This is a genomic window from Kamptonema formosum PCC 10802, assembly GCF_000332335.1.
Lineage (GTDB): Bacteria > Cyanobacteriota > Cyanobacteriia > Cyanobacteriales > Oscillatoriaceae > Oscillatoria.
Genome location: NZ_KB235948.1, coordinates 5,402,328 through 5,452,228 on the forward strand (window position 1 = coordinate 5,402,328; position 49,901 = coordinate 5,452,228).

Annotated in this window: 49 protein-coding genes and 2 pseudogenes; 23 read left to right on the forward strand and 28 right to left on the reverse strand. The window is 54.8% G+C overall.

The annotated features are described in order from the left end of the window. Both OSC10802_RS41495 and OSC10802_RS44735 read right to left on the reverse strand, forming a co-directional pair. A partial coding sequence (locus OSC10802_RS41495) for a tetratricopeptide repeat protein (protein ID WP_017719263.1) occupies positions 1-2,112 on the reverse strand: 2,112 nt, incomplete at its 3' end. Positions 2,113-2,255: 143 nt separating this feature from the next. Continuing rightward, positions 2,256-3,062 (reverse strand): DUF4384 domain-containing protein, encoded by an 807-nt coding sequence (locus OSC10802_RS44735; RefSeq protein ID WP_017719264.1) that lies wholly within the window; start codon positions 3,060-3,062, stop codon positions 2,256-2,258. A gap of 388 nt (positions 3,063-3,450) precedes the next feature. Between OSC10802_RS44735 and OSC10802_RS0123730 the strand changes: the two genes are divergently transcribed. The 3 genes from OSC10802_RS0123730 (at position 3,451) to OSC10802_RS0123740 (ending at position 5,262) form a co-directional block, all read left to right on the forward strand. Further along, positions 3,451-3,687: a hypothetical protein gene (locus OSC10802_RS0123730; protein WP_017719265.1), complete on the forward strand. Its 237-nt coding sequence runs from the start codon at positions 3,451-3,453 to the stop codon at positions 3,685-3,687. 200 nt (positions 3,688-3,887) lie between these two features. After that, the gene (locus tag OSC10802_RS55820; protein WP_017719266.1) at positions 3,888-4,187 is read left to right on the forward strand and encodes a hypothetical protein; all 300 of its coding nucleotides are present in this window, start codon (positions 3,888-3,890) and stop codon (positions 4,185-4,187) included. After that, positions 4,165-5,262: a glucose-6-phosphate dehydrogenase (NADP(+)) gene (locus tag OSC10802_RS0123740; RefSeq protein ID WP_017719267.1), complete on the forward strand. Its 1,098-nt coding sequence runs from the start codon at positions 4,165-4,167 to the stop codon at positions 5,260-5,262. Before OSC10802_RS55820 ends, OSC10802_RS0123740 begins: the two co-directional genes overlap by 23 nt. 135 nt (positions 5,263-5,397) lie before the next feature. Here OSC10802_RS0123740 and OSC10802_RS0123745 read toward each other — a convergent pair whose 3' ends face one another. Together OSC10802_RS0123745 and OSC10802_RS0123750 are read right to left on the reverse strand one after the other, a co-directional pair. Continuing rightward, positions 5,398-5,943 (reverse strand): type II toxin-antitoxin system VapC family toxin, encoded by a 546-nt coding sequence (locus tag OSC10802_RS0123745; RefSeq protein WP_017719268.1) that lies wholly within the window; start codon positions 5,941-5,943, stop codon positions 5,398-5,400. Continuing rightward, the gene (locus OSC10802_RS0123750) at positions 5,936-6,325 is read right to left on the reverse strand and encodes an STAS-like domain-containing protein (protein WP_017719269.1); all 390 of its coding nucleotides are present in this window, start codon (positions 6,323-6,325) and stop codon (positions 5,936-5,938) included. The genes OSC10802_RS0123745 and OSC10802_RS0123750 overlap by 8 nt, the downstream gene beginning before the upstream one ends. A 718-nt stretch (positions 6,326-7,043) precedes the next feature. Here OSC10802_RS0123750 and OSC10802_RS44740 point away from each other — a divergent pair. Continuing rightward, positions 7,044-9,113 (forward strand): hypothetical protein, encoded by a 2,070-nt coding sequence (locus tag OSC10802_RS44740; protein WP_017719270.1) that lies wholly within the window; start codon positions 7,044-7,046, stop codon positions 9,111-9,113. A 94-nt stretch (positions 9,114-9,207) separates the two neighbouring features. After that, the gene (locus tag OSC10802_RS0123760; RefSeq protein WP_017719271.1) at positions 9,208-9,312 is read left to right on the forward strand and encodes a photosystem I reaction center subunit VIII; all 105 of its coding nucleotides are present in this window, start codon (positions 9,208-9,210) and stop codon (positions 9,310-9,312) included. A gap of 499 nt (positions 9,313-9,811) precedes the next feature. Here the strand turns inward: OSC10802_RS0123760 and OSC10802_RS46550 are convergent, their stop codons facing one another. From OSC10802_RS46550 to OSC10802_RS50870, 7 genes are all read right to left on the reverse strand, one after another. Next, positions 9,812-9,931 carry a photosystem II reaction center protein J gene (locus tag OSC10802_RS46550; protein ID WP_071593342.1) on the reverse strand — a complete coding sequence of 40 codons (120 nt, stop codon included), beginning with the start codon at positions 9,929-9,931 and terminating at the stop codon, positions 9,812-9,814. Between the two features lie 68 nt (positions 9,932-9,999). Then, positions 10,000-10,122, reverse strand: a complete 123-nt coding sequence (gene psbL / locus OSC10802_RS0123765; protein ID WP_017719272.1) for a photosystem II reaction center protein PsbL — start codon at positions 10,120-10,122, stop codon at positions 10,000-10,002. 9 nt (positions 10,123-10,131) lie between these two features. After that, the gene (gene psbF / locus OSC10802_RS46555) at positions 10,132-10,266 is read right to left on the reverse strand and encodes a cytochrome b559 subunit beta (protein ID WP_017719273.1); all 135 of its coding nucleotides are present in this window, start codon (positions 10,264-10,266) and stop codon (positions 10,132-10,134) included. Between the two features lie 21 nt (positions 10,267-10,287). After that, positions 10,288-10,533, reverse strand: coding sequence for a cytochrome b559 subunit alpha (gene psbE / locus OSC10802_RS0123770; protein ID WP_017719274.1), 246 nt, complete (start codon positions 10,531-10,533; stop codon positions 10,288-10,290). A 114-nt stretch (positions 10,534-10,647) separates the two neighbouring features. Further along, positions 10,648-11,652 (reverse strand): photosynthesis system II assembly factor Ycf48, encoded by a 1,005-nt coding sequence (locus OSC10802_RS0123775; RefSeq protein WP_017719275.1) that lies wholly within the window; start codon positions 11,650-11,652, stop codon positions 10,648-10,650. A gap of 56 nt (positions 11,653-11,708) precedes the next feature. Further along, positions 11,709-12,044, reverse strand: coding sequence for a rubredoxin (locus OSC10802_RS0123780; RefSeq protein WP_017719276.1), 336 nt, complete (start codon positions 12,042-12,044; stop codon positions 11,709-11,711). A gap of 182 nt (positions 12,045-12,226) precedes the next feature. Next, positions 12,227-12,493 (reverse strand): hypothetical protein, encoded by a 267-nt coding sequence (locus tag OSC10802_RS50870; RefSeq protein ID WP_155968295.1) that lies wholly within the window; start codon positions 12,491-12,493, stop codon positions 12,227-12,229. 64 nt (positions 12,494-12,557) lie between these two features. Between OSC10802_RS50870 and ndhC the strand changes: the two genes are divergently transcribed. Genes ndhC through OSC10802_RS0123795 form a run of 3 tightly spaced genes read left to right on the forward strand, consistent with a single transcriptional unit; the run spans position 12,558 to position 14,141 of the window. Then, on the forward strand, positions 12,558-12,920 hold the full coding sequence (ndhC, locus tag OSC10802_RS0123785) for a photosynthetic/respiratory NAD(P)H-quinone oxidoreductase subunit C (RefSeq protein WP_017719277.1): 363 nt from the start codon (positions 12,558-12,560) through the stop codon (positions 12,918-12,920). Beyond that, entirely contained in the window at positions 12,917-13,648 is a 732-nt protein-coding gene (nuoB, locus tag OSC10802_RS0123790) for an NADH-quinone oxidoreductase subunit NuoB (RefSeq protein ID WP_017719278.1), read from the forward strand. Before ndhC ends, nuoB begins: the two co-directional genes overlap by 4 nt. Beyond that, positions 13,641-14,141 (forward strand): NAD(P)H-quinone oxidoreductase subunit J, encoded by a 501-nt coding sequence (locus OSC10802_RS0123795; protein WP_017719279.1) that lies wholly within the window; start codon positions 13,641-13,643, stop codon positions 14,139-14,141. Before nuoB ends, OSC10802_RS0123795 begins: the two co-directional genes overlap by 8 nt. A 252-nt stretch (positions 14,142-14,393) precedes the next feature. On the opposite strand, the gene OSC10802_RS54765 is transcribed toward OSC10802_RS0123795, so the two are convergent. Both OSC10802_RS54765 and OSC10802_RS56675 read right to left on the reverse strand, forming a co-directional pair. Next, positions 14,394-14,468 carry a DUF433 domain-containing protein gene (locus OSC10802_RS54765; protein WP_232731840.1) on the reverse strand — a complete coding sequence of 25 codons (75 nt, stop codon included), beginning with the start codon at positions 14,466-14,468 and terminating at the stop codon, positions 14,394-14,396. A 58-nt stretch (positions 14,469-14,526) separates the two neighbouring features. Then, a pseudogene (locus tag OSC10802_RS56675) lies at positions 14,527-14,604 on the reverse strand (DUF433 domain-containing protein); the annotation flags it as partial. Between the two features lie 574 nt (positions 14,605-15,178). Here OSC10802_RS56675 and OSC10802_RS41510 point away from each other — a divergent pair. Both OSC10802_RS41510 and OSC10802_RS53245 read left to right on the forward strand, forming a co-directional pair. Next, positions 15,179-15,394 (forward strand): FitA-like ribbon-helix-helix domain-containing protein, encoded by a 216-nt coding sequence (locus OSC10802_RS41510; protein ID WP_017719280.1) that lies wholly within the window; start codon positions 15,179-15,181, stop codon positions 15,392-15,394. A gap of 80 nt (positions 15,395-15,474) precedes the next feature. After that, positions 15,475-15,726 carry a hypothetical protein gene (locus OSC10802_RS53245; RefSeq protein ID WP_198525181.1) on the forward strand — a complete coding sequence of 84 codons (252 nt, stop codon included), beginning with the start codon at positions 15,475-15,477 and terminating at the stop codon, positions 15,724-15,726. 5 nt (positions 15,727-15,731) lie between these two features. On the opposite strand, the gene OSC10802_RS0123810 is transcribed toward OSC10802_RS53245, so the two are convergent. Together OSC10802_RS0123810 and OSC10802_RS0123815 are read right to left on the reverse strand one after the other, a co-directional pair. Beyond that, positions 15,732-18,464 carry an AAA-like domain-containing protein gene (locus OSC10802_RS0123810; RefSeq protein WP_017719281.1) on the reverse strand — a complete coding sequence of 911 codons (2,733 nt, stop codon included), beginning with the start codon at positions 18,462-18,464 and terminating at the stop codon, positions 15,732-15,734. A gap of 162 nt (positions 18,465-18,626) precedes the next feature. Beyond that, the gene (locus OSC10802_RS0123815) at positions 18,627-19,964 is read right to left on the reverse strand and encodes an AAA-like domain-containing protein (protein WP_017719282.1); all 1,338 of its coding nucleotides are present in this window, start codon (positions 19,962-19,964) and stop codon (positions 18,627-18,629) included. A 287-nt stretch (positions 19,965-20,251) separates the two neighbouring features. Between OSC10802_RS0123815 and OSC10802_RS0123825 the strand changes: the two genes are divergently transcribed. Further along, positions 20,252-20,545, forward strand: a complete 294-nt coding sequence (locus tag OSC10802_RS0123825; RefSeq protein ID WP_017719284.1) for a hypothetical protein — start codon at positions 20,252-20,254, stop codon at positions 20,543-20,545. Between the two features lie 707 nt (positions 20,546-21,252). Next, positions 21,253-21,390: a hypothetical protein gene (locus tag OSC10802_RS56680; protein ID WP_017719285.1), complete on the forward strand. Its 138-nt coding sequence runs from the start codon at positions 21,253-21,255 to the stop codon at positions 21,388-21,390. Between the two features lie 135 nt (positions 21,391-21,525). Here OSC10802_RS56680 and OSC10802_RS47860 read toward each other — a convergent pair whose 3' ends face one another. Further along, positions 21,526-21,843: a hypothetical protein gene (locus OSC10802_RS47860; protein ID WP_017719286.1), complete on the reverse strand. Its 318-nt coding sequence runs from the start codon at positions 21,841-21,843 to the stop codon at positions 21,526-21,528. Positions 21,844-22,012: 169 nt separating this feature from the next. Between OSC10802_RS47860 and clpP the strand changes: the two are divergent. Then, a pseudogene (gene clpP / locus OSC10802_RS41515) lies at positions 22,013-22,617 on the forward strand (ATP-dependent Clp endopeptidase proteolytic subunit ClpP). Between the two features lie 70 nt (positions 22,618-22,687). Here the strand turns inward: clpP and OSC10802_RS0123845 are convergent. Both OSC10802_RS0123845 and OSC10802_RS50875 read right to left on the reverse strand, forming a co-directional pair. Continuing rightward, complete coding sequence (locus OSC10802_RS0123845; protein ID WP_017719287.1) at positions 22,688-23,554, reverse strand: slr1353 family protein; 867 nt, start codon at positions 23,552-23,554, stop codon at positions 22,688-22,690. Positions 23,555-24,734: 1,180 nt separating this feature from the next. Continuing rightward, complete coding sequence (locus OSC10802_RS50875; protein ID WP_155968299.1) at positions 24,735-24,929, reverse strand: hypothetical protein; 195 nt, start codon at positions 24,927-24,929, stop codon at positions 24,735-24,737. A 69-nt stretch (positions 24,930-24,998) separates the two neighbouring features. On the opposite strand from OSC10802_RS50875, the gene OSC10802_RS0123855 reads away from it, so the two are divergent. From OSC10802_RS0123855 to OSC10802_RS0123870, 3 genes are all read left to right on the forward strand, one after another. Next, positions 24,999-27,305, forward strand: coding sequence for a ribonuclease R family protein (locus OSC10802_RS0123855; RefSeq protein WP_017719289.1), 2,307 nt, complete (start codon positions 24,999-25,001; stop codon positions 27,303-27,305). A 162-nt stretch (positions 27,306-27,467) separates the two neighbouring features. Next, positions 27,468-28,064: a flavin prenyltransferase UbiX gene (locus OSC10802_RS0123860; RefSeq protein ID WP_026098749.1), complete on the forward strand. Its 597-nt coding sequence runs from the start codon at positions 27,468-27,470 to the stop codon at positions 28,062-28,064. A 552-nt stretch (positions 28,065-28,616) separates the two neighbouring features. Beyond that, positions 28,617-29,435: a LapA family protein gene (locus tag OSC10802_RS0123870; RefSeq protein ID WP_155968301.1), complete on the forward strand. Its 819-nt coding sequence runs from the start codon at positions 28,617-28,619 to the stop codon at positions 29,433-29,435. A 952-nt stretch (positions 29,436-30,387) separates the two neighbouring features. Here the strand turns inward: OSC10802_RS0123870 and OSC10802_RS0123880 are convergent. Together OSC10802_RS0123880 and OSC10802_RS54775 are read right to left on the reverse strand one after the other, a co-directional pair. Next, positions 30,388-30,753 (reverse strand): hypothetical protein, encoded by a 366-nt coding sequence (locus OSC10802_RS0123880; RefSeq protein WP_026098750.1) that lies wholly within the window; start codon positions 30,751-30,753, stop codon positions 30,388-30,390. A 219-nt stretch (positions 30,754-30,972) separates the two neighbouring features. Next, positions 30,973-31,242 (reverse strand): hypothetical protein, encoded by a 270-nt coding sequence (locus OSC10802_RS54775; RefSeq protein ID WP_017719295.1) that lies wholly within the window; start codon positions 31,240-31,242, stop codon positions 30,973-30,975. Positions 31,243-31,640: 398 nt separating this feature from the next. Here OSC10802_RS54775 and OSC10802_RS0123890 point away from each other — a divergent pair, with 398 nt between their 5' ends. Together OSC10802_RS0123890 and OSC10802_RS0123895 are read left to right on the forward strand one after the other, a co-directional pair. Then, on the forward strand, positions 31,641-33,017 hold the full coding sequence (locus tag OSC10802_RS0123890; protein ID WP_026098751.1) for an AAA-like domain-containing protein: 1,377 nt from the start codon (positions 31,641-31,643) through the stop codon (positions 33,015-33,017). 206 nt (positions 33,018-33,223) lie between these two features. Further along, positions 33,224-36,652 carry a WD40 domain-containing protein gene (locus OSC10802_RS0123895; RefSeq protein WP_017719297.1) on the forward strand — a complete coding sequence of 1,143 codons (3,429 nt, stop codon included), beginning with the start codon at positions 33,224-33,226 and terminating at the stop codon, positions 36,650-36,652. Positions 36,653-36,871: 219 nt separating this feature from the next. On the opposite strand, the gene OSC10802_RS50880 is transcribed toward OSC10802_RS0123895, so the two are convergent. Together OSC10802_RS50880 and OSC10802_RS0123900 are read right to left on the reverse strand one after the other, a co-directional pair. Beyond that, positions 36,872-37,111 (reverse strand): hypothetical protein, encoded by a 240-nt coding sequence (locus OSC10802_RS50880; protein WP_155968303.1) that lies wholly within the window; start codon positions 37,109-37,111, stop codon positions 36,872-36,874. Positions 37,112-37,279: 168 nt separating this feature from the next. Continuing rightward, positions 37,280-37,501 carry a hypothetical protein gene (locus tag OSC10802_RS0123900; protein WP_017719299.1) on the reverse strand — a complete coding sequence of 74 codons (222 nt, stop codon included), beginning with the start codon at positions 37,499-37,501 and terminating at the stop codon, positions 37,280-37,282. A gap of 322 nt (positions 37,502-37,823) precedes the next feature. On the opposite strand from OSC10802_RS0123900, the gene OSC10802_RS0123905 reads away from it, so the two are divergent. Next, a complete protein-coding gene (locus tag OSC10802_RS0123905) occupies positions 37,824-41,435 on the forward strand; it encodes a WD40 domain-containing protein (RefSeq protein WP_044171443.1) in 3,612 nt (1,203 codons plus the stop codon). 241 nt (positions 41,436-41,676) lie between these two features. After that, entirely contained in the window at positions 41,677-42,150 is a 474-nt protein-coding gene (locus tag OSC10802_RS41520; RefSeq protein WP_017719301.1) for a pentapeptide repeat-containing protein, read from the forward strand. 374 nt (positions 42,151-42,524) lie between these two features. Here OSC10802_RS41520 and OSC10802_RS41525 read toward each other — a convergent pair whose 3' ends face one another. The 5 genes from OSC10802_RS41525 to OSC10802_RS0123930 all read right to left on the reverse strand — a co-directional run bounded on the left by OSC10802_RS41525 (position 42,525) and on the right by OSC10802_RS0123930 (position 47,027). Next, positions 42,525-42,986, reverse strand: a complete 462-nt coding sequence (locus tag OSC10802_RS41525; RefSeq protein ID WP_017719302.1) for a pentapeptide repeat-containing protein — start codon at positions 42,984-42,986, stop codon at positions 42,525-42,527. A 344-nt stretch (positions 42,987-43,330) separates the two neighbouring features. Further along, positions 43,331-43,828 (reverse strand): pentapeptide repeat-containing protein, encoded by a 498-nt coding sequence (locus OSC10802_RS0123920; protein ID WP_017719303.1) that lies wholly within the window; start codon positions 43,826-43,828, stop codon positions 43,331-43,333. A gap of 124 nt (positions 43,829-43,952) precedes the next feature. Further along, positions 43,953-44,063 carry a pentapeptide repeat-containing protein gene (locus tag OSC10802_RS56685; RefSeq protein WP_369797098.1) on the reverse strand — a complete coding sequence of 37 codons (111 nt, stop codon included), beginning with the start codon at positions 44,061-44,063 and terminating at the stop codon, positions 43,953-43,955. A 183-nt stretch (positions 44,064-44,246) separates the two neighbouring features. After that, on the reverse strand, positions 44,247-45,521 hold the full coding sequence (locus OSC10802_RS0123925; RefSeq protein ID WP_017719304.1) for a M16 family metallopeptidase: 1,275 nt from the start codon (positions 45,519-45,521) through the stop codon (positions 44,247-44,249). 240 nt (positions 45,522-45,761) lie between these two features. Continuing rightward, positions 45,762-47,027, reverse strand: a complete 1,266-nt coding sequence (locus tag OSC10802_RS0123930) for a M16 family metallopeptidase (RefSeq protein WP_017719305.1) — start codon at positions 47,025-47,027, stop codon at positions 45,762-45,764. 76 nt (positions 47,028-47,103) lie between these two features. On the opposite strand from OSC10802_RS0123930, the gene OSC10802_RS50885 reads away from it, so the two are divergent. From OSC10802_RS50885 to OSC10802_RS41530, 3 genes are all read left to right on the forward strand, one after another. Continuing rightward, a complete protein-coding gene (locus tag OSC10802_RS50885; RefSeq protein ID WP_155968305.1) occupies positions 47,104-47,466 on the forward strand; it encodes a hypothetical protein in 363 nt (120 codons plus the stop codon). Between the two features lie 142 nt (positions 47,467-47,608). Further along, on the forward strand, positions 47,609-48,055 hold the full coding sequence (locus OSC10802_RS0123935) for a hypothetical protein (protein ID WP_017719306.1): 447 nt from the start codon (positions 47,609-47,611) through the stop codon (positions 48,053-48,055). 158 nt (positions 48,056-48,213) lie between these two features. Beyond that, positions 48,214-49,350, forward strand: a complete 1,137-nt coding sequence (locus OSC10802_RS41530) for a phospholipase D-like domain-containing protein (RefSeq protein ID WP_052334327.1) — start codon at positions 48,214-48,216, stop codon at positions 49,348-49,350. Between the two features lie 107 nt (positions 49,351-49,457). On the opposite strand, the gene OSC10802_RS0123945 is transcribed toward OSC10802_RS41530, so the two are convergent. Beyond that, positions 49,458-49,715, reverse strand: a complete 258-nt coding sequence (locus tag OSC10802_RS0123945) for a hypothetical protein (protein WP_044170189.1) — start codon at positions 49,713-49,715, stop codon at positions 49,458-49,460. Between the last annotated feature and the right edge of the window lie 186 nt (positions 49,716-49,901).

Genomic DNA, 49,901 nt, shown 5'->3' on the forward strand with positions numbered 1-49,901 from the left:
GAGCTGAACAATCTCCGTATTTAAAGAGCGCCATTTCTGGAATTCTTCCGCTATGTGGGGGTAGCGCCCGCTGTAAAGTGCCTCGGAGAGCGCCGCCCAAGCGGAGGCGGTGAGGACTTTGCGTTTGAACACTGCATCTAGGGCAGTTTGCACTGCTTCGGGTGAGTTGCGCAGGTATTTCCAGACGAGGGAGAGCAACACCCAATAATTACCTTTGATGGTTTCGAGATAAGCAAGCCGGTCGCTTTCCGAACTGAAGGAAAACACGCGGCGAATCATCTTATCTTCGACTTCAGCGGCTTGTTTCATTCGTGCCAGCGCCTCAACGGGGCGATTTGTCGCCGCCAGTAATCCTGCCAAATTGTTGAGGCTAGTGACTACAGCGGGGTGGTCGCCTTGAAACAGGCGCTTATACATCGCCAAAGCTTCCTCTAACAGCGGTTCCGCTTTCTCGTAGCGATCCTGGGAATAGTAGAGCAATGCCAAATTGTTGAGGCTGAGGGCTACATTGGGGTGGTCGCTTTTAAATAGGCGCTTATACATCGCCAAAGCTTCCTCATACAGCGGTTCCGCTTTCTCGTAACGCCCCTGGAAACCGTAGAGTGCTGCCAAATTGTTAAGGCTGAGGGCTACATCGGGGTGGTTGCCTTGAAACAGGCGCTTATACATCGCCAAGGCGTCCTCTAACAGCAGTTCCGCTTTCTCGTAGCGCCCCTGGGAACGGTAGAGTTCTGCCAAATTGTTGAGGCTAGAGGCGACATAGGGGTGGTCGCCTTGAAACAGGCGCTTATACATCGCCAAAGCTTCCTCTAACAGCGGTTCTGCTTTCTCGTAGCGCCCCTGGGATTTGTAGAGTCCTGCCAAATTGTTGAGGCTAGAGGCGACATAGGGGTGGTCGCCTTGAAACAGGCGCTTATACATCGCCAAAGCTTCCTCTAACAGCGGTTCCGCTTTCTCGTAGCGCCCCTGGTAAGAGTAGAGTCCTGCCAAATTGTTGAGGCTAGAGGCGACATAGGGGTGGTCGCCTTGAAACAGGCGCTTATACATCGCCAAAGCTTCCTCTAACAGCGGTTCCGCTTTCTCGTAGCGCCCCTGGTAAGAGTAGAGTAATGCCAAATTGTTGAGGCTAGAGGCGACATCGGGGTGGTCGCCTTTAAACAGGCGCTTTCTCATCCCCAAAGCTTCCTCTAACAGCAGTTCCGTTTTCTCGTAGCGCCCCTGGTAAGAGTAGAGTGCTGCCAAATTGTTGAGGCTTCTGGCGACATTGGGGTGGTCGCCTTGAAACAGGCGCTTTCTCATCGCCAAAGCTTCCTCATACAGCGGTTCCGCTTTCTCGTAGCGCCCCTGGGAATGGTAGAGTGATGCCAAATTGTTGAGGCTATCGGCGACATTGGGGTGGTCGCCTTTAAACAGGCGCTTTCTCATCGCCAAAGCTTCCTCATACAGCGGTTCTGCTTTCTCGTAGCGCCCTTGGGAATCGTAGAGTAATGCCAAATTGTTGAGGCTATCGGCGACATCGGGGTGGTCGCCTTTAAACAGGCGCTTTCTCATCGCCAAAGCTTCCTCATACAGCGGTTCCGCTTTCTCGTAGCGCCCCTGGGATTTGTAGAGTCCTGCCAAGTTGTTGAGGCTAGAGGCGACATCGGGGTGGTCGCCTTTAAACAGGCGCTTTCTCATCGCCAAAGCTTCCTCATACAGCGGTTCCGCTTTCTCGTAGCGCCCCTGGGATTCGTAGAGTGCTGCCAAATTGTTGAGGCTAGAGGCGACATCGGGGTGGTCGCCCATGTATAGCGATAATGCTAACTCTAAAGCTTGCTCGGCCAAAATTACTGCCTTTTCAAACTTTCCCTCGCCATACAGTTCAACAACCTGTTGGTTTAGTTGTTCCCATTGCGCCATTCCTTCTGCCAAGTGCGCCGCCAAGCTTTGCAACCACTCAGCATTCGGTGCGCCCTCCTCTGCCATATCGGCAGCTACCAATTCCATCACCGCCACCAGTCCTTTATCTATTAGCTGCGAATTAGCCCGCAAAATCTCTGGTTCCTCACCGCTGGGGCAACTCAGCAGTTCTTGAATCAAATTCCAATAGGCTTCAAAGCGCTGTTCGTCCATTTCTGAGGTTCTCCTGATCTAAAAAGAAACCGATATCCCCGTCCGCGAAATCCCCCGGAAAAGGATTTCTGGACTAATAGTCCTGTTTGTAGAGACGCGACAGATGGCGTCTCTACAGGGATGACACGCCACAGATGGCGTTACTAACTCGCCGTCACCTCGTATTGCATATAGAGCACTTGAGACTTGGGCGTGCCTTCCAGGTATTCTAGCAGTTCTTGCAGATGGCCTTCCTTAAGTTCCAGGGCTTCCCGGCGACTTTGTTCCAGCCATTGCAAAGCCGGCTCCTCTTGCGTGATGATGGCCACTATCTGCTCGCGCCCCACCTCAGTTGCAGTAAAAGGCGCACCGTCTTGTGGCAAAACCGCCTCTCCTTTTGGGAAGCGCGACTTGGGCGCATATTCCGAGGGACACAAGCAGCACACCACGCCACCCGGTTCTCTCTCTAATAGCATCAAATGGCCGGGACTGTCAAGATTCACCTTAAATACAATGTCACTGTCCTTCGGCACTTTTTCCTCGTAAAGCTTGGGACGCATCCCCAAGGTGGGCACTTCCGCTAGCACCGGCCCCATTTGATTAGTGGGCCTTCCCTTGCCCTGCAGTTGCTTCCAGAGATATTGCTTTAACCATTCCGGATAGATAGTTTCCCGCAGCCAAGGTCGGGCTATGTCCACTTTATCTTTTGTTACCCCCTGAGAGGGACAGCCCTCAGCCTCCAGCTTCCTATATATCCGCCTCAAGTAGTCGCGCAGGGTTTGGACAACATCCTTCGAGTCCTCTTTCAGCTGCTCCTCTAAATCTTCAGCGAGTGGCTGATTCTCTACCTTGTCATTGGCGGTGTGGAAGCGCTTCACAAATGCCAGCTTGCACCTGTCCTTGAAGCCCCATTCGTCCGCCATTGCGTTCAGGAACTCCTGCTCCACGTCTTTATATCTTGGCAAAGGCATAAATTTGCCCTCTCGTGTAACGTTACGCCCATTATAGACAGGTGAATCCGACTCGTCAAGCCCGGTTCTACCAACTTCTACCTGGCTCCACAAACTTCCCCCAGACTCTACAAACTGCCATCTTAGCCCATCACTTTCTAGTCGCTTCTACTTCCTTACAGCAATAGCCATCTCTCTCCATTTACACCCCAAAAAATTTGTGGCAGCGTAGAGTTAAGCAAGCCAACGGGACGACTGCCAAAGCCTTTCAAAGGCTGGACTGCTTGGGAGCTTCTTGAAACCCGCGTAGGCGGGTTTCGTCTGTGTAGCTGCGGTTTCTAACCGCCAAGCCCCCGAACTTTACGCGATAGGGCTATCAACACCCTTCCACTCAATCAGGAGAAAAAAGATGACTGCTCATCTCCAAATCACGGCGCTCACCGCAGATGACCGGCTCTCTGCCAAGATTCAGCATACCCTAGAATTAGTCCCACCGGCAATGCAGGAAGCCTGCACCCATCCTGAAATCTGCCAGATGGTAATGGCAGAACTGCGGTTAGGCGAGGTGGATATTTACCACGCCATCTGGCGAGTTTTGCACCGGCACGCCCCAGAATCCCTTGCCCCATCAGCCTGGTTTGGCTGATTAGCTTTATCCCCGACAGGAATAGGCGCGAGCCAACCAACTCCGCCTATCCTGCGGGAAAAGCTTTGCCCAACAGCAGAGAAAAGCGACGTTTTTTGCCCCCTCTACCTTCTTCCACCTAATTCGCTCGACAAACCCGCAGCAGTTCACTAAGCTAGAAAACATAAAGGTTCCGACAGAATTCCCAAACCTCAACCCGTATGGTCAGTAAATTTGTTCTTTATGGCTCCACCGGCGACCTTTCCGCACGCCAGCTCATTCCCGCATTATACCAGCTCTGGCGGCTGGGAAAACTTCCCCCAGACTTCCAGATTATAGCATTGGGACTGGAGGATTGGTCAACCGAAACTTATTGCAGCCATATCCTTGCTGCCATGAAGCAGAAAAAGTCCGCACCTCAAGGCGTGGAACAAGATTGGATTCAATTTTCCCACCAGAACATCGTCTACCTTCGTTTAGACTTGGAGGCTACTACTAATGAGCTACGATCAGCTGCGTAAATTAATCGGCACAGACAGCCAGACAGCGGTGTATCTTTCCCTTCCCCCGGAATGCTACCCCAGCGCCCTCACAGGGTTGTCAAATGCAGGATTGCTGGATTCAATAAGCATTGTGGTGACAGAAAAACCCCTGGCCCAAACCCTGGCCCAAGGACAAAATTTTTTGGAACTGCTGCAACAGCAGGGCAAGGAAAGCCAGGTAGCGTTTGTGGAGCACTTCCTCCTCAAGGAAACCCTGCAAAACATATTGGCATTCCGCCTATCTACCCCGTTTGAACAGTTATTCACCCGAGACAATGTTGCCGAAATCAAAATCTACGCCCTGGAAAAGCTGACCGCAAAAGATCGCCCAGCCTTTTACGAATCCGTTGGCGGTGCCCTGCCCGACATGATAACTCATTTGCTGGCGATTGCCTACCTCTTTCTGATAGAATTACCAAGCTCTTTCAACGTTCAAGATATCAGAAAAGCGAAAGAAACCGTCGCGCAGGCGCTGCGAGTCACTGACATTCCCAAAGCAGTCTTTGGGCAATATAACGGATATCGCCAAGAATGCAACAACCCGAATTCCCAGACAATGACCTTTATCGCCTTCACCGTGGAGTATCCCAACCCCCGCTGGCAGGGAGTGCCGGTTAAAATTATCACCGGCAAAGGTCTACCTGACAAATACTGCGGCATCGAGATTGTCTTCAAACAGCACTCAAATGCTAGCCGCATATTCCCGTCAGCGACTCAACCCGTGTTGGTATTCCGCCACCACCCCAACGAAGGGATTTCCTTCCACTTCGATATCAAACAGCCGGGAGTGGGGATGCAGATCCAGCCCGTGAAGATGGAGTTTAACTACAGTGCATTAAACCAGATAAATCAGCCGGCATACTTGCGGTTGCTTTCCGATGTATTGGCTGGAGATTTATCTTGGTTTTCCGGGCCGGTGGAGGCGATTGAAGCCTTGCGGGTAGCTGACGATTTGCAAGCAGGGCGCGTACCTTCCCTCGTGAATTACGAGGTGGGAACTTATCCCGCAGAAGCGAAAGATTGGTTGCCCACAGAAGTTCAGGGATGGCTGTAGCGTCTCCTAAACGTAGGATAGCCATTTTCTCCGACCCAAAACCAGACGTTGGACAGGCGTCTCGCCTGTCCCAAAACCCTGCCTCCAAGACGTAGGACCGGCGTTTCGCCTGTCCCACCATCCGCAACGCACCTACTACCTGAGCAACTTAGCATTAGCCGTGATAACCGTCAAATCCTCCCCCTCGAAATCCGCATCGTGCGTCACCAGCTTCAACCCCTTCGCCCTGCAAAGAGCAGCCAGCATCTGGTCATTGAAATCCGCCTCGCCCCCCGCATACTCACTCAGAATCGCCCCCAGATCCGCTGACTCAAAACCGCTCTCCGTTCTCTCGCACTTCTCCAATATCCTTCGCGAATATTTGGCAATCTGTTCGGCAACCGGCTTGAAATCCGCCGTCTGGCGAAAACTCTTGAAATTTGCCGGCTTTCCAGCCGCCGGCAATTCGCTGTAAACGAATCGGGCGTAGGCGTTAATGAACTCCGACAGCACCAGCGCGTCGATAAATATTTGAGCCTTAGCGCTGCGAATCCTCCTAAACGCCAAGGTGTAGGCGGCTTTTATTCGAGGAAACCGCTCACCCTGCGGACTGTAAATGTAGAGCCAGATATTCGCATCAAACAGCAGCGCATCTGTCTGACTAAAAGTGTAGGATTCGATGCTGTAAACTTGCTTACTCATCGTCATCCCCCAGGAATTCCCGCGTCGCTTCTTGGAATCGAGCCGGATTGTTTAAATACTCCTTTTTCCAGTACACCACATCCTCAATGAATTCCAAATCCTCAGGGCTGATATCGGCAAAGCTGAGGGAGTCTTTTATCTGTCCTTCAGGAAAATGTGCGTACAGCTGACCGATGGCATCGCTCAAAAAGGGCCAGGTGAGGTCTTCAGCGTTCTTGAAGGACAGAATTACTTTCTTACCTTCCTTTAAGGCTGCCGCAATCCGCTCGAACACTTTCTGGCCATCAGCCGACTCTATACATAGCGTGTCTTCAATCACTTCAGTGACAGAAATCGGGACAGGAGTTTCAACTTGGGGAGGGTAAGCGTTTAAAGAAGTCATAACTGGCTCCGCCTAGTAAAATCTTTCTCTTATTATAGCATAAGTCTAGAAGAAAGCAGTCAAGGAACCTTACAAACTCAAAGACGTAGGACAGGCGTCTCGCCTGTCCAGAACCGGCGTCTCGCCTGTCCAGAACCGGCGTCTCGCCTGTCGGATCGCGCCAGCCGGCAGTCATCCCTCAGGTGCGTTGCACCGGCTTAAGTTACGCCCTATAATTATTAAATACTAAAAGGTGCAACGCTACAAGCTTACAAATTCAAAGACGTAGGACAGGCGTCTCGCCTGTCCAGAACCAGCGTCTCGCCTGTCCAGAACCGGCGTCTCGCCTGCCGGATCGCGCCAGCCGGCAGTCATCCCCTGGCGTTGCGCCGGCTTGAGTTACGCACTAGGATTATTAATTTCTGGAAAGCGCAACGCACCCTACTTGCTGTTTAGGATTATTAATATAGCAGTATGCACTTAGGGCGCGGACATTAGATCGAGAGGCCCGGCGAACGCCGTGCCTACGCCTTTTTCCCTAGGTCACTGATGTCCTAACCAATAGGACTGCTGCTATACCTGGAAACTGCAACGCACCCCACTCACCCAGACATGCGATCGCCCCCGCGTGCCGGTGCGGCGCAAACACCACCGGCACCCCCTTGCTCGCTATCCCCCAGACTGCGTTAAACTGACAGAGAAGGACTGCTCTATCAGGCAAGCACTATCGCAGCCGCCAATGGAAGACTGGGAATTTCTGATCCAAAAAGAGGGCGACGCCTCCTGGCTGCCCCTAGAATCCGCCGATGTGGAAATCCTAGAAGGACGGTATCGGGTGATTGCCCGCTCTAATCGCACAAACGAGCGGGTGGAAATTCGTCTCATTCACAAGTCCAGTGATGAAGTGCCGCCCAACCGCTGGGTGCAGAAGCACTTTCGCCGCACCAGCCCCGAAGGGCTGATCGTCGTGCTTCCCTTCACCCGCCTCAAACCCGGTATTTGGGACTTGCGCTGCTCTGGCACAGAGGACAGTCCTCAAGGCACTCTCTGGTATCACTCAGTACGGCTGCAGGTACTCCCCACCGATGCGGAGGATGCCGAGCCCCTCAACTCCCCCTATTCAGAGGTGCCGGCAAAGGCAGACACCTCCGTTTCCCCCTGGCAACCCCCCTCTAGCCGAGCTGTGCCGGCGGAAACCCCCCCACCAAAGCGCCCCCAGCTCATCCCCCTGCCGCCGAATCCGGGAACTGCCGGCTCGAAAGTCGTGCCGCTGCGCCCACCTGAGGCTGCCGGCTCCCCGCCTCCCGCCGAACCGGCACCCCCACCGGCACCCCCACCGGCACCCCTTCCACCGGCACCCCCACCGGCACCCCCCGCCCCACGGCTGCCCCTGCAACTCACCCTCAACCGGGAAACCTATGTGGTGCACCGGGGGGAATCCGTCACTCTGTCGGGGCGCGTGATCGCTGGCGATGGCGCAGCCGGCACTGCGCCGCTGAGCGCCTCAGAACTGCACATCCAGCTGCGCAACCCCCAGAGCTCCCAAGTGCTGGCAGAGGTGCGAGAGACACTGCCCTCCCTGCCGCCGCCGGTGCCCTTTAGCTGTACGGTGCAGATTCCCGTAGACTGCCCAAGTCACCTGATTTTGGGCGAAATCAGGCTCTACAGCGGAACGCCAGAGATTCTGGACGCCAAATCGTTTGTGATTACAGCCGCTGCGGAGGAATTGCTCGGTGCGGTGAGTCCGCAACTCAGCCAGCAAGAGCTCGTAGATCTGTCCCTAGATCCGCTGGGCAAGCTGCAGGCGCAAGTCCTGAAAAACCATTTCCAGGAGTTGCAAGATTCCTTCCAAAAGACTCAGCCCCTGCAATTCCAGCCCTCTTCAGATCCGGCACTGCCCCCTCTGCTTTCCAAGCCAAACCCTGAGAAGCTCGCTTCTAAAGGGCTGGATTTGCCTGGGTTCCGCCGGTTGAGCCGGCACGCGCCAATCGCCAAGCAACCGCCGCCCCCTGCGCCCAAGCAACCGCCACCGCCCCCCAACCCGGCTGAGCCGGTGTCACCCTGGGAAGCAGATCCCCTTCCGGAACCGGGAGTCTCCCTGAGTGAGGGGGAAGTGGCTGGCTTGGCTTTGCCCCAATTGCCACCCAAAACACCCCCACCGCCGGTGGACACGGCGTTTCAATCCCTACAAGTCCAAAATCGCTTTTTGTCCAAGCTAAACGCTATGGCGAAAGATGAGGATTTGGCAGAATGGCTGAAGATAGAGTCCCAGCAAGAAGAAGAGCAGCGCTCTCTGGCCAAGAGCCAGGAGGTGCCGGCTCCCAAGACGGTTGCGGATTGGGAAGCGCAAGAGGTTGTGGTGTATGACGAGCCGGTGCTAACCCCGCAACCGCCGGAAGAAACCCCACCGCCAGATATCCCCCCGCCGCTGCTGCTGCCGGCAAATGAGCAGGTGCCGGTGCCGGTGCTGCAAGTGCCCGAAGGCGAACTGATTTCGGGGCGCAAGGTGAAAGTCGCGGTCCGGCTGCCTGAACTGCAGCCTCGCATCTATGTGAAAATATGGGTGCAAGACCGGCAAGCCCGCTTGCTCCTGGAAGGCCCTCTCTGGCTGACTGAGTTTTATCTCAACCTCTGGGGAGACAAGGAGGCGACAATTGACTTTGTGGTTCCTCACGGCACCCTGGAAGTCCAGTTTGAGGCGATCGCCATGGAAATGCACACCGGGCGCGAGAGCCGTAAAGTTTCTGTCTCCCGCCGGGTGATGCCCCCTCCGCCCCCCACCTTGCCCCACTCCTCCGAGAATTTCTGAACGTTTGTTACAAATTCTTTGCAATTCGCACTCTAAGTGCGCATTCACCGCTAGAGTTCTTAAGAATCCACTCGTTAACATAGGAATCTTTGTTATGGCAGCTTCATACTTGCCCACCATCTTTGTCCCCCTGATCGGCTGGGTCTTCCCCGCCGTGACTATGGCTCTGCTGTTCATCTATATTGAAAGCGAAGCCTAGCCGGTGGCCCTCACCCGCCTGAGCCTACAGGAAGACTAATTAAACGGTAATTACCACAGGTCAGAAACCCGGTTCCTTAAGGGAACCGGGTTTCTTAGCTTTAGCTTTATCTATATCCATCTATTTAGTCATCGATTGCCGCCGGCAGCTCTGCCGGCGGTAGCCGGTGCCGGTGGCGAGAGGGCCGGTGGCATATTTGCGGTCAAATGTCAAGTAGAAGTTGCGTTGCGCTGTAGTGGTTTTGAGTTGGGTGAAGGAGATGCCAGAAACCCGGTTTCTTGAAGAAACCGGGTTTGTCAGTACCTGACTCAGATGAAAACCGCGATAAGCAGTAGAAGCGGGCTGCGCTGCCCTAAAAGCGCAACACTACAAACTAACTGCGGTTAATTTGCAACACAAGTAGGGTGCGTCGCCCTCAGAGCGCAACACACCCCACAAATTTGATAGAAGAGGTGTGAGGTTTCAGGAAAGACACCTGAAATCTCACACTTCCTGAAAGCTACAGAGATGAGCCCAATCCTGCGTAGGCACCGTAGAAGAAAAGACCGACTAGGGCGATCACACCCAGACCGGCAACGGTTGCCACAAGCCACAAAGGAATTCTGCCTGGTTCAGACACAGCGTTTACCTCCCCATTAAAAACACAGCATGTCCCGTTCAATCGGGTTTATTGAGATTAACAGCCAGTTAGTTAAAGAAATAACTGGAGAACAAGATACCGAGAACAAAAATCAGCAGCAAGCCCAAGTACAGAGAAGTCCGGTTTAGCTCAACCGGCTGCTTGTTGGGGTTAGTAGAGCGAGTTGGCATGGATTTCTCCTAGCGTTGAATGAATTGCATAGCGGCGATTGCGCCCAAGAAGAAGATGGTGGGCACACCCAGGGTGTGTACAGCCAGCCAGCGAACGGTAAAAATGGGATAAGTAACGGGCTCGTTTGCTCTATTGGTCGCCATTGTCTAAAACTCCGTCACTAACTACTTGATAAATTCCTTGATTTGTGTCTTGGCTTCAAAGCGGTTTTGCACGATCGGCAATTCTTGGCGGGTCTGAGTGTAATACTCATTGGGCCGGGGGGTGCCGAAAGCATCGTAAGCCAAGCCGGTGCTGACAAACAGCCAGCCGGCGATAAAAAGCATGGGGATGGTGATGCTGTGAATCACCCAGTACCGCACGCTGGTAATAATGTCCGAAAACGGACGCTCACCGGTAGATCCCGCCATACAGATTCCTCCTGGAGACAGCAGCTAAAAACTCGATCTCTATGATACAAAACTTCAAGAACACTCACAAGAGCGGCTCTCACCGGCAAAAAGTGCCGGCAGTTGCCACTGGCGTCAAGCCGCCGCCGCCGGCTCCTGATATTTCAGGAGAACGCCTTGCTGACCAATGATAAAGCCTTGTTGCGGCGACAAAAAGACAATTTTGTAAAAATTAGACGGAACATCCTCCACCTCGCGGTCTTTTTGCCAAGTCTTGCCCCCATCCAAACTGCTGAGCAGGTTGCCACTGCCACCGGCGACCCAAATTTCATCGGGTGTCCTGTAGGCCATATCCAGCAATCCCCAGCTGGTGGACAGCTCCGGATACACCGCCTCCTCCCACTCTTCTGGGTTTTCAGCCTTGGTAAACTGAACCTGGCCACCGCGAGCCAGCATCCACAGAGTCCCGTCCGGCTTAAATCCCATGTTCTGGACGCGGCGGGAGCTGTTGCGGTTGTGGGGGGTCCAGGCATTTAGGCCCGGTTCCCAAGTCGAGTAGAAATTGCCTTTGCCGGAGACGGCCACATATCCGCCAGAAGGCGACCTCTCAATATTGCGAACCACCCCGACGGCTTCCTGCACCATCGCTTTCCAGCTGTTGCCCCCATCGGCAGTCCGGTAGATGGCACCCACATTAGTAGTCATCTCAGCGGCATCCGGGCCCAGGGCCAAAATCGTGTTGGGGGCTCCCGGCAGCTTGGCGCTCAGGGGAATGCGAGTCCAAGATTGGCCCTCATCCGAGGTGTGCAGCAAGATGGAAGGCTCTCCCACAATCCAGCCTTCTTTACCAGAAAAGCTCACCGATGTCAAGACGGCTTTTTCTTCTTCCAGATTCAGGCGTTTCTCCTGCCAGGTCAAGCCACCATCGGCAGTTTCCAGCAAAGTGGCGTCGCTGCCCACCAGCCAGCCGTGGTGGGGGTCTGCTGTAAATGCAATGTCTTGCATGTTGGCCTTTGTGGGCAGGTAAATCACTTGCCAGGGGTTGGCACTGGTGGAGGGGACCTTGGAACACCCCACGCAGAGGAGGACAGCTGCCAGCAACAGGACAATGCGCTTAAACGGTTTGACGATCGAGTCCATTACGTTTTTTTTCGATTCAGTTAATTTTCCCAGGAAGTGGGGGACTTGAGACAGTCTCACTGCAAGCCATAGAAGCTGAGCAGCAACAGGAAGCCAAGGGCCAAGCTGCCAAAAATCAGCAGGTTCTTCTGCGCCGGCGTCAGCGTGTTGACCCCCAGGCCGAAACCGAGATTTTCCCGGAATCCCGAGGCGGTGCCGGCGGGGCCAATATTGCTGAACTGGGCCGTTCGCGCCCCGCACACGGGACAGCGCCAAGTCACCGGCAGCTCTTGAAACGGCGTTCCAGCGGGAATCTGACGCCGGTCATCTCCCTTTGCCGGTTCGTAGACGTAGCCACAGGAGCGGCATTCGTGACAGTCTAGCTGTGTGGGATCAATGGCTTCGGTACTCATGGAACGGGAAGGATGGATAGAGAGTTAGGATCGCCCACAGTCATAATATTAAATTTTTCAATGCTTTTGTTAAAGTTTGTCAAGGAATCGGCGGCAAAATTAAGCTAAGGGGGGGGAGGCGTTAAGGAAAGCTCAGCTTGCAGACGCCGGCAGCTTTGCTGGCCAAGGTTCGTAGTTGGGCTTTAGCCCAAAGGCTCGTAGTTGGGCTTTAGCCCACCGGCTCGCAGTTGGGCTTTATAGCAGTAGCCGCTTAGGGCACGGACGTAGGACAGGCGTCTCGCCTGTCCCAGAGACCTTAAGGGCAGGCGAGACGCCTGCCCTACGCCTATACATAACCCCAAGGTTCGTAGTTGGGCTTTAGCCCCAAAGGTTCGCAGTTGGGCTTTAGCCCACCGGCTCGCAGCAGGGCTGTAGCCCCACCGGCTCAATTGGCCTTTACCCGCGCCCACCCTTGTGATGTAATGTAAAGAAGAAGAAACAAACGTCCCTCCACCTGAGCAGTCCCTATTAATCGTGTTTGCACTCACCGGCTACGAGTATTTCTTAGGATTTCTCATCATTTGCAGCCTGGTGCCGGTATTGGCCCTGGGAGCGTCCAAAGTCGTGCGGCCCAAGGCCACGGGCGCAGAGAAACGCACCACCTACGAGTCCGGCATGGAACCCATCGGGGGGGCTTGGATACAGTTCAACATCCGCTACTACATGTTTGCGCTGGTGTTTGTCATCTTTGATGTTGAGACTGTCTTCCTCTATCCCTGGGCGGTTGCCTTCCACCGGCTCGGCGTGCTGGCTTTCATCGAAGCCCTGATATTTATTGCGATTCTGGTAATTGCACTCGTGTATGCGTGGCGCAAAGGAGCCCTAGAATGGTCATGAACTCTAATATTACCGCCTCTAAGTCTTCAGCGGGACAGCTGATCAACCCAGTGCAGCGGCCCGATGTGACCAGCAACCTCTCGGAAAATGTCATCCTGACCACGGTTGACGACCTCTACAACTGGGCGAAGCTGTCCAGCTTGTGGCCCCTGATGTACGGCACGGCTTGCTGCTTTATTGAGTTTGCCGGCATGATCGGCTCCAGGTTTGACTTTGACCGCTTCGGTCTGGTGCCGCGCTGCAGCCCCCGCCAAGCCGATTTGCTGATTACGGCGGGCACGATCACCATGAAATACACACCGGCACTGGTTCGCCTCTACGAACAAATGCCGGAACCGAAGTATGTGATTGCCATGGGTGCCTGCACGATTACCGGCGGCATGTTCAGCATGGATTCGCCCACCGCAGTGCGCGGGGTGGACAAACTGATTCCTGTGGACGTGTACATCCCTGGCTGCCCGCCGCGTCCGGAAGCGATTATGGATGCGATTATTAAGCTGCGCAAGAAGGTGTCTAATGATTCGCTGCAAGAGCGCGGCAATTTGCAGCAAACCCACCGCTACCACACCGTGCGCCACAATATGAGGCCGGTGCCGGAGATTTTGACGGGCAAGTACCTGAATTCGGCCAGCCGTCAAACGCCGCCGAAAGAACTGACAGAGGCGATGGGCATGCCGGTGCCGCCGGCTCTGCTCACCGCACAGAAGGAGGAAGTGAGCCGTGGCTGAAGAGTCTCAATTGGTGGAAGCCGGTAAGGTTTCCAAGTGGCTGGCGGAAAATGGCTTCGATCACGAGGCGCTGCCGGCAGATCATTTGGGCGTCGAGATTATTAAGGTTGACGCCGACTTCTTGCTGCCCCTGGCAACCGCTCTCTACGCTTACGGGTTTAACTGCCTGCAGTGCCAGGGGGCTTATGATGCCGGCCCCGGGCAGGATTTGGTGAGTTTCTATCACTTGATTAAGGTGAGTGATAGCGCTGACCGGCCCGAAGAAGTGCGGGTGAAGGTGTTTTTGCCACGGGAAGATCCGAGGGTGCCTTCCGTGTACTGGATCTGGAAGGCGGCGGACTGGCAAGAGCGGGAAACTTATGATATGTACGGCATTATCTATCAGGGGCATCCGAATCTGAAGCGGATTTTGATGCCGGAAGACTGGGTGGGCTGGCCTCTGCGTAAGGATTATATCTCGCCGGAGTTTTACGAGTTGCAGGACGCTTATTAGGATTTCGGCTGGAGGTTGCACAAAGGCAGCGATGAACCCCACCCCCCAACCCCCTCCCCGCATGCGGGGAGGGGGAGTAAGAGGGGGTTTTCCTCGTTCCCAGCCTCAGGCTGGGAACGCAGTTCAGGAGGCAGAGCCTCCTTTCTTTACTGAGCATATTAAAAGCGTAACAGATTATATATAGCGGTTCTCATCTGAGTGAGGTACTGAGAAATCTGGGCCATAGTTCATCCAACTGAGAACCGCTATAGCTTAGTAGCAAAAAGCGGCTAGAATATCGTCGCTCTCTAAATCCTCGTAGTCGGCTAGGATATTCTCGACGCTCATGCCAAGGGACAGGCGAGACGCCTGTCCTACGTCCGTGCCCTAAGTGGCTACTGCTATAGCGCAGTCCCCGGACGCAGGATTTGCCGTGGCAGATATTCGGGTCTGTCGTGATTCGCTGCAACAGGGTGTTTTCCATAGTTCAGGGGGTGCCGGTGGCAGTTATAGATATTATAGCAGTAGGCAGTCAGTTTAGGACACGCTTGATACGAAGTATAGACGTAGGTACGGCGTTCGCCGGGCCTGAAGATCTCTGGGACAGGCGAGACGCCTGTCCTACGTCTTAACCTAACTGCCTGCTGCTATATTATACAGCGTTTTTCAATTCTACTTCCAGGCTCTGGGAAAGAGGCGCTGATGGGCTGCTAGCCTGCAACCATAAGCAAATTAAAAGCGTAACATTTCACTGGGTAGTAGGCACAGGGACAGGCGAGACGCCTGTCCTACGTCCGTGCCCTAAGGCACAAGCGTGTTTTCCACAGTTAAGGGGGTGCCTGTTCGCCTGAACACTGGCAGCCACAAGCGCTTCTATCCTGTCCCACCGGCTCTCATAAGAAGCCGTGCCTGTTGCGGTCATAGTTTTCCCTCTGGTAGCTTTCTTTCTTTTATCACAGACCTTATAAAATGCAAAGATTTAAAAAATATGTTGCCAGGTTACCGCAAGACAAGCTATTATTATATAAGCACATAAAATTGATTTCCAGGAGTAATTTATGCCCCCAATTGTGGTGCCAGACTTAAACCCTAGTGTGATGGAAAAGCTAAAGGCTCTCGCGCTGCAACATGAGTGTTCTGTAGAAGAGGAAGTGAAAGCGATTGTCGAGGAGGCGGTTCAGGACGAGGCTGTCGAGCTGCTGGCTGGAGTTTTGCGAATTCGGCAGCAGTTAGCTGGGAGAAAGCAAACTGCTGATATAGCAGTTTGCACTTAGGTTAGTGCATGGGCATTGGGCATTGGGGCAGTGGGCGATGGGGCATTGCTCGCAGTCTGATGCGCCATGCCCCATGCGCCATGCCCTTAATGTCCTTTCTGCGCAAATGCAACACCGGCTCAAATTTGGGCCCACCGGCACATCGGGAAGCTTCTTGGGCCATTTGTAAAGATTGCCCGCACATTTGTAACGATTTGCAGCCAATTTGTAACGATTTGCGGCAAATTTGTAACAATTGGCGGCGCATCTGTAACAATTGCCGGCGCATTTGTAAAGAATGCCGGCAGATTCAATCCGGCAATCGCCCCATCCGCTACATGCCGGTGGCATAGCGCTGCTAACCGCAAACCCGCAGTCTTTTCCGCGCCTCCGGATGGCTGGCGAGGTAATCTTTCAGCCACTCGCAGCCCCTGGCGAGCAATTCATCCAAGCTTTCCACCCGCCACAGCCGCGCTGTGCGGTCATTTGAGCCGGTGGCGAGAGTGCGCCCGTCGGGGCTGATGCAGACACTCCATACCCGGCCCTGATGTCCGGTGAATTCGGCTATCTGGTTTCCCGACAAGTCCCACAGCCGCGCTGTGCCGTCATTTGAGCCGGTGGCGAGAGTGCGCCCGTCGGGGCTGATGCAGACACTCGTTACCCCGCCCTGATGCCCTCTGAATTCGGCAATCTGGTTTCCCGACAAGTCCCACAGCCGCGCTGTGCCGTCAGATGAGCCGGTGGCGAGAGTGCGCCCGTCGGGGCTGATGCAGACACTCCTTACCCAGCCCTGATGTCCTCTGAATTCGGCTATCTGGTTTCCCGACAAGTCCCACAGCCGCGCTGTGCCGTCATTTGAGCCGGTGGCGAGAGTGCGCCCGTCGGGGCTGATGCAGACACTCCATACCCAGTCCTGATGCCCTCTGAATTCGGCTATCTGGTTTCCCGACAAGTCCCACAGCCGCGCTGTGCCGTCATCTGAGCCGGTGGCGAGAGTGCGCCCGTCGGGGCTGATGCAGACACTCCTTACCCAGTCCTGATGCCCTCTGAATTCGGCAATCTGGTTTCCCGACAAGTCCCACAGCCGCGCTGTGCGGTCATTTGAGCCGGTGGCGAGAGTGCGCCCGTCGGGGCTGATGCAGACACTCCATACCCCGCTGTGATGTCCGGTGAATTCGGCAATCTGCTTTCCCGACAAGTCCCACAGCCGCGCTGTGCCGTCATTTGAGCCGGTAGCGAGAGTGCGCCCGTCGGGGCTGATGCAGACACTCCTTACCCAGTCCTGATGCCCTCTGAATTCGGCAATCTGGTTTCCCGACAAGTCCCACAGCCGCGCTGTGCGGTCATTTGAGCCGGTGGCGAGAGTGCGCCCGTCGGGGCTGATGCAGACACTCCATACCCGGCCCTGATGTCCGGTGAATTCGGCTATCTGGTTTCCCGACAAGTCCCACAGCCGCGCTGTGCGGTCATTTGAGCCGGTGGCGAGAGTGCGCCCGTCGGGGCTGATGCAGACACTCGTTACCACGCCCTGATGTCCGGTGAGTTGATTTCGCTCTCGGATTTTGTCGAGAATTTGCTGCAAGGAAAACAGCGGACTGGTGGCGGGATACTCTTGCAGTTCGCTCTTATTTTGCACCAGCGCTTGCAAGGATTGCCCCGCTTCCATCGCTGCCAGCAAGGCTTTTATTTGCCCGCCTTGAGCCTCAAACTCTCGCAGCGCATTGACACCGGCACGTTCTATTTTGGTAGCTTGCTTGGCTTCTCGCATCAGCCTTTCTGCTTCCAGGTTGGCCGACTCTAAGATTTGATTCGCCTTTTCTGCTTCTGCCAAGGCAAATTTTTGGCTTGCGGATAAGAACTGATAATCCTCGCCGCTCAAGTTTTTATCAGCCGCCCAGTCCAGCGCTTCCTGTAAGGCTCGCCCCCGAAGCAGCCGGGATTCATCCTTACGCTCAGAGGATAGCCAAGCATTAATCGCTTCACTGTACGGGCGCAGCTTGGCTAATTCCCGCTCCACCCAATCGAGATTAAAAACCTCCTGGTAGATGCGGTTGTAAACTTGCAAATGACCATCTTTTTGAACCACTAATCCCGAAAGCCGCAATTCCGTTTGTTCCGGACTGCCATCACCGGCAATCTTCTCGCGCTGCCAGATTTGCTGGTATAATCCCAGCAGGGAGCCGGCGCGTTGCTCGTTGCGCAGGAGGCGATCTCGAATGGTCCGCAAATGCTCCGGCTCATCCTGGGATTCCCAATTGCTGATAATATGGGTTTGCGCTAGCTTATCGATATTCGCCTTTCGATTTTTGGCTTTTTCAACAACCAGCTGGCACAACTTCTGGGTGAGAAAGGGCTGCCCCCCCGTCCATTGTAGCACTTCGTCTAAAATCCTTTCGGGATTGTCTGCCTTCTCTGCCAATCCGGGAGTTAAGGAATCCCTGGCTTCCTCTAGGGTGAAGCCGGTGAGTTCGATGGCGCGACCGATATTAAACGGGGTGCGCTGTTTGTCTGCAATCAAATCTGCCGGTGTTGCTACCCCCAGCAGGCAAAAGGTGAGCCGGTTGTAGGCGGGAGTGTCCGCACGCTTATTATAGCACGCGCGGATGAAGGCAAAAAAGTCATCCTTGAACGGGATTTTGATGATACTGTCGATTTCGTCGATAAAAATGATAAGGTTGTGCGATAATGATGAGAGCAGCACCTCCTCGATAAACAGGTTCAAGCGCTGCACCGGCGGCAAAACCTCTCGCTCGCACCACCAAGCCTCAAAAGCCTTCATATTCATCCTGCCCACAAGAGCGAAACCGCCCAGCAGCGAAAAGGCAATTCCCCCATACCAGTTTTCTGGAGTGACAGACTGGCTGCCAATGCCGGTGATATCAATTGAAGTGCAGGCTATCCCTTCTTGAGCTTGCAGGTTTTTCATCGTTCGCACCCGCAAGCTCGACTTGCCCATCTGTCTGGAGTTCAGCACATAGCAAAACTCGCCGGCTTTTAACCCCTCACAAAGGTCAGAGTCTGCTCGCCGCACCACATAGGTTGGGTCATTAAGCTCTAGACTCCCCCCGATTTTGTATTTATATACTGACATAGTAGTAGGGTGCGTTCCCTAAGTTTGTAGTAGTAGGGTGCGTTCCCTCTTAGGGAACGCACCCTACGAGTTACTCAAGTCTCATCCGGGAGATGATTGCGGAAATAGTTTGTAGTAGGGGTAGGGTGCGTTCCCTCTTAGGGAACGCACCCTACGAGTTGCTTAAGTCTCATCCGGGAGACGATTGCGGAAATAGTGCCGGTACAGTTCGCATCTTGGAGTGCTATCATTCCCTTGCCGGTGAATCAAGCCCATACTGTCTAACTGATACCCCTGCATGGTATCTAATTTCACCGGTTCCGTCAAGCTGACAACCTGTTTCAGCGCTGCTGCCAGTCTGGGATGCTGTTGCAGCGTCTCCAAGTGCCGGCGCAGATGATCCTCATAAATGCCGGCATCGGTTGGCGCATCTCGCAGCAATGCTTCCAGCGTCACATCCCGACGCGCAAGATGATAAAGTGCCAACCGCACGAGATAGGGGTGCCCTCCCACCACTTGCATCAGCTGCTGCACCGGCACATCTGTCCAATCCAAACCGTGACGCCGCGCCAAATGCCGCACCTGTGGCGCGGTAAACTCAGGCAACTCCACCGGCAGCCCCACATTAAACGGCGATTGCCTGATATCTAGCTTACCATAATCTTCAGTGGAATGCACCACCACCATTCGCAGGTTTTTCCAGATATCTTGAATCTTGGCTTCCTCATGCCAGCTGCGCAGCATAGCAAAGAAGTCATTGAAGATATGGGGATATTGAAAAACACAATCCACTTCATCTAACCCCAAGACGATAGGGCTGTCTATTCCCTGCAACAGGTGGTACTGAAAGTAGGTTTTGCAGCTCAGCATGCTGCCAATTGTCGCTTCACTCCAATAATCATCCAGCTGAATTGGGCGATTGATCCGCAAGCTGGCATAAGCGCTGAACCAGCGCAAAAAAATATCGAGATTGCTAAACTTTGCCTTATCCGCATCCCGCAGATTCAAGCTCACGGTTTTATATCCCTGCTTGCCGGCGTGAGCGAGAATCCTGTTTAACAGAGAAGTTTTTCCCATCAGCTTTGGCGCTTTGATGCAGATGAGCGCCCCCGGCTGTAAAATTTCTTCATAACAGCGTCTTTCCCTGTCCGAACGCTCCACATAAAACGGCGAATCCTCCGGCACCGGCCCATTTGGAAATTCTAGCACATCTGCCGGTGCCGGTGTGGTTTGGCTATCTCTGCAAGATGCCCTCCTCAGCGCTTCCTTAAAATTGGCTTTAACAACACTTTCTCCTAACGCCTTCGACAGCTTCTTCCATAACTTCGGGCCTACATCTTTATTGAGGTAGCCACCAGAATATCTTTCCTCTTGGGCTATCTTCTCATACGTTAACCCATCCCAGGCTCCCCGAAGTACCATCACCTCGATATCAGTCAGGTATTCGCCGGTCTTGCTGTAGACTGCGGCATTGGCCACTTCGTAGGCTTCTTCCCAGGTAAAGTCTGATTCTGAACCCATAACACCTCTCACCCTTTTGTCTTGCCCGCAAGAGTATCACAGCTCTCCTCGCTTGTCAAGGGTTTTCGGCTCAACCTGACTTTTTCTTACTTTTTGGGTTTCCCGGACTCTCGCCACCTGATTTTTCCCTATTTTGGCTCGCACTTCCAGCCTGACATTACGGGTTAGTTTCCTGACAAATTCCCAATTGCAGCTTCCGACCGGCAAAGCAAGAATAACAGTAAGGGCAAACAAGAGCCTCACCCACCCAGAGCAGATTTTAATACTATACAGAGGAGTGCAAGCAGATGCAATTCTACGAGACAGACAATACAGAAAAACACGCTATCACCGGCGCTGACGCTGAGGAGAATATTTTTACAGGAGAGGAAAAGCCAGAAGAATCACAGATGCCCACAAGGATACCGGCACTCAACAACAAGCAGATTCTCGCCCTGTTGCGACGCTGGGGGATACCAGGACTTCTCCTGATTTTCTTCCTGCAGGGCTTGAACATCAACATTACCACGCCTTTCGGAGAAATCACGGTGCAAACCCAACATTCGCTGATGCAGGTGATTTCTGAGCGGTTTACTAAATAGGCAGTCAGGGATAGCAATATACATAGTAAGGATAGGGACAGGCGTAGCTGCTAGCGCAGCCGCTAGCGCTAAAGCGGAGCGGCGCATGCGCTCTTGAGCAGGGCGCAAGCGCCTACAGCGCGACGCCTGTCCTACGTCCTAACCTATCCCTCTTCTGTCACTTTGAGGCAATTTGACGAATTTGCGCTATTTCAGGCAACGACAGATCCGGCTTTCACCCCTGTTTGACAAAAGAGGGATATAGCAGCAGTCATATTGGTTAGAACAATAGAAGCTTCGGGAGCTCTGGAGCAAGGGAGCCGGAATGTAGCGTTCCTAAATGCTTACTGCTATATAGACGTAGGGCAGGCGTCCCGCCCCCCCTGAAGGTCTAATGTCCTAACCTAAGTGCATACTGCTATAACAGTAGGGGCGAAGCATTTGCGCCCGGATTTATCAGGCCCCATGTAGCTGATGGCCAATCCCAAGTAAGGACAGGCGTGCTAGAATGGTATAGCAGCAGTCATATTGGTTAGAACAATAGAAGCTTCGGGAGCTCTGGAGCAAGGGAGGCCGGAATGTAGGGTTCCTAAATGCTTACTGCTATATAGACGTAGGGCAGGCGTCCCGCCCCCCCTGAAGGTCTAATGTCCTAACCTAAGTGCATACTGCTATAGTTGTCCCACGCCAGAAAAGTTGAATTTTATGAATGAGTGTAGGAGTATATATTGGCAGCAGAGATGAAGCCGGTGCTAAAGATATTTGGGATTCTCTCCCACCAGGTTATCGCCAATGAGCTATTAGTTCTACAGATTTTTGTCCCGCTTATTCTAGAGTTTTTCCTTAAAGCCGGCACAAAGCAGTAGGCAAAGAAACCGGCAAGACTTCCTATATAGAACGGGTTAACAATACTCGGAGGCAACGACTGTCTAGGTTAGTCAGAAACACTCTGGCATTTCCTAAGGAACTCTCGTCGAATCATATTGGGAAAATTTGGTATGTTATCCATCATTATAGCCTATCTTTGCAGGAGTGAGCGAAATTTCTGTATCCTTACTTGGCAGCACTACAGTTTTTCGCCGGTTTGTTAGCTCCTGCGCCGCAGCGACCGGAATGCAGCCCTTTGTGGGACGATCGCAGCCAGTCGGGAAAACCGCGCACTCTCTTGTGTTGGCCCCACCGGCAGCTGTTTCGCCGGCGGGGTGGCGGCCAAGGGCGGCGCTTAAGCTGGGGTTGCCTCCTGTTTCAGAGACAGTCGGGCGATTGGCGGCAAAAGCGTCGGGAAATTTCAATCCCGTTTTCGGGATTCCGCCGGCCAAAAATCTTCTCCTCCGACCCCCTGCTGAAAGCATTGTGGCATTATTTGGGCTGCGCAGGCACAACCGGGACGTTCCGGAAAACTCTACCGCCCTTTGGCGGGCCAAGGTCGGGGGATTGCTCCTGGGAATCGGTAATAATTAAGAAAAATTGCGTCAACAGGCAGCTTCCATGATTCCTATCGTTATTGAACAGTCCGGTCGGGGCGAACGCGCCTTTGATATCTACTCTCGCCTGCTGCGCGAGCGCATCGTCTTCCTCGGACAGGCGATTGATTCCGAGGTGGCGAACTTGATTGTGGCTCAGCTGCTGTTTCTTGAGGCGGACGATCCGGAAAAGACATCTACCTCTACATCAACTCTCCCGGCGGCTCGGTGACTGCCGGCATGGGCATTTTTGATACGATGAACCATATCCGCCCGGACGTTTCCACGATTTGCGTCGGGCTAGCGGCCAGTATGGGAGCTTTCTTGCTCAGCGCCGGCACCAAGGGCAAGCGCATGAGCCTGCCCCATTCCCGGATGATGATTCACCAACCGCTAGGTGGGGCTCAGGGTCAGGCTACAGATATTGAAATTCAGGCCAAAGAAATATTATACCACAAGCGCCGCCTGAATGAGTATCTGGCCGCCCACACCGGCCAGCCTCTGGAGCGGATTGCCGAAGATACGGAACGGGATTTCTACATGTCGGCAGAGGAAGCGAGGGAGTACGGCCTGATCGATCAGGTGATTGACCGGCGGCCCTCTGCCAAACGACCGGTAGCGGTGGCCTAGCCGGTGGGGGATGCCCGGAGTTTAGACTGGGGGCGGTTGCGCCAATCTAAACGCCGGGCCGGTGCAGAATCTACTGGGTTTTCAGGTATTTAAGGAATTCGTCGAGCTGTTCGCGGGTCAGCTGTATGCGACCTTCCTTGCCATAGGCTTTCTGCAGGTAAGCTTTTCCCTCATCGGGCCGCCAACCCAGACGGTTGATTTCGTCAGAGGTTTTGTCGTAAACTTCCAGATACTCCAGGAATTGCTGAACTTCGGTTTCGTCGAGAAGCGCCAGTTCTGACTTGCCGTAGGTGCGCTCCAAAAAGTCTTGCTCCTGTTTGGAACTCACCCGCAAGCGCTTGAGTGTCACCTCGATTTTAGCCAGGGCGTCAGAGAGGTCAGATGGCTCGCCAGTCAGGGCCGTTTCCATGTCCGTGAAAGGCAGCGACTCGCTGAAGTCAGGGCCGCTAGCTGGCGGAACCCAGAGGCGAGTGGGGTCAGCGGAGGAGTACCAATTGTCAGTCGCTGGCGGTGGTGGCGCAGGTGCAGCCGGCGAGACTGCGGGCGAGGTGAGCGGGCTCTTCTGTGCCGAACCAGCGGGGGGCGACGTTTTTTGCGTTCCGCCCGAAGATCGGCCCCCTAGAGGATCTGCCGAGAAGCTTTTTTCCAGCTGGAAGGAAGACTTCACCTGCGGCTGAACGGGCAAGGCGGGGGTGTGCGATCCCGTGAGTGCGGACATTTTTTCGGCGGCGTTCGGGAGAATTCCCAAGACCGCCAAAGCCCGAATTCGGGCTTGGTCTTCTGCCTGTTCCAGGGTTTCTGCTGCCGCTAGCCCGGAGGCCAGAGTGGCCCCCTCGACGGTAACGAGGGCGCGGACGACATATTTCCCCTGATAAATGGTAACTAACTCAGAAATTAAGCAGCCGGTGGAATAGCGATCTCTAAATTGATCAAACATGGGATTTGCGAAAAAAACATTAGCGCCCTCAGGGGCGAAGTGGAGGGGAGGGGGAGCGTCTCACTAAAGCCAAAATCCGCGCAGCCTCAAGAGGGGGTAGAGAGAAGAGAAAAAATCGGCACTTCTGCGCATGGGTTCAGTAGCTTTAGAAAATAGAGACGCTCCTTTTGATATTTTAGAGTTGAGATTTAAGAGTGGCGAGGCAGCCGGCAGCAGTCCGCAGATTCAAAATAGACGGGATTGGGGGGCTCTGGTGGGTTTCTGTTGCGTCTCGGGGAGGCTGATTGCCTTGCGGGTTAAAAACAGAGAAGTCAGAAGCACGGGCGCTTTTCCTTGCCTCGGGCGCTGGCACAAATCAGAGCCGAAAGGGAGCTGTGCGGTTATAGAGAGGGGGAGCTTGGGCAATCGGAGCGCGGGGATTTTTACCGGTTAGTTGGATAGATTTGCCCAATCGGGAGAGAGTCGAGAGCAAATGCACGCTCTCCTGGCGGGGCACCGGCTCTTGAACGAATTAATTTTTCCCAATCCGATCTGGAACTGCGGCAGGTTGCTTCGATGGTGTTCTTGACAGGGAGCCACAAGCATTGATCTCGTCAGGGGAGTAATGCAGCTCGCAGCAGATCCGCCCGCGAAGCGAGCGGAACGGTTATCTGGGTGAGCCGGAGGAGCGGGAGCGATGCCTAACGGGTGCGCCGCCTTTAGGCGACAGCGCGGCGTTGGCTCCTGTAGGGCACCGGCAGCCGCACAGCCTGTTTCAGCGCTCAATCAAGGCAGGCAGCATAAGACGCCCCCTCAATCGCTCTCGTTAAGTATAGTACACAAAAAAACAATGTTCCAAAAGTACGCGCTAAAACTAAAATAGGAAAAAGATTACAGAAGGCCTCGGTCACCCTTGAGTGCTCCAAGCGCTCTGTGCACCCCACCGCTAAACCTCGGCTGTTTCAGGGCGGTTGCGCAAGCGCTGCACCGCAGAGTGTAAAATTGCCAGCATTAGTCCTGTGCTGGGGCACTCACGCTTTTAGCGACTCGCATGTCACACCGGCATCGCTCCCGCCCTTGGGCGGCATCAATGTGTTGGCTGAGGCGGTGCCGGCTTGAGGGCTCTGGCGCACTCAGGGTCGGTAGCCGCCAGATGTAACGCGGATGCCCAAACAGCTGTGCTGACGGTCCTGAGTCTGGCTCAAGCCTGGATTGCCATTGGCGAGGGCGTAAGCGTTGCGGCTCCGTAGGAGCATCGTACCAGCACGTTGGGAGAATCACTGACGATTTCGGGGGAGTTTCGCCCGAAAGGCAGAGTGCGGACGCTGGCATCACGCGCTGTCCGCTTGTGCCAGATCGCTACGGAAGTGTAATCGGTGGCACCACCAGCATTCACGCGCCTTGGTGGGGTGACATCGCACGCAGGTGTTATAGCCGAATAGAATCGATAAGGATTGAGCGCTGCATGGAATTTTCAATCGCTACACTACTAGCAAATTTTACGGATGACAAGTTGGTTGCGCCAAAGGTTTTGGAAAAAAAACTGGGTTGCCAGGACAAAACCAGCCTGCGCCAATTTCAGATTGCCCTCGACGCTCTAGAGAAAATTGGCATTTTAGTCAAGGAGCGCGGCAAGTATCGGCGGGTGTTTGAAGAAGGGGTCGTGGAAGCGAAACTCCGCTGCAGCAGCAAAGGGTTCTGCTTCGCGATTCAGGAGGTGGAAGGGTCGGAGGATATTTACATCCGGGAGTGCCATCTCTCCAATGCATGGAATGGCGATCGCGTGCTGGTAAAAATCATCAAAGAAGGCAGCCGCCGGCGCAGCCCAGAAGGGGAAGTGCGGCTGATCCTGGAGCGAGCCAATCCGAGCGTGCTGGCGCGGCTCAAGCAAGTCAAAACCCCGACGGGACGAGCGGTCTACAAGGCGGTGCCCTTGGACGACCGGCTGCTGTTTGAGCTCGACCTGCAGCCAAATGGCCAGAACCTGGAAGAGGCAAACGATTACCTAGTCCATGTAGAAGTCCTGCGCTACGCCCTGGGCTCGAATCCGCCGCTGGGCAAAGTGGCGCAGATTCTCGGCAGCGATGCCGAAGAGGCGAACGACCTGGATATCGTTTGCTGCAAGCACGACATCCCGCGCTCGTTTCCGGAAGCGGTGCTGAAGGTCGCTAAGGGCTATCCCAAAGGGCTGCGCAAAACGGAATACAAAGACCGGCTCGACCTGCGGGGAACGCTCACCTTCGCTATCAGCCACAAAGCAAGCCTAGCCAAGTGCGCAGAGCACGCCTTCAGCCTGGAGGTGCCGAAGCGGGGGCTGTTGCGGCTGATGGTTCACATTGCGGATGTGGCCTACTACGTGCCTGCCGACTCGCCAATGGAGCGGGAAGCCCGCAAGCGCGGCACGGCGGTATTTCTGGGAGACACTTGGGTGCCGCTGCTGCCAGAGAGCCTGTCAGAAGACCGCTGCTCTCTGCTGCCGGGGGAAGAGCGGCTAGCGATATCGGTGATAATCGCGCTCAACTCCTCCGGGCAAGTGGTAGAGTACGAGATCCAGCCGAGCGTGATCGCTGTGGACCACCTGCTGTCGCTTTCGGACGCTCAGGCGATTCTCGACCGCAGTCAAACCTCGGCACTGGCTCCGGTTCTTGACCAAATGCTGGCCGTCTCGCAGGCGGTCGCCCGCATCCGGCAGCTGCGCGGAGCGGTGGAACTGAATCTGCCGGCCACCCAGTACGCCAGCAACCTGTCTCCCTTTGACGATGAGGGTCCGCTGGGGGTGATAGCTACCTCGTCGCGCCCCAGTGCCGGCACGATGGTCAGGGAGCTGATCGTCCTGGCCAACCAGCTCGTAGCATCCCACTTGCAAGCGCTGGCTGTGCCGGGAATCTACCGGATTCAGCCAAAACCGGACATCGAAGATGTCCAAGAGCTAATCAAGCTGGCGGGCAATCTGGGAATGAACCTGGAGCTCGACGAAGAGGAAGATGTCAATCCCCAAGATTACCAGCGGTTTGCCATGCTGTTTGCCGGGTCGAAGTCGGAGCGCGTCCTCACCTACCTGCTGCAAGAAACGCTCAAGCCGGCTGTCTACAGCAGCACGCCCGGACTTCACTTTGGCCTCGCCCTAACTAGCGGCTACACTCACTGCACTTCGCCGGTGCAGCGCTACGCCGATTTGCTGCTGCAGCGGGTGCTGCATGCGGTGTTTGAGCACGGGCGCGACCGCCGCACCACTCGGGTGAAGGAGCGCGTCAACCTGCGCCACAGCAGCGCAAAGGGCCAAATTAACTGGAACGTCCTGCCACCTGAGGTGCAGCACGAGCTGGAGGAGCTGCTGGCTTCCGCTGCCGGCCACTTGGGCGACCGCGAAAAGGTGGCGCAAGAGGCAGAGGCGGACCTGACCGGCCTGAAGAAAGCTGCGGCGATGAAGGAGCGCACCGGCGAAACCTTCTCGGGGCTGATTACCGGCGTGCAGTCCTACGGGTTCTTTGTAGAAATTGAGGAGCTGATGGTGGAAGGGCTGGTGCACGTATCGTCGCTTAAGGATGACTGGTACGAGTATCGCTCCCGCCAGCAAACTCTCGTGGGCCGCAAGAACCGCAAGCAGTACCGGCTCGGCGACCGCGTGGAAGTCCAAGTTAAGAGTGTGGATTACTACCGCCAGCAAATTGACCTGGTTGCTGTTGGTGGCGGCAGCGAAGCCACCAATGGTGATGAGGATGACATCGCACCCCCATCCCTTTTCAACCCTCATTTGGAAGACGAGCCCTAAAAAATGGCTGCCGCACTCCGTGCGATGTGACCTGTGAGAAAGCTTTACCGTGAGGTGTCAGAATCCGTGACCAGCAATCCCGCCACCGGCGACCGGCCAGACAACCAGGACTCACCAGTCACAACTCCCCCGCCACTCAGAGCTAACGCGCCGGTACGTCCCCTGATTGTGGGCGTTTCAGGGGCGTCGGGACTGATCTATGCGCTGCGAGCTGTCAGGTTTCTGCTGCTCTCAGACTACACTGTTGAGCTGGTAGCCTCTAAGTCCGCTTATATGGTCTGGCAGGCTGAGCTCAATATCCGCATGCCAGCTGACCCTAGCGCCCAGGAGGAATTCTGGCGTCAGCAAGCTGGCGATGTCACGGCAGGCAAGCTGCGCTGTCACTCCTGGCAGGATGTGGGCGCTAATATCGCCAGCGGCTCGTTCCGGACTTTGGGGATGGTTGTGATTCCAGCAAGCATGAGTACGGTGGCGAAGCTGGCTGCCGGTTTGAGTTCTGACTTGCTCGAACGAGCGGCTGACGTGCAGCTCAAGGAAGGACGTAAACTGGTTATAGTGCCCCGTGAAACGCCTTTCAGCTTGATTCACCTGCGCAATTTGACCGCTCTGGCAGAAGCGGGTGCCCGGATTGTCCCGGCAATTCCCGCTTGGTATCACCACCCCAAGACTGTTGAGGATTTGGTGGATTTTGTGGTGGCTCGGGCTTTCGACCAGCTAGACATTGACTGCATCCCCATCCGCCGGTGGGAGGGGCACTGAATGTTGGCTGGGGGCTCGGCGACTGGTTAGATCCTGTTCGGCAGGGACGCTATTGTGGGGAGACGCGACCGGCGCGTCCTGCAAGTAGGGGCGGGTTACTAACATCCTGGATTTCCGGCAGTTTTCTGGGGTGAGCCCGCCCCTGCGCAAGCCATAAGGGTGCCAGCGGGCTTGAGATTCTATCAATTTTGGATTTTAGATGCCCAGATTTGGGATTTTAAAAAACGGCAGGAAAGCTTTTTCAGCCACAGGAAAAAATCTTCTCTATCTCAAATTGAGATTATATCAACTCCGTGCCCACTGCTGAAGTCCGGTACAGGCCCACAGGCAAAAATCCTGTGGCTGCAACCGCCTGGATCTAAGATTTTACGCTTTTAATCTTCCTAAAGACTCTTGGGGCAGAGCCTCGTAAAAGACGTTAAAAGAGGAATAATGCGAGACGAAATGGGTATTAAATATGCAAATTAAATATGCTGCAAATCCAGGGGGTAGACGGATAGGAGATACATTAAAAACTCAGCACTCAACATTCAGCACTAAGGAGGCTTGACTGTGCGTGAATTTCGCATTTGGCTGCTGGTTGCGGTAGCGGGAGGGCTGGCTATTTTTGCGGCGCAAAATTTGTCGCCGGTGCTGCCGCTGGTGTTTCTGGGGGCGCAATCGGTGGCGCTACCGCTGTCTGTGTGGGTTTTACTCGCTGTGGCGGCGGGGGTGCTGACCGAGGAAGCGATTGCCGGTTTGTTCCGACTGTCGAATTATCTGTTTGAGCAACAGCTGCCAGCCCGCCGGCGGGAAGCTCCCCCCCTGCCGCGCCGCGAGTATGCCGGCGAGCCCCGCCGCGAACCGGCACCGCAACAGCCCGCTTCTAGCTGGCCGAGCAATTTGGGGGCGGCTGCCGCCGGTGGCGCTGCGGGTTTCGCTGCGGCTTCTGCGACTGCTGCAGCTTCCCAGTGGCGGGATGAAGAGGAGCCGGTGGATCGGACGCCAAGCTCGCTGGATCGGGAAAACGACTCAGAGCCGGCTGGCTATAGTTCAGAGGACAGAGAAGATCGCGAGCCGCCGGTTGTGGATGACGACTCTTTTTATCAAGAGTGGGAGGAGGAGGAGCGCCAAGCTCAGGCAAGGGCTGAGCGGGAGCCAGAAACAGGGAGCGCAACCTACGAAGTCAAGCAGGAACCGACAGCGAGTTCTTGGTCTGGCACGATCTATTCTTACAGCTACCGGGAGCCGAGTCAGTCTGGGGTGGGAAGAACTGAGTCGGTTTACGATGCGGACTACCGGGTGATCAAATCGCCACAGCAGCAGCCAAAAGCTGAGGAGGATGACTGGGAAAGCAAGGGCAATCAGAATGACGACTGGGACTGGGGCTAGAGGCATCAGGGGAGCCGGCGCGATTCAGGCAAAAGGCAATAGCACGCCGGCGACGCGATGCTCCTGACGGAGCGGCGTGCCCCACCCGACTGGACTTAACCGTTTCCTGAGAGACGCTCGCCCCCAACCGCCTGCGCAAGTCCTGACGTGCCGGTATTGCTGCGCCGGCTGCTCCAACTGGAGTCCGCCCGGATCTAATAAGCTGTTCGGCTAAGAATGCTGCTTGTCCCTTGAAACGAGGCAGTCAGCATGAACTGCGCACACCGCCACCGATGAAAACTTGGCCGGCAGCGGGAGATCCGGTAGGGCTAAAGCCCAACTACGAACCTTTTCAAGGCAGAGCATCCCTTGGGGCGCTCCCAGACAGAGCCTGGCAGGGGATAGCGAGGGATAGCCCACAGCGTCCCGGCCCACCTGCCGATCGTTTCCGAAGAGCGCCGGCATTGCAGAAGGGGGCCCCACGATATTTTTTCAATAACAGTGCCACCGGAAAATAGCTGATTAACGCTAGATAAACATAGCAGAAACCTTGTTATTGCAGCTTTTATATAGTTTGAGAATCGATGGCAAGCATACGTTATACGCTTGTATACTTTACGGAAGGCTGGCCAAAAAATTGACAGTGCCGCCGGCGAGTTTTTCCGCGCTTATACCATGTCGTTGAACTAGCGCAATTCAGTGACCAATGCCCAGTGCCCGAACGCCGATGTTAGGGGTGAGGGGTGAGGGGTGAGGGTTAGGGGTCAGGGGTGGGGGTCAGGGGTGGGGAGAAAAGCTGAGAATTAACCCAATACCCAATGCGATGATGCCCAATGCGATGATGCCCAATGCGATGATGCCCAATGACCAATGCCCAACCTCAGACAATTCCTGTCGCCGGAACCGGCACGGGAGAGGAGCTGGCTGAGTCGCGGGAGCCAGCTGATTGTTCCGTGAGGGGTGCGTGCTGGATTCATCCCAAGACTGCGGGGGTTTTGTCACATTCAAAGCAAAAGACTTTTTTCCCCTCACGCCACGCGACCAATTCCACACAATCCGCTGGCACCGGCTCCAAGTTCTTTTCCAGCAATCTGAAGGAGTTTTGGATGAAGTGGGGGTCATTCATAATCGAGGCGTAGCGGTTGAAGAGCTGCAACTCCTCATCTTTTGTCAAGCCTTTGAGGTTGACTCGGAACGCCGGTTGAATGTCAATCAGCTCCCAGGTATAGCTGTCATAGATTTCTACGAACTCATCAGGAGCTGGGCCATAGGCCGGCACCCCTTGGGGAAAGAGGTCTTTGAGTTCGGGATTGCGATCGTTGAGGATTAAGTAGTACATGGCACCCTCCAAAGGGAGTAACGTGTGTGACGTAGGGCTGTTACCTGATTCTTATTAATACTTTAAGCGACTGCGCCCGTCCGGAAAAGAAGTAAATTTTCTGCCCGGGGAGCTTTCGCGCTCAACCTATTACTACTTTGAACTACTATTTCGGCACCACAGTCCGATGGCTGACACTTTAAATAGTGGAAACAGGGGAGTTGCTATTTGCGGACGCTCTCAACTATTACTTAGCCCGCCAACCGTGCTGCTGTGTGTGTGACAGCTGGCAAACTTGCCAGCCAAGTCTTGACAAAATATTGCTTCTGTGGTAAAAAGCGTCCCTGTGCGGGGGCGGAATTGCTGGCCCAACTTGCTGCCTGGCTGCAAGTCGTGTCCCGCCAATTGCCGGTCATTCTTTCTCTCCTGCGCTGCAGCGGATAAATCCAGTCCGGTAGGGGTAGGGGCGGGGGCGGGTATCCGAACAGGCTTCAGGCGGGCTGCCAACATTCAGGCTCAGCCCACCTGGGGGCGGGTTTCCGAACATGTTTCGGGCGGGCCGCAAACATTTCGGGTGAGATCCGCCCCTACTAATATCCAAAGCTCCCCGACGTGGGGTGAGCCCCCACACCCCGGACACTGGCCTGTTGCCGCAAGGTTCCTTGATATCGCTGCCCCTCTGCGGCAGGTTGCCGGCGGGGCTGGCGACGCCCCTGCGCCGGTGGGCGTCACAGGCATCCTGCAGGAGAGCGCGCCACAAGTGCCTGCTCCCCCGCGCCCCTGAAACCCCTAAAGGGTGACAGTTCGGTTGTGAGGCGTGACAGCTTGATATAATACTTATTAAGACGTGGCGAGATGTGCTCAACCTTCAATATTTGAAAAACTTAGGCTATATGGTAGAAAAAACGATGAATTTTGAAGAAGCAGTGAGAGTAGCAGATGCGGCAGTTTTGGCGAGTGAAGGGAGACACATCACTGATGTTGAGATGGCTATCCTTCGGGGGTCTTGGGAGAATCAGACCTATGAAGAGATGGCGGAGATTACTGAGTATGCTGCCAATTACCTCCAGCGAACAGTTGGCCACAAGTTCTGGAAGACACTTTCTAAGGCGTTAGGGGAAGAGGTCAGCAAAACGAATTTTCGGACAGCGCTGGAGCGAAAATGGCGGTACGCGCCTTCCCAGCGCCCGGGGCGACTGCGCGGGGGAGCGGGCACACAGCCGCACCGGCAAAAAGCCCCGCCGGCGGCTAAGCTGGAATTTCCAGAGGGGCCGGTGGCCGTGGACTCTCCGTTTTATGTCGGGCGCAGTCCCATCGAATCGGAGTGTTACGAAGCGATTGTGGGGGCGGGGGCGCTCATCTGCATTAAATCGCCCAAGCAGATGGGCAAAACGTCCCTGCTGTACCGGATTCTGGAGCGGGCGAAAAAGCAAGGATATCAAACAGTACGGCTGAATCTGCTGCAAGCCGAGAAGGCGGTGTTTAGCAACCTGGATAAATTTTTGCGCTGGTTCTGTTCTTATGTCAGCCAGAAACTGGATATCCCCGCTCAGCTGAATGATTACTGGGATGAGGACCGGGGCAGCATCCTCAGCTGCACGACATATTTTGAAGCGCACATTCTGGAGCAAATAGACAGTCCGATAGTTTTGGCGCTGGATGAAGTGGATCGGGTTTTTCAGTACCCAGAAATAGCTGAAGAATTTCTGCCGATGCTGCGCAGCTGGCATGAGGAGGCGAAGAATCGGGAGATATGGGAAAAGCTGCGGATGGTGGTGGTGCACTCTACTGAATATTACGGGAAATTAGATATCCACCAGTCGCCGTTTAATGTGGGGCTGCCGGTGAAACTGACAGATTTTACCCTGGAGCAGGTGGAGAATTTGGCGCAGCGTCACGGGCTGGATGGGGCGGATCTGGTTGGGGAGAAAGGTTTTGCGCCCTTGCTGGAAATGGTGGGCGGACACCCCTATCTGGTGCGGCTGGCGCTGTATAACCTTGCGGATGGGAGTGTCACCCTCGGGCAGCTGTTGCAAGACGCTCCCACAGATGCTGGAATCTACAGCGAGCATTTGCGCCGGCACCTGGTGACGCTCAAAGAACATCCCGAACTGGCGGCGGCGCTCAAACAGGTTGTTACTTCGGCTGAACCCGTACGCTTGGAGACGATACAGGCGTACAAGTTAGACGCGATGGGGCTGATTAAGCGCCAGGGGAACCAGATCTCTCCGAGATGCGAGCTGTACCGGCAGTATTTTTGGGAGCGCTTGGGCGATGAGGGCTGATCTGCCACGGGGTAGCGGGGAGTCAGGCCCCTCACCCCTCTCCCCGCCGGCCAGGGGAGAGGGGCGGTATATTGCGTTTGATGGATTGAGTGAGGCCCCTCGCCCTGACAGTAGGGTGCGTTTTCCCAAAGGGAAAACGCACCCTACCACTGGAAATGAGGTTAAAATAGGTGGGAGGTAAAAATGAAGGTTGAGGAGCGGGTTTAATGTCAGGTTATAAATATCAAGTCGGGGGCAGTCTGGAGTACCAGCACCCCACCTATGTGGTGAGGCAAGCGGACTCTGACCTCTATGACCAGCTGAAGGCTGGGGAGTTCTGTTATGTGCTGAACTCGCGGCAGATGGGCAAGTCTTCGCTGCGGGTGCAAATGATGCGAAAGCTGAAAAACGAAGGGATGAAATGCGCTTCCATCGACATGACGCAAATCGGCAGGGATATCCCCGATCCAGAAAAGTGGTATGGCGGGATTGTCTCTGAGCTGTTGCGGGGGTTCAGTCTCTTAAGGAAAGTGGATTTCAAGACGTGGTGGCGGGAGCGGGAGTTGCTGCCGCCGGTGCAGCGCTTGAGTGAGTTTATCGAAGACGTGGTGCTGGCTGAATTCTCGGAAAATATTGTAATATTTATCGATGAAATCGATAGCGTGATCAGCTTGAGATTCCCCACCGATGACTTCTTTGCTTTGCTCCGCTCTTGCTACAACCGGCGGGCGGAAAATCCAGAATTCAATCGCCTCACCTTTTGCCTGCTGGGGGTTTGCACGCCCCAGGACTTGATAGAAGACAAACAGCGGACGCCGTTTAACATTGGTGGGGGGATTGAGCTGATCGGCTTTCAGTTCGAGTCCGCCAAGCTATCGTTAATTCAAGGACTGGCAGAGACGGTAGAGAATCCCGAAATGGTTTTACAAGAAATTTTGAACTGGACGGGAGGACAGCCTTTTCTCACGCAGAAGCTGTGCAAACTGGTTGTGCGCAATGCCGAAACCGAAAATCCTGATATCGAGCAGTTAGTTCAAACCCACATCTTGGAGAACTGGGAAGCCCAAGACGATCCAGAACATTTGCGAACCATTAGAAATCGCCTCCTCAGCAACGAGCAGCGCGCAGTCAGGTTGCTGGGACTTTACCGGCAAATCTTGCAAGACGGCGAGATTGCCTCTGAAGACACTCCCGAGCAAGTCGAATTGCGCCTGTCGGGGCTGGTAGTCAAAAACCAGGGCAAATTGAAAGTTTACAACCGCATTTACGAAAATGTTTTCAACCTGAATTGGGTGGAGGAGGAGCTAGCCGCTCTGCGCCCGTACAGCGAACAGATTGCGGCTTGGCTCGCTTCTAAACGAGAGGATGAAACCAGTCTATTGCGCGGGCAGGAGTTGGACAAGGCGCTGGAATGGGCTTTGGAAGAGAGCTTGAGCGATGAGGACTATCAGTTTCTAGCGGCTAGCCAAGACCTGGCCAAACGAGAGGTTCAAGTCGCTTTGGCGGCTGAAAAAAAGGCGCGCCAGATATTGGATAAGGCGAATAAGAAAGCAAATCTGAGGATTCGCATTGGGCGGGCTGTGCTGTTGCTGTCGTTAATTTGGCTTGGGTTTGCAGTCATGGGAGCCAAGCAAGCCAACAAGCAATTTCAAGTCGCCCGCGAAAGCAGCAAAAGTGTGGGGGCGCTGCGACAGTTTGAGTCTGGGAGGGGGGAAATAGAAGCTTTAATGACCGCAATGCGGGCGGGGCAAGCTTTGCAAAAGCTGGAGCCAGAGGGTGCCGGCAGGGAAAACGATCCAGCGACTTTCGCTTTGGGGGAGATTTTAGACCGGATCCGAGAGCGAAATCAATTCCACGGGCATGCCGGCGCGGTGACGAGTGTGAGTTTTAGCCCGGATGGCAAACACATCGCCACGGCGTCCAGAGACAAAACGGCGCGGCTGTGGGATTTACAAGGAAAGCCGGTCGCCGAATTCAAAGGGCATAATAGCGCGGTGTGGGGTGTGAGTTTTAGCCCGGATGGGAAATATCTCGCTACGGCTTCGGCTGATGGTAAAGCGCGGCTGTGGGATTTGTCTGGGAAGCTGCTAAGGGAATTTAAAGGGCATAAGGATTCGGTTGGGAGTGTGAGTTTTAGCCCGGATAGCCAGCGCATCGCCACGGCTTCTGCTGACGGCACGGCAAAGCTGTGGGATTTGTCTGGAAAGCAAATAACGGAATTCAAAGTGAATCAGGGCGTTGTGTTGAGTGTGAGTTTCAGTCGGAATGGCAAGCGCATTGCCACGGCTTCTGATGACGGCAAAGTGCGGCTGTGGGATTTGTCTGGGAAGCTGCTCAAAGAATTCCAAGCGCATCAGGGCTGGGTGTGGAGTGTGAGTTTTAGCCCTAAAGGTCACCTGATCGCTACGGCTTCCACTGACGGCAAAGCACGCCTGTGGGATTTATCTGGAAAGCTGCTGGTGGAATTAAAAGGAAATCAGCCCTGGGTGTTGAGTGTAACTTTTAGCCCGAATGGGGAGCGCGTCGCTACGGCTTCTGCTGACGGTACGGCGCGGCTGTGGGATTTGGATGGGACGGAACTCGCGAAATTTCAGGGGCATGGGGGTACAGTTGGGAGTGTGAGTTTTAGCCCTGATGGCAAGATGCTCGCTACGGCTTCTGCTGACGGTACGGCAAAGCTTTGGGACACAGACAGGAAGCAGCTAGCTGAATTTAAAGCGCACCGGGATTTGGTGTTCGGTGTGAGTTTCAGTCCGGATGGCAACATGCTCGCTACGGCTTCTGCTGACGGTGTGGCAAAGCTGTGGGATTTAAAGCGGAAGCAGCTAGCAGAATTTAAAGGGCATAAGGGGCGGCTGTGGGGTGTGAGTTTTAGCCCCGATGGCAAGCGCATCGCTACGGCTTCGGCTGACGGTTCGGCGCGCCTTTGGGATTTATCTGGGAAACTGCTCAGGGAGTTCAAAGGACATGGGGGCTGGGTGACAAGTGCGTGTTTTAGCCCTGAGGGAGATCTGATTTCTACGACTTCTTTGGACGGCAAGGTCAGGCTGTGGGATTTATCTGGAAACAAGCTGGCTGAATTTCATGCGCACCCGGCGCTGGTGTGGCGTGCTAGTTTTAGCCGGGATGGCAAGTATCTCGCTACGGCTTCTGATGACGGTACGGCAAAGCTTTGGGATTTATCTGGCAAGCTGCTGGCGGAATTTAAAGGGCATTACGGTGCGGTTTTTGGCGTGAGTTTTAGCCCGGATGGCAAATATGTCGCTACGGCTTCTGATGACGGCACGGCAAAGCTGTGGGATTTATCTGGGAAGCAGCGCGGGGAATTTAAGGGGCACAATGGCGCGGTGTTTGGTGTCAGTTTTAGCCCGGATGGGAAGTATGTGGCTACGGCTTCGGCTGACGGTTCGGCACGCCTTTGGGATTTGTCGGGGAAGGAGCTGGCTCGATTTGAGGGCAATCAGCTGTGGGTGTTGGGTGTGAGTTTTAGTCCGGATGGCAAGTCTCTGGCTACGGCTTCGGCTGACGGTTCGGCGCGCCTTTGGCTGGTGAAGCCGGTGGGTGGAGAATTAGACGCTTTGCTGGAAACTGGCTGCCGGTGGTTGCAGGATTATTTTGTCAGTCAACCTCAGGATAAATTGGAGGTGTGCCGGTGATGGTGTGATATAGCAACAGACAGTCAGTTAGGACAAGGCATCTGACTTGCTAGTAGGGATAGGGACAGGCGAGACGCCTGTCCTACGTCGTCACCTAAATGGCTACTGCTCTACTGAAAACTTTATGCTTTTAATCTGCTTACTATTAAAACAGATAGAATTTGCAGAATGATTTAAAGCAAAGCATAAAAACGAAAAGATAGAGATAAATAGCGCAAATTAAATGCGCAAGAGCTTATCGGGTGCGGCTGGAACTTTCCGAGCGCCTTGCGCGCCGTTACGGGATTCCCTGAAATGCCAGATGCAACCGCCGGTGCCGGCGCTTGAGCTCGCCCACCGGCACTCCTGCCGGATCTCCAGGAACATGCCAAGTTGGCAGCCGCGACAGTTTGTGAGCTTGACTGAAGCAGTGAAATTGGATAGAATGTGCCGGTGCGAGTCAGACAGTATGCGATTCATTGTGCGGTAACGAGACTGGAGCGCTCCGAGATGAACTCCCCACCGGCTCTATTTTTGGCGTCCCACATTTGTGGTATAGAGAACCCCACCCCCCAACCCCCTCCCCTTGTATGGGGAGGGGGAGCGAGAGGGGGTTTTCGATGAGTGGAAAAAGTTTCAATCCCCCTTCTAGCGCGCACCGGCTCTCTTTTTGCCCTCGCCTTGCCGGTGGCGGGTTCGCGAGCCATGTATCTGCCTTAGGGAGGATTTGTATAAACCCGCCCCGACAGCAAACATCTGTTCTGCCGGCTCTATTTTCGCGCTCGCCTTGGGCATGAGACTGAGCGCGATAGGGGCGATATCGCGAGGAATGTCGCTGGGTTTTATATCCAGTTCGGTTGAATTGGGCATTGGGCATCACGCTGGCATTGCTCTCCGAATTGCGGTTAATCAACTCGATCTGATATTAAAGGATATTGATTAACCCGCCGCTACTGATTCCCGCGATATGATTTAAAGATACGGTTAGCATCACCCCACCTGCCGGTGTGGGGAAGGGTTTGCTCGTTTTCAGGCTCTGCCTGGGAATGCTTGTAACGGGGCTCAGTCTCGTATCCTCTGCCGGCGGTGCCGGCTGCTAGTGCCCCAAGGATTTTGGCCGGGCGCTGTCGCTCGCCGGGACTGCGGGGGAGCGAGGTTGATGAGGTTAATGAGCGTTGAGGAGTTAGCTGCAATGTCAGTATACCAATATAAAGTCGGGGGCAGTTTAGATTCTCATGACCTCACCTATGTCGTGCGGCGAGCGGACTCGGACCTGTATAATGCGTTAAAGGCCGGCGAGTTTTGCTATGTGCTGAACTCCCGACAGATGGGCAAGTCTAGCTTGCGGGTGAGAGCGATGAAAAAGCTGCTATCGGAAGGCACAGCCTGCGCTTCTATTGCTCTCACCCTTCTCGGCAGCGATGCTCTGGATGCAGAAAAATGGTATGCGGGAATTGCCTCTGAGTTACTGGACGGTTTGCACCTCTCCGGGGAGGTGGATTTTAAAGCCTGGTGGGAGGATCGCGATTTTTTGCCGCCGGTGCAGCGTTTGCGCCAGCTGTTCGAGGATGTAATTTTTGCGAATATCCCCCCTTACTTCCCCTTTCCTCCCCAGGCGGAAACTGGGGACGAGGGGGGCAACCTTGTGATTTTTATCGACGACATCGAAAATTGTCTCAAAATTCCTTTTAAGGATGACTTTTTTGCCTTCATCCGCGCCTGCTATAATAAGCGTGCGGAAAATCCCGCCTATAACCGGCTCACCTTTTGCCTGCTGGGGGTAGCAACACCGGCAGATTTGATTGCGGATCGGGAGCGGACGCCGTTTAATATCGGTCGCGCCATCGAGCTCACCGGCTTCACCCTAGAAGAAGCGAAGCCATCCCTAACTCCAGGATTGGCACATAAAGCAGAGAATCCCGACAGGGTTTTAGAAGAGGTCTTAAAATGGACGGGCGGGCAACCGTTTCTCACCCAGAAGTTGTGTGAGATTATCAGCACTTCCCCCTCACCCCCTCACCGCCCGCACAAGGCGAGAGGGGGAGAATCCCAAACCGTCTCCCTCCTGGAAATCGAGGCGGCGGCTTCGGTGGAGGCGGAGTGGGTTGCCCAATTGGTGCGAAGGCACATTATTGACGATTGGGAATCCCACGACGCTCCCGAACATTTGCGAACGATTCGAGATCGCCTGCTGCGCAATGAGCAACTTGCCGGCAGACTTCTGGGAGTGTGCCAGCTTATTCTCAAATCCCCTCAAGCCGCTCTCAGTCAGGGGGAGCGAGACACTCAACTTCTTTTTATCACAGAAGGGCAATACTGTCACCCCCTCCATAGCGGCGGGGGAGCCGCAGGGGTGCCGGCGGATGGCAGTCCAGAACAAACGGAATTGCGGCTGTCGGGTTTAGCGGTGAAAAAAGATAGCTATTTGCAGCTTTATAACCCCATATACGCAGCTGTGTTTAACCTCGATTGGGTGGGGCAGGAATTAGCCAACCTGCGCCCGTACAGGGAAGCAATCGCCGCTTGGCTCGCCTCCAACCGGCAGGATAAATCGCGGCTGCTGCGGGGGGAGGCTTTGCAGGAAGCGCTGGCGTGGGGAGCCGGGAAAAACTTGAGCGCTGAGGATGAGGCTTTCCTCTCTGCCAGCCAGCAGGAAGCGGAACTTCAGGTGGAAAAAGAGTTAGAGGCGAACCGGCAAGTCAAACAGCTTTTAGCGGAGGCGAAACAGCAAAGCGAGGAATTGCTCCAACAGGCTCACAAAGTAGCTAAGGAAGGCACCAAAATAGAGCGTGCCGGTCTGATGGCGCTGCGAGAGTTTGAGTCCGGGAGCGGGCAGATAAAAGCCTTGCTGACAGCCATGCAAGCGGGGCAAGCTTTGCTGGAACTGCAGCTAGAAGGTTCCCCAGTTCAGGAATATCCCGCCACGAGTCCGCTGCTCGCCTTGCAAGTGATTTTAAACGATATCCGAGAGCGAAATCAATTCACCGGCCATCACGGGCCAGTAGAGAGTGTCTGCTTCAGCCCCGACGGGCGCTTTTTGGCCACCGGCTCCCATGACGGCACGGTGCGGCTGTGGGACTTGTTGGGAAATCAGATTACCCTCAAAGGACACAAGGACTGGGTGACGAGTGCGTGCTTCAACCCCAATGGCAAGTTTCTGGCCACCGGCTCCTATGACGGCACGGTGCGGCTGTGGGACTTGTCGGGGAACCCGCTGGCCATCAGAGAGCATCCGGAGCCCATCACCAGTCTGTGCTTCTGCCGCGACGGGCGTTTTCTGGCCATCGGCTTTGATGACGGCACGGCACGGCTGTGGAATATGTCGGGAAAGCAGATAACCGTCAAAGGACATCAGGACACCCTCTGGAGTGTCAGCATCAGCCCCAACCGGCGCTTTCTGGCCACCGGCTCAGCTGACCGCACCGTGCGTCTGTGGGACTTGTCGGGAAACCTGATCGTGGAATTAAAAGGACATCAGGACGAGGTGTGGAGTGTCTGCTTCAGCCCCGACAGCCAGTTTGTCGCCAGCGGCTCATCCGACCGCACCGTCAGGGTTTGGGACTTGTCGGGGAACCTGATTGCGGAATTAAAAGGACATCAGGGGCCGGTCTGGAGTGTGTGTTTCAGTCCCGATGGGCGTTTCTTGGCCACCGGCTCCCGCGATCGCACGGCGCAGGTGTGGAAGTTGCCGCCTCTGAGCAAAGGGGGGCAAGGGGGGAACGCTTCCGGGAACCAGATCGCAGCCATCCTCACAGGACATCAGGACGCGGTAACCAGTGTGTGCTTCAGTCCCGACGGGCGCTTGTTGGCCACCGGCTCCCTGGACCGCACGGCACGGCTGTGGGACTTGTCGGCGAAGCAGATTGTCCTCAGGGGGCATCGGGAGCCGGTGGAAAGTGTGTGTTTCAGTCCCGACAGCCAGTCAGTCGCGACAGCTTCAGACGACCGCAGCGTCCGCCTGTGGGACTTGTCGGGGAAGCAGGTTGGCGCATTCAGAGCCCATCAGGGGCCGGTGGAAAGTGTGTGTTTCAGCCCCGACGGGCGCTTTTTGGCCACCGGCTCCGACGACCGCACGGCAAAGCTGTGGGACTTGTCGGGAAAGCAGATCGCCGAATTCAGCGGACATGAGGACTGGGTGAAGAGTGTCTGCATCAGCAGCGACGGGCGCTTTTTGGCCACCGGCTCCCATGACCGCACCGCACGGCTGTGGGACTTGTCCGGGAAGCCAATAGCGGAGTTCACCGGACATGAGGACTGGGTGAAGAGTGTCTGCATCAGTCCCGACGGGCGCTTGTTGGCCACTGCCTCCGATGACGGCACCTTGCGGCTGTGGGAGCTTTCGGGGAGCCCAATCGCGGTATTCCACGGACATCAAGGGCCGGTGAAAAGTGTGTGTTTCAGCCCCGATAGCCAGTTTATCGCCACCGGCTCAGACGATCGCACTGCAAAGCTGTGGAATTTGTCGGGGAGCGAGATCGCCCTCAAAGGCCATCACGGACCCGTTAAGAGCGTCTGCATCAGCGCTGACGGGCGCTTTGTGGCCACCGGCTCCGCTGACCGCACGGCGAGGCTGTGGGACTTGTCGGGGAATCTGATCGCGGAGTTCCGGGGACATCAAGGGCCGGTGGAGACTGTCTGTTTCAGTCCCGACGGGCGTTTTGTGGCCACCGGCTCTCCTGACGGCACCGCGAGGCTGTGGCGCGCGGAAACTTTGGAGGAATTGCTAAAAAGGGGGTGCGAGTGGTTGGGGGATTACTTTGCCGGTCATCCGGAAATGCGGGAAAAATTGCGGGTTTGCGAGTGATGGGGGTGTGGGAATCTCAGCTCCTCCAGAAACCCAGAAACCGGGTTTCTGCGACAACTTTTGCCTCCGGCACGAACCCTTAATTCAGAAACCCGGTTTCTTTGCCCTTCCAGAAACCGGGTTTCTGCGACTAACGCTGTCTCTAACCCGAACCCTTAATTCAGAAACCCGGTTTCTTTGCCACTTACTGTTACCTGACTGCCTATTTAGTAAACCGCTCAGAAATCACCTGCATCAGCGAATGTTGGGTTTGCACCGTGATTTCTCCGAAAGGCGTGACCTGAGAGATGCTAACCTGACAGGTGCCGACTTGAGAGGAATTAACCTGAGTAATGCTTGGTTACAAGGTACTGACTTCAGCGGGGCCTACCTAGTGGGTGCTAATTTAGAATGGGCTAACTTGGACGGTGGGGAGATGATTGGCACTAACTTCAGTGGCGCTAATTTGAAAAATGCCTGTTTGAGTCCGGCTAGTTTCGAGGGTGCAAACTTCAGTGCTGCCGACCTCACTAATGTGACTTTGTATGCATCCAACCTGGAGAACGCTCTCCTTATTGGCGCTAACCTTACTAATGCTGATCTTGAAGCTGCTGTATTTGATGGTGCTGACCTCACCAATGCTAACCTGACGGATGCCAAGAAATTCGGATACCATAATGCCATATACCGGAACACCACCATGCCGGATGGGAGTATTAGGAGCGACGACATTTAAAAATAGAGGGAGTCAATATGAAGGCTGATAGCGAACCCCTTCCTGTCCGCCGGCTTTTCAAGCAGTAACGCAAGAAAGTAGGCTGTAGCTATTCCTGCCGGACAGGCTCTACCTCTCACATATCGCTACAGCCATCATTTCTGATACTTCCATCTGGCATGATAGTATTGCAGAAGAGCGCACTTAAATAATTCAGAGCAGAGGCAAAATCATGGATTAGATTAATACTGCTTTCCAAAATCTTGATTCCTGCTGCCGGCCAAAGACTTATTTTGTCTAAAAATCGGCTAAATAAATTACAGATTATAGGCGTTAAGCCTTATTTACTATGCCCGTCCAGCGTAATTAATTCTGCACGGGCACTTACTCTTACCTCAAGCACCATCGCTTCTAATACTTCCATCAGGCAAAATGGTTTCACAAAAAGTAGCTCCCTTGCACCTCCGAATATTAAAGTCGCGAGCCCCTGTAAAATCGGTATAACTGAGGTTAGCGTTGGAGAAAGTAGTTTCCGTCAAAATAGCACCCCTTAAACTGGCATGACTGAGGTTGGCATTTCCGAAATAGGTTTGGCCGAACACAGCATTACTCAAGTCAGCCCCCTCTAAATTAGCCTTTCCTAAAGTTGCTTCACCAAGCTTCGCCCCTCTCAAATTGGCATAGCTCAAATCGGCATAATCTAGACTGCTCCAATCCAGAAAAGCGTTACTGAGGTCAGCTCCTCTGAAAATAATCCCTCGAAGATTTTCATCAAGCAAACGGACTTTCGGCAGCCTCACTCCGGTAAAATCCCGCTCTCCGGCAGCGTACCTTCTGAGCAATTCTTCAGCGTTCATAGCTCTCCTCCAGAATTCTTCTACTTTATCAATAATAGCGCATACTTCCTGTCCGCCGGCTTTTCAAGCAGTAACACAAGAAAGTAGGCTGTAGCTATTCCCGCCGGACAGGCTCTACCTCTCACATATCGCTACCGCCATCATTCCTGATACTTCCATCTGGCATGATAGTCTTGCAGAAGATGGCGTCGTATAAGAAAGCAGCACCGCAGGCATTCAGCAGATTCGCCTCCCTGAGATTAGCGCTGTCAAAATAATCTCAATGATATCCAAGTAAAACTGGCTAACCTGCCAAGATTCCCTCCGCTCTTCCGAGAGAAAGCCGAATCAATGCTCTTTTTACTTCACTCATCAATCACGTTTGTGAACAGATCACCTCCAGGCATGATGCTGGCCTTTACATAACAGCAACGCCACCAGCTATCGCCGTCTAAAAGGGCATCTTTCAGGTTGCAGTTGGAGAAAAATTTTTCATCCAAAGGAGACTTTCTAAGGTTAGCGCCTTCAAGATCGACAGTATCCATATGGACTTCAATCAGGTTAGCACCCTCCAATTGAACTCGCTTTAAACTGCAATTTCTTACTGTAGCACCGTTTAGTTGGCTACTGCTAATTTTGGCATCATTAAAGTCGCTATCCTCCACCAGAATATCGAGCATATTCGCACCAGTAAGGTTAGCACTACTGAGGTTAATATCTTTCATGTGAGCGGCATACATATCGGCACCACTGAGGTTAATGCCACTCAAGTTGAGTCCCTGGAGATTAGCACGCCTTAAGCTGATTCCAGAGAAATCCCTCTCCCCACCGGCATACCGTCTGAGCAGTTCTTCAGCGTCCATAACTTTACTCGCTGTATTCTTTCGGCTAGCCGTGACTAGAAGCCAGGTTTCAAAAATGTCTGTTCCTCACACCGGCAGCCATCATTCCTGATTCTTACGTCAGGCAGAATGGTGTTCCAAAAAGTCACCTCTTCAGGACTATACAAGTCCCACCAGTCAAGTTAGCTCCCGTCAAATCTGCCTCTTCCAAAGTAGCGCTACAGAGTCTGGCTCCAGTCAAATCTGCTCCTGCCAAATTATAGCAGATTGCAACTGAGTGAGGTACAGATGCAATCTGCTATGAGCAATTCTCCCACATCCATGACTTGACTTTTTTAATCCTTCCATCGGGCATGGTAGTTTTGCAGGAGAGGCAACCTTCCCAATTGACGGAACTCCTGCCAGCCGCCATTAAATTAGCATCAGTTAAATTGCATACCTACAGATTGCTGACAGCCGCTGCCGGCCCGACTAGGGACAGGTAGGGGTCCCTGAAATACCGGCAAGCGGCAGCCTGAGCCACAGCAGCAGTAACGGCAGCAATTTCTTCAGTAAAGCGGGTGTCAAATTCAATCCCCAGCCCCAAAGTCTCGTACCAGCCATAAATCTGGGCGAGCTGAGCGTTGGTTTGCTTGCCCAGGGCGTACTGGCCCAGCAGCTTGTTTTTCGAGGCTTGCAGCTCACCGGCACTGAGGGCGGTTTCGCACAAGCGCTCCACTTCCCCGCGCAGGCAGGCTATAGCCGTGGCGGTATTTTCCGGTGCCGTGCCCATGTACACAACAAACTGGGAGGGCTCCAGACGAGTCGGGAAAAGCGCGGACACCTCGTAAGCCAAACCCCGCTTTTCCCGCAATTCCACAAACAAGCGGCTGGAGAGGCCATTGCCCAGGTAGGTGTTGAGGAGCTTGAGCGCTGCGTAATCATTCGGATATGGATTGCCGGCGTCTTCAGACAGCACCGAAGGAGCCAGATAGCCCAGCATGACAATGGATTGCTGCGTCTGCAGGGGGGCTATTAGCTGGCGCGGAGCGGGGGCCAGTGGGGGCAGCCGGAATGCCGGCAGGGGGGTTTCCGGAGCCCGCCAGTCGCCAAAAACCTGACTCACCAGGTCGAGGGCGTCTTCTGGCCTCAGGCGACCGGCCAGACTAATCACCATATTGTCGGGGCGGAAATAGGTCTGGTGGTAGCGCAGCAAGTCGTCGCGCCCCAGCTGAGATACAGTGGCTTCGGTTCCCAGACTGGAGAATCCGTAAGGGTGGCCAGGGTACATGGCTTGCCGCATCCGGTCGAAGGCAATGGCAAACGGCTGCTCCTGCTGGGAGCGAATGCTCTGGAGGGTGAGGCGTCGCTCCAGCTCCACCTCCCCTTCCGGGAATGCCGGCTGGCGCAGCAGCGAGCCGGCCAAGTCCAGCAGATTCTCAAAGTCAGCAGAAACGGTTTTCAGGCTCAGCAAGAAATAATCACAAGCCGCATCCGCGCCCAAACTGGCTCCCACCGACTCCACCCGCTCGGCAATGTCCATCGAAGACAGCCGGTCTGTGCCTTTGGTGAGAACCGTGGCCAGCAGGTGAGCCAGTCCAGCTTGTTCTAGGGGATCGCAAAGGCTGCCGGCGCGCACGAAGATGCGAGCGGCAATGATGTCAGCGGCGGGATTTTCCACCACCAGCACCACCATGCCATTGTCGAGAACAGTGCGGTGAACGTGACGGTTCATAGGATTTGAGAACTGGGCATTGGGCATCATCGCATTGGGCATCATCGCATTGCGGCGGGACTGGGGCATTGCGGCGGGACTGGGGCATTGGGCGATCGCTTACCCCCTAACCCCTAACCCCTAACCCCTAACCCCTAACACCTAGGCATGGGGCGTTCAGGCATGGGGTCAACGATCGCTTAACCCCTGACCCCTAACCCCTAACCCCTAACAGCTAGAACACAAAAGCCACGTTTCACCCTACAGCGGTTTGAGAATCGTAACTGCGTAATAGTAGGGCGAGAGATACTGAGAAGCCAAACGCTGCAAGTCTTCGGCGTGAAATGACTTAATCTTTTCCGGGTAAGTAATTGCCAATTCCGGTCGGGCGATCGTGTGGTAGTACCCGTACAGACCGGCCAGCTGGATGGGCGTTTCCGTAGAAAAGGCATAGTCATTGCACAGCAATCTCTTGCAGCGAGCCAGTTCCCCATCACTCACCGGTGTCCTGTGCAGGCCGGCGAGGCGAACGCAAATCAGATCCTCTACGGCGTCGAGGTATTCTCGGTCCAGCCAAGCGCTGATGGTGAACAAGCTCGACTCCCGCTGCAGGGAGAAATTGCAGCTGATGCCTTGAACCCAGTGCCGCTCTTCCCGCAATTCCCGGACAAGGCGGCTGGACCGGCCCTCTGCTAGCAGCACCGAGAGCAAATCCAAACCGTAGGCATCATGCAGCTGCTCCACCCCCGGGCCGGTCCAGGCCATAATCAGCCGCGCCTGCTCCAGTCTGGGCACATACAGTTCCCGCCGGCGAATTTCTATCATCGGGGGTTCCGCTTCCGTTTCGATGGGGGGGCACTCAGCCACTGGAGCGAACTCCTGGAAACACCGGCTGACCAATTCCAGCGCCCGAGATGCCGGCAAGCTGCCGACCACCACCACGGCCATATTTTCTGGCTGGTAGTGAGCGCGGTGGAAGCGGCGCATTTCCTCAGGGGTGCGCTGCATCAGCTTCGCCTCGGTTCCCAGCACCGGTCGTCCATAAGGGTGGCGCTGGTAAACGATTTCCATGAGAGCTTGAAAGGCCAGCCAGTCAGGCGTGTCGCCGGACTGGCGGATTTCCTCGAACACCACGTCTCGCTCCCTGTCAAATTCATCCTCTGGGATGCCGGCGCGCAAGAGCAGTTCCGCCAGCAGGGGCAGGGTGTCTTCCAGGTACTCCGTAGCGGTGGTGATAAAAAAGTGGGCGTAGTCGTGGCTGGTGGCGGCATTGGTCATTCCGCCCCGATTTTCAATCACCTCGTCAAACACGCCCGGGGGAATTTTGTCGGTGCCTTTGAAAATCATGTGCTCCAGGAAGTGCGCCATGCCAGACCAAGCATCTGGCTCGCGGGTTGCGCCCGCCCGCACCCACACATCAACCACGGCCACCGGTGTGGCCGGCGTGTGCTGGTGAATCACGGTTAACCCGCTGTCCAGCTTGAAGATGTCGGCTGGGAACCCCGAATCAGTCGGCACTTCAGACAAATGGTTGGCTCTCAAACTCCAATTCAATCTGACCTGATTTATCCTAACGTTTTGTGGGAGGGAGCATTGGATTGAATTGTTACAGTTTAGCGCACTTGAGGCATTCCGAGATTTTCGCAGCCGGTTTTTAGTGGGATCGCCAAGGGATGCCCACTTTTTTTATAAATTTTGGCACTTCCGTTGGGTGCCGCACTCAGGAGGCGTTACTCCTTCCCGGTCGGGTGCGGCGATCGAGGGCCAAAGCGCCGGCTCTCTGCGGGACAGTCCTTGGCGCACCGGCTCGGGGCTCTGTTTAATGTCCGGTGCCGGTTTCCATCCCCTTTCCCGGATTCCTTTTCAAGGCACTCGCTTCGGAACTGCGCACACCGCCACCGGTGAAAATTCTGCGCCCCTACGAGGCCCGCCGATTGGGCTAAAGCCCAACTACAAACATTTTTAAGGCTTGAGCTGGAAATCCCTTTTTGTTTCTTTCTTTCCCCGAGAGGGATTTCCGGGCCCGCCACTTCTCACCCGCATGCATATATAATAGCAGGTTGCCAAACTTTGCTTGTCTTCGATCCTTTGAGAAAACCCCTATAACTGTGACAGACGAACTCACGCAACGGATAACCTGGGCTGCTGAAAGCCTCCTGGACAATGAAACCCTGACCCCTGAGCTGGAGGATGCGGCTGGCGGCGCTGCCCTCACTTGGGCCACCGACCTGTCCCGGCGGGTTGCGCTCGCGACTGCCGGGCTGGATGATGAAGCGGCTGAGGCGTTCATGGCACCCAAACTCGCCGCCATTGGCGAATTGATCCGCCTGGTGAGCCGGTGGGCTGCTAGCTACCGGGAAATGGACGCTGGGGGGAGGGAATCTTTTCTCAGTCAGGTTATCGAGGCAGCCTTGAAGATTTACCCCGATTACCAGCCGCCCCATAAGGAACAGCAGCAGGCATTTTTGCGGGAGCCTTTTCCAGCTGACCCGAGAGACTGGATTGTCAATCTCCGCCGGCTGGTTGAAGGAGATCGCAACGCCCAGATGCCATGAGATATAGCGGTTATCAGCTGGATGAAGCGGCCTTTGAAACCCGGTTTCTTTAAGAAACCGGGTTTCTCAACACCTCACTCCTCTGAAACCCGCTATAATTTAGGTTTGGTTACTTTGCTTTAATATGCGAGGTGCAAAATCTGCTGGTGTTGCATATCATGGTTCCCAGAAATCTCCCCCCAATCCAAAATCCACAATCCAAAATCCAAAATCGGGGGCCGCACCGGCGCACAGTCGCAGCTGTGCTGGTGGCGGCTCTCATCTGCGCTCTGCTCACCGGCTGCGGTGGCAAGCGCGTATCTCAGCCCGGCTCTCAAACGTCTTGGTGGCGCACCTACTTTACCGAGCCGGGCGCAAATAGCGGCACGATTGTTAAAACTCTAGTTTCCTCTATTAACAGCGCCAAAACGAGCATACACATTGCCGCTTTTGAGTTCAATCTGACGCCAGTGGCTGACGCGCTAGTTGCGGCAAAGAAGCGCGGTGTGGATGTCAAGTGGGTGACGGATGACGAACACGGTCTGAAGGCGGACACAGAAAAGGGGCGCGGGCAATTTGCCCTTCTAAAGCAGGCGGGCATTCCCCTCAAGGATGATGGCAGGCGGGCTTTGATGCACAACAAGTTTATCGTTTTCGACGGTAAAATTGTCTGGACCGGCTCGACGAATCTGACCGTAAATGACACGGAAAGAAACAACAATAATGTGATTGTTTTTGAGTCGCCGCAGGTGGCAAATATTTTTGAGCGCCAATTTGCTGAACTGTGGGGCGGAAGTTTTGATTCCAAGTCACCTTCAGAGGTTGAAGCTCAGAAGGTGACGGTGAGTGGCACTCCGGTCCAGGTGCTGTTTTCGCCGGAGGATGATGTGGCGAGCCGGCTGCTGCCGGTGATTCAGGGTGCCAAGCGCAGCATCCGGTTTATGGCTTTTTCTTTCACGGATGACAATCTGGGCGCTGCTATCAAAAGTCGCGCTAAAGCTGGAGTGGATGTAAAGGGGATTTTTGAGACTCGGGGGAGTGAGACTCAGTACAGCGAGCTGCCGGTGCTGTTCTGCGCTAAGGTGCCGGTGCGTCAAGATGGCAATCCGGGAACTTTCCATCACAAGGTATTTGTGATAGATAGTAGCACAGTGATTACCGGCTCGTACAATTTTTCTAGCAATGCGGACAAGAGCAATAGTGAAAATGCGGTGATTTTGACGAATCCGGCAATTGCCACGGAATATACCAAGGAGTTCGAGCGCCGGTGGGCGGAAGCGAAGGAGCCGGCGGCAGCAAAAATGAAGTGCCGGTGAGGTTGGCAATCGCTGCAACGCTAGTGAGTGGGAACCCCTTCAGGGGCGGCACCGGCTTTCCCTTGCGATTGGCAGGCAAGCCGGCGAAACGCATTTCCTGCAACTTGTCAGGAGCAGGTTTTTCGCCGGTTTGTTAGCTCCTGCGCCGCAGCGACCGGAATGCAGCCCTTTGTGGGACGATCGCAGCCAGTCGGGAAAACCGCGCACTCTCTTGTGTTGGCCCCACCGGCAGCTGTTTCGCCGGCGGGGTGGCGGCCAAGGGCGGCGCTTAAGCTGGGGTTGCCTCCTGTTTCAGAGACAGTCGGGCGATTGGCGGCAAAAGCGTCGGGAAATTTCAATCCCGTTTTCGGGATTCCGCCGGCCAAAAATCTTCTCCTCCGACCCCCTGCTGAAATCATTGTGGCATTATTTGGGCTTCTTTGCACAACCGAGACGCTCCGGAAAACTCTACCGCCCTTTGGCGGGCCAAGGTCGGGGGATTGCTCCTGGGAATCGGTAATATAGCAGTATGCACTTAGGTTAGAACATTAGACCTTCAGGGGGGGCGGGAC

Excerpts from the sequence above, each read along its gene's own strand:
- OSC10802_RS44735 (WP_017719264.1), bottom strand. The coding sequence starts at position 3,062 with ATGCCTTTGCCAAGATATAAAGACGTGGAGCAGGAGTTCCTGAACGCA.
- OSC10802_RS0123730 (WP_017719265.1), top strand. The coding sequence starts at position 3,451 with ATGACTGCTCATCTCCAAATCACGGCGCTCACCGCAGATGACCGGCTC.
- OSC10802_RS55820 (WP_017719266.1), top strand. The coding sequence starts at position 3,888 with ATGGTCAGTAAATTTGTTCTTTATGGCTCCACCGGCGACCTTTCCGCA.
- OSC10802_RS0123740 (WP_017719267.1), top strand. The coding sequence starts at position 4,165 with ATGAGCTACGATCAGCTGCGTAAATTAATCGGCACAGACAGCCAGACA.
- OSC10802_RS0123745 (WP_017719268.1), bottom strand. The coding sequence starts at position 5,943 with ATGAGTAAGCAAGTTTACAGCATCGAATCCTACACTTTTAGTCAGACA.
- OSC10802_RS0123750 (WP_017719269.1), bottom strand. The coding sequence starts at position 6,325 with ATGACTTCTTTAAACGCTTACCCTCCCCAAGTTGAAACTCCTGTCCCG.
- OSC10802_RS44740 (WP_017719270.1), top strand. The coding sequence starts at position 7,044 with ATGGAAGACTGGGAATTTCTGATCCAAAAAGAGGGCGACGCCTCCTGG.
- OSC10802_RS0123760 (WP_017719271.1), top strand. The coding sequence starts at position 9,208 with ATGGCAGCTTCATACTTGCCCACCATCTTTGTCCCCCTGATCGGCTGG.
- psbL (WP_017719272.1), bottom strand. The coding sequence starts at position 10,122 with ATGCCAACTCGCTCTACTAACCCCAACAAGCAGCCGGTTGAGCTAAAC.
- psbF (WP_017719273.1), bottom strand. The coding sequence starts at position 10,266 with ATGGCGACCAATAGAGCAAACGAGCCCGTTACTTATCCCATTTTTACC.
- psbE (WP_017719274.1), bottom strand. The coding sequence starts at position 10,533 with ATGGCGGGATCTACCGGTGAGCGTCCGTTTTCGGACATTATTACCAGC.
- OSC10802_RS0123775 (WP_017719275.1), bottom strand. The coding sequence starts at position 11,652 with ATGGACTCGATCGTCAAACCGTTTAAGCGCATTGTCCTGTTGCTGGCA.
- OSC10802_RS0123780 (WP_017719276.1), bottom strand. The coding sequence starts at position 12,044 with ATGAGTACCGAAGCCATTGATCCCACACAGCTAGACTGTCACGAATGC.
- nuoB (WP_017719278.1), top strand. The coding sequence starts at position 12,917 with ATGAACTCTAATATTACCGCCTCTAAGTCTTCAGCGGGACAGCTGATC.
- OSC10802_RS41510 (WP_017719280.1), top strand. The coding sequence starts at position 15,179 with ATGCCCCCAATTGTGGTGCCAGACTTAAACCCTAGTGTGATGGAAAAG.
- OSC10802_RS53245 (WP_198525181.1), top strand. The coding sequence starts at position 15,475 with ATGCCCTTAATGTCCTTTCTGCGCAAATGCAACACCGGCTCAAATTTG.
- OSC10802_RS0123810 (WP_017719281.1), bottom strand. The coding sequence starts at position 18,464 with ATGTCAGTATATAAATACAAAATCGGGGGGAGTCTAGAGCTTAATGAC.
- OSC10802_RS0123815 (WP_017719282.1), bottom strand. The coding sequence starts at position 19,964 with ATGGGTTCAGAATCAGACTTTACCTGGGAAGAAGCCTACGAAGTGGCC.
- OSC10802_RS0123825 (WP_017719284.1), top strand. The coding sequence starts at position 20,252 with ATGCAATTCTACGAGACAGACAATACAGAAAAACACGCTATCACCGGC.
- OSC10802_RS0123845 (WP_017719287.1), bottom strand. The coding sequence starts at position 23,554 with ATGTTTGATCAATTTAGAGATCGCTATTCCACCGGCTGCTTAATTTCT.
- OSC10802_RS0123855 (WP_017719289.1), top strand. The coding sequence starts at position 24,999 with ATGGAATTTTCAATCGCTACACTACTAGCAAATTTTACGGATGACAAG.
- OSC10802_RS0123880 (WP_026098750.1), bottom strand. The coding sequence starts at position 30,753 with ATGTACTACTTAATCCTCAACGATCGCAATCCCGAACTCAAAGACCTC.
- OSC10802_RS54775 (WP_017719295.1), bottom strand. The coding sequence starts at position 31,242 with ATGTTGGCAGCCCGCCTGAAGCCTGTTCGGATACCCGCCCCCGCCCCT.
- OSC10802_RS0123890 (WP_026098751.1), top strand. The coding sequence starts at position 31,641 with ATGAATTTTGAAGAAGCAGTGAGAGTAGCAGATGCGGCAGTTTTGGCG.
- OSC10802_RS0123895 (WP_017719297.1), top strand. The coding sequence starts at position 33,224 with ATGTCAGGTTATAAATATCAAGTCGGGGGCAGTCTGGAGTACCAGCAC.
- OSC10802_RS50880 (WP_155968303.1), bottom strand. The coding sequence starts at position 37,111 with ATGAATCGCATACTGTCTGACTCGCACCGGCACATTCTATCCAATTTC.
- OSC10802_RS0123900 (WP_017719299.1), bottom strand. The coding sequence starts at position 37,501 with ATGCCCAATTCAACCGAACTGGATATAAAACCCAGCGACATTCCTCGC.
- OSC10802_RS0123905 (WP_044171443.1), top strand. The coding sequence starts at position 37,824 with ATGTCAGTATACCAATATAAAGTCGGGGGCAGTTTAGATTCTCATGAC.
- OSC10802_RS41520 (WP_017719301.1), top strand. The coding sequence starts at position 41,677 with ATGTTGGGTTTGCACCGTGATTTCTCCGAAAGGCGTGACCTGAGAGAT.
- OSC10802_RS41525 (WP_017719302.1), bottom strand. The coding sequence starts at position 42,986 with ATGAACGCTGAAGAATTGCTCAGAAGGTACGCTGCCGGAGAGCGGGAT.
- OSC10802_RS0123920 (WP_017719303.1), bottom strand. The coding sequence starts at position 43,828 with ATGGACGCTGAAGAACTGCTCAGACGGTATGCCGGTGGGGAGAGGGAT.
- OSC10802_RS0123925 (WP_017719304.1), bottom strand. The coding sequence starts at position 45,521 with ATGAACCGTCACGTTCACCGCACTGTTCTCGACAATGGCATGGTGGTG.
- OSC10802_RS41530 (WP_052334327.1), top strand. The coding sequence starts at position 48,214 with ATGGTTCCCAGAAATCTCCCCCCAATCCAAAATCCACAATCCAAAATC.